The following is a 55,701-nucleotide window of genomic DNA, read 5'->3' as shown; positions in this document are numbered from 1 at the left end:
CGGGCACGACCACGCGCACCCCACCCGCTCTGTCGGAGCAGCGCAGATGCGGCTCGACCCCGGCCTCGACGATCGCCTCCTCCACGAAGACCACGCCGCGTGTGCGGGCGAACCGACTCATGACGTGCTGCGGACGCTGGTAGACGAAGTCCCATCGCAGATGGGAGAAGCAGAAGAGATCGGCGGGCGGATGCTGCGCGGCACGGGTGTCCATCCGGTCAGTGTCGAGCTGCCGTCGATTTTCCCGGTGGCCCTTGACGCGGGATCGCGCCGTGGACTATCCGAACTCCTGTCCCGCGCGAGCGCCGTTCACGGCAGCGCAGGCATCGGCGCCGCGCGTGCATGTAGCTCATGACGGCCGAGCTTGGCAAGGGGCATCGGGAACGATTCGGTCGCGCGTAGGAATGGGACTTCTCCGGCCCGACGGGTCGGTTACGAAAGGGGCAATGATGACGGACAGCTATGACACGGGTGTGCAGAGCACGTCGGGAACCGCGTCCGCGGACTCCCCCGGCACGCTCGATTCGGCCACGCAAGAGGCCGCCGGGCTGACACACACCACCGCCGACCAGGCCAAGAGCGTCGCCGGCACCGCCAAGGACGAAGCATCCTCCGTCGTGGGCGACGTGAAGACGCAGGCGAAGGACCTGTTCGCGCAGACGCAGAGCGAGCTGAAGGACCAGGCGAACACCCAGCAGCAGCGCCTCGCCGGCGGACTGAGCTCGGTCAGCGACGAACTCGGTTCGATGGCAGACGAATCCCAGGGTTCGGGCATCGCCGCCGATCTGGTCCGCCAGGTCTCGACACGCCTCTCGAGCGCTTCGTCGTGGCTCGGCGATCGCGATCCCGCCTCGGTGTTCACCGAGGTCAAGCAGTACGCGCGCCGCAGCCCCGGCACCTTCATCGTGGCTGCCGCCGTGATCGGCGTCGTCGCCGGAAGGCTGACGAAGGCCCTGACCGCGAACGCCGCGGATGACAAAGCGTCGGATGCCACGCCCCGGACGGCGGCCGACGACGTCGCGACCGATCGCTACGCGGTCGCAGCGCCCGCCGAGGTGCCCGCCGTCGGCGTGCACGCCACCGACCGCATCCCGAACCAGCCGTGGGATGCGCCGCCGGTGACCGGTACCGCGCCCATCGCGAGCGCGACGGTCTTCGCCGACGGCGAGCCGGATGCCGGTGACACGCCGATCTTCGAGCAGTCGAGCACGACCGCCGGAGACAGCCGAAAGGACGAAGATGACCGACCCGACACCTTCTGAGCAGAGAGCGGCCACCACGTCGCTCGGTGAGCTCGTCGGCGAGGTCACGCGCGACATCTCGACGCTCATGCGCCAAGAGGTCGAGCTGGCCAAAGTCGAGCTGAAGGAGACGGCCTCCCAGAGCGCGAAAGGCGCAGGTCTGTTCGGGGGAGCCGGCTATGCCGCCCTGATGGGCGTGCTCTTCCTCTCGATCGCCCTGTGGTGGGCTCTGGGCGAGGTGACCGGCCGCGGCTGGTCGGGCGTGATCGTGGCCGTCATCTGGCTGATCATCGCCGCCATCCTCTTCGTCGTCGGCCGAGGCCAGATGAAGAAGGTGAAGGGCGCCCCGCAGACCGCGGAGACCCTGAAAGAGATACCCGAAACGTTGAAGAGGAACGAGGAGAACCGATGAGCCAGTCAGCGGAAGAGATCCGAGCGAACATCGAGGCCACCCGGGCGGAGCTCGGCGGCGACGTGGACGCCCTCGCCGACAAGGTGACGCCGTCGAAGATCGTCGGTCGCCAGACCGACAAGGTCAAGGGAGCGTTCGGGTCGGTGCGCGACAAAGTCATGGGAGCGGCCGATGGCGCGGGCTCGTCCCTCTCGGACGCCGGTTCGTCCGCGTCCGCCGGTCTCAGCGGGGCGAAGGCGAAGGCGGAGGGCAATCCTCTCGCGATCGGCCTGATCGCCTTCGGCGCCGGACTTCTCATCGCGTCGCTCATCCCGGCGTCGCAGCGTGAGAAGCATCTCGCCGCCGACGTCAAGGAGCAGGCGAAGCCGCTCGTCGACGACCTGTCCGCGACGGCCAAAGAGGTCGGCGGCAATCTGAAGGAGCCCGCGCAGCAGGCTGCTGCGGCCGTGAAGGATTCCGCGGCGGAATCGGTCGAGGCCGTCAAATCCGAAGCCCAGTCGGCTGCCGGTGAAGTTAAGGATCAGGCGGGTCAGGCTCGCGAGAACGTCGCCGGGCACTGAACCACGCGTTGAGAGCACCCGGAGAACATCCATGAGGCGGGGCCACGAAAGTGGCCCCGCCTTCTGCGAGGAGAGATCGAATGAGCACCATCCACACCACAGGCCCGTCCGGGAAGGCGCCGGAGGCAGAAGACGAGGGCAAGCCGGACTCGCCGGACGATCTCGACAAGAGGTCGTGGAAGTACATCCTGAGGAAGACGCTTCGCGAGTTCTCGTCGGACCAGTGCCTCGACATCGCCGCATCGCTGACCTACTACGCGGTGCTCGCGGCGTTCCCCGCCCTGATCGCGATCTTCTCGCTGCTCGGGGTGTTCGGCCAGGGCCAATCCACCAGCGACGCCGTGCTCGACATCGTCGGCCAGGTCGCACCCGGCGATACGGCCGAGGCCATCCGTGGGCCGATCGAGCAGATCGCGTCATCGCCGGCCGCCGGCTTCGCCCTGATCTCCGGCATCGTGCTGGCCATCTGGTCGGCGTCGGGCTATGTCAGCGCGTTCAGCCGCGCGATGAACCGGATCTACGAGATCGAGGAAGGCCGTCCATTCTGGAAGCTCAAGCCGCAGCAGCTGCTCGTCACCCTGATCGCGATCGCGCTGATCGTGATCGCCGGTCTGATCCTCGTACTGTCGGGCCCGGTGGCCTCGGCCGTGGGCGACGCCGTGGGCCTCGGTGACATGGCGCTGCTGATCTGGTCGATCCTCAAGTGGCCGGTGCTCGTGCTCGTCGTCGTGCTCGTGGTCGCGGTGCTCTACTTCGCGACTCCGAACGCCAAGCAGCCCAAGTTCCGGTGGCTGAGCATCGGCGCCTTCCTCGCGATCCTGATCCTCGCGATCGCCACCGCGGCCTTCGGTTTCTACGTCGCGAACTTCTCCAACTACGACCGCACCTACGGTTCACTGGCGGGCATCATCGTCTTCCTCCTGTGGCTGTGGATCGCGAATCTCGCCCTCCTCTTCGGCGCCGAGTTCGATGCGGAGCTGGAGCGGGGCCGTCAGCTGCAGGCGGGTGTGGCCGCGGAGCGCGACATCCAGCTGCCGCCGCGCGACACGCGCAAGAGCGACAAGGCGGCCCAGAAGGAGGAGAAGGACGTCGCAGAGGGCCGACGGATCAGACGAGAGAACGAGTGAGGGCAGGCGGATGCTGCGCCCCTCACGAGCGCGCGTGATCATGTGAGCTCGCGCCGCGGTAATCAACCCCCACGGGACCACGCCCCACGAAAGGCACGCTGACGACATGAGAAGACTCCACTATTCCGGCGGGTACGTGCTGACGCCGGACGCCGTCAGCACGGCGCTCCTGCGCTATGCCCGTGCACTCGCCGACAACGCGACCTCCGACGTCGTCTCCATCCCGGTGCTGGAAGAGGGGGGCGCGCGCGGATACGCGCACTTCCTGGTGGGGCCCGCCAGCCAGCTGTATTCGACACCCGTCGCCGAATCGGTCGAGGAGGTCGTCGACGCCGAGCTCGTCGAAGAACTCGAGAAGCGCACCCGGCGCCTGCAGATCTCCACGCCGGTGTGGCCGGACATGATCGATGAGCCCGATTCACCGCTGGGCATCGACGAGCTGTGACGTCTATCAGTGGGTGCACCAGGGGTCAAGACCCTCGGCAACCCGACGCCGTGCCCCCTATGGTCGAGCGGCGCGAACCGCGCGCGCACATGAACACGGAGGCATGAGTTGGGCAAGTTCATCTACGACGGGCTCGTCAAGGTCGACTTCGAGGACCGACTGCTGATGCACCTGCAGACCGTCATCGGGGCGAAGCTCAGGCGCGGCGAGCCGTTCTTCTTCAGCTGGAAGGACGACACCAGCATCGGTGACGGCCGCACGACGGTGTGGCTGCACCCGCGCTGCTCGATGGTCTACAAGTACTACGGCAGCCGGCGACCGGCGGTCAATCGCGCCTGGATCGAGGCGCTGTCCTACACCGCGAATTCGCAGACCGGGCTGCACATCGTTCCCGAGCCGCCGGAGGGCAGCGGCGAGGCGAGGCTGCCGTCGTGAAGCGCATAGACATCACGTACGGCGGGCAGCTCTACAGCGTGGGCGGCCGCGAGATCGAGGATCTCACCGATGAGATCACGGCCGCCGTGCGCGACGGCGGTGGGTGGATCCGCGTCAACGACGGGGAGGGCGAGCGCCGTGACGCGCTCCTGTTCGTCAGCACCGGCACGAGCATCGCGGTGATCCCGATCCCGGCGACCGGCGGCACCGACTGATCTTCTCGTCGCGACGTATAGATGGTCGGCGGACGTTCGTCAATGCCCTTCGGCGGGTACGTGGGCACGGCTCACAGTGGGGCATGACCGAAACGCGAAGCATCCGATCTTCCCGCTCCCTCACCTTCTCGACGGGTGGCGTGCGATGAAGGCGCTCACGTGGCAGGGCACGCGCAAGGTCAGCGTCGAGGAAGTCCCCGACCCGCGCATCGAACACCCCACCGACGCGATCGTCAAGATCACCTCGACCGCGATCTGCGGATCGGACCTGCACCTGTACGAGGTCTTCGGTCCGTTCATCGATCGCGGTGACATCCTGGGTCACGAGCCGATGGGGGTCGTCGTGGAGGTGGGCGCCGACGTCAGCACCCTCGCGGTCGGCGACCGCGTCGTCATCCCCTTCAACATCTCGTGCGGCACGTGCTTCATGTGCCGTCGCGGGCTGCAGTCGCAGTGCGAGACCACGCAGGTGCGCGAATACGGGAGTGGGGCCGCGCTGTTCGGCTACACCAAGCTCTACGGCCAGGTGCCGGGAGGTCAGGCCGATTACCTGCGCGTCCCGCTGGCCGACTACAACCACATCAAGGTCGGGGCGGAGCTCCCGGACGACCGCTACCTCTTCCTGAGCGACATCCTCCCGACGGCGTGGCAGGGCGTCGAGTACGCGCAGGTTCCCGAGGGCGGCACGCTCGCCGTCATGGGTCTCGGCCCCGTCGGCCAGTTCGTCGCGCGCATCGCTGCGCACCGGGGGCTGCGGGTCCTGGCCGTCGAGCCCGAGCCGGCGCGTCGAGCGATGGCGGAGCGTCACGGGGCAATCACCTTCGACCTGACGGACACCATCGTGGACGAGTTGCGCGATCTCACCGAGGGCCGGGGAGCGGACGCCGTCGTCGACGCCGTGGGCCTCGAAGCCCACGGCGACGGCGGCGTGAAGTTCATCCAGAAGGCCGTCGGACTCCTGCCCGATGCGCTGTCGCGGCCGATGATGGACAAGACGGGAATGGACCGTCTCGCGGCTGTCTACGCGGCGATCGACGTCGTCCGCCGCGGAGGCACCGTCTCGCTGAGCGGTGTCTATGCCGGCGACGCCGACATCCTGCCCATGAAGACGATGTTCGACAAGCAGATCAGCCTGCGGATGGGGCAGTGCAACGTGAAGCGGTGGATCGACGATCTGCTGCCGCTCGTCGAGGATCCCGCTGATCCGCTCGGAGTGATGGATCTCGTCACCCACCACGCCCCTCTCACCGACGCCCCCGAGCTGTACGAGATGTTCCAGAAGAAGACCGACGGCTGCATCAAGGTCGTTCTGAACCCCGCCTGACGCACGGCGCGTAGCATCGGGATCGACATGGCACATCGAAAGCGCGTCGCCGAGCCCGATCGGACCGAGAAGACCTGCGCGTCGTGCGGCCGACGCATCGAGTGGCGCGCGGCATGGGCGTCCCACTGGGACGAGGTGCGCTACTGCTCCGATGCGTGTCGCGCCCGCCGGGTGTCGTCGACCGATCGCGAACTCGAGAAGACGATCCTCCGGCTGCTCGGCGAGCGGGCGGCGACATCCACGATCTGCCCATCCGACGCCGCCCGCGCCATCGGCGGCGAGGAGTGGAGAGACCTCATGGAGCCTGCGCGCCGTGCCGCGCGCAGACTCGTCGCCTCGGGCGACGTGCGCATCACCCAGAAGGGCGCGCTCGTGGATCCGTCGACGGCGAAAGGCCCGATCCGCATCGGCCGCGCACGACCGAACGAAGAACAGTGAATGGTGGAGGACTCAGGAATTGCACCTGCAAGGCGCCTCGAGTGCGCGTCCCCCGTGTGAGATCACTATAACGAGCGGGCAGATGGTAGACAAGTTGCCGAAGGGAGGGCGCGTCGCGCATTCCGTGATCGCGGGATCGGACGCGTCGGTGTATGACCGCTGCTGAGAATGGTGTGACCGCCGATGACATACGCCGCATCTACCTCGAATACATGACGGAGCGGGGGCACGTCGTCATTCCGCGGGCCCCGCTCATCCCCAAAGACGACCCCACCACCCTGTTCACCGGCAGCGGGATGCAGCCCCTGCTTCCCTACCTCCTCGGTGCGGAGCATCCCGCGGGGAGGCGTCTCGCCGACAGCCAGACGTGCCTGCGCGTGCAGGACGTCGAGGAGGTGGGCGACAACCGGCACACGACATTCTTCGAGATGCTCGGCAATTGGAGCCTGGGCGACTACTTCAAGGAGGAGCAGATCCCGCAGGTGTGGACGTTCCTCACCGAGAAGGTGGGGCTCGACCCCGACCGCATCTACGTCTCCTGCTTCAGCGGCGACCCCGAGAACAGCATCCCCAAGGACGAAGAATCGGCGGCGATCTGGTCCCGCCTGTTCGACGAAGCGGGTGTCTCGAGCGCTCAGGTCGATGTCGGCACCGAAGAGCACGCGGCCGCCGTCGGCACGGACGGGGCCCGCATCGCGTTCTACAGCAAGAAGAACTGGTGGTGCCGTGGAGGCAAGGCCGAGGACATGCCGGTGGGGGAACCCGGCGGTCCCGACACCGAGATGTTCTACCTGTTCCCGAATGTGGAGCACGACACGGCGTACGGTCTGCACTGCCATCAGAACTGCGACTGCGGCCGATTCATCGAACTCGGCAACTCGGTGTTCATGGAGTACCAGAAGGCCGAGGTCGGATTCGAGCCGCTTCCTCGGAAAAACGTCGACTACGGCGGAGGACTCGCGCGTATCGCCGCCGCCGCGATCGACAGCCCCGACGTGTTCCGCATCGGCCTGCTGTGGCCGATCATCGAGAAGCTCCAGGAGCTGTCAGGCAAGACGTACGAAGATGAGACGCGGGCGATGCGGGTGATCGCCGACCACCTGCGCGGCGCGACGTTCCTGGCCGTCGACGGCGTGCGCCCCGGCAATAAGGCGCAGGGCTACGTGATGCGGCGACTGATCCGCCGCGCGGTGCGCTTCGCGTTCGACCTCGGACTCGAGGAGAACTTCTTCCCGCAGATCATTCCGACCATCGCGGGCATCTACGAAGAGCACTTCCCCGAGGTGGCCCAGCATGCGACCGAGGTGGAGCGTGTGCTCGTGAAGGAGGAACAGGGGTTCCGACGCACGCTGCGCAAGGGCCTCAAGCAGCTGAACAGCTACCGCGGCACCACGGTCACGGGCGAAGAGCTGTTCGTGCTGTACGACACCTACGGCTTCCCGGTCGAGCTGTCGACGGAGGAGGCGCTGCGCAAGGAGATCGCGCTCAGCGAGAGCTGGCGCGAAGAGTTCGACGAGCAGATGGCGGCGCAGCGCGCGCGGTCGCAGCAGAGCACCACGCTGCACCCGTGACCTGCACGGCGGCCGCCGCCGCGGACGGCGGCCGCCGTAGGCTCGATGCATGACACCGTTCGTCTCGTCCCCCCTCGCGCGCACGACCCCCGAGAAGGTGGGTATCCCGTCCGCCGCGCTGAGCACCCTGATCCGTGCGCTGGAGGATCAGGGGCTCGACCCTCACGCACTGGTCGTCGTCCGCCACGGGCGGATCGTGCTCGACACCGCGTGGGCCCCGTACCGCACCGACCGGGCGGCGCTGTCGTACTCGGCCTCGAAGACCTTCACCTCCGTCGCGATCGGATTCCTCGAGAGCGAGGGGCGCCTGCGCCTCGACGACTCGGTCGGCGATCTGCTCGACCTGCCCAACCCGAACGGCCTGACGGTCTTCCACCTGCTGACCATGAACACGGGCCACACCGCGGAGCAGATCGAGGGGCTGAGGTTCGATCCGCGTGCCCTGCTCGCGGTGCCTCCCGCCTTCGTGCCCGGCACCTATTTCTCCTACAACTCCGACGCGACCTACGCGCTGTCCCGGATCGTCAGCGCGCTCACGGGCGAGACGCTGACCGAGTACCTGCGGCCCCGCCTCCTCGATCCGCTCGGGATCGGCCGGCGGTGGATGAGCCCGCTGTTCGGCGTCGAGCAGGGGTTCTCGGGCTTCCATCTCACCGCGTACGACATCGCGCGTCTCGCCTCGCTGCTCGCCGACGGGGGACGGTGGGGGGAGGACACCCAGCTTGTGCCCGCCGACTACGCCGCCGACCTCGAGAAGCCGTGGTCCGACTCGCACAACCCGGGTGACGGGCCGCCGGCCGAGGGCGCGCCGGTTGATGACTGGACGCTCGGATACGGGTACCAGGTGTGGCGCAGCCGCCATGGATTCCGCATCGACGGCGCCTACGGTCAGTTCGGGCTCGCGATCCCGGAGCGCGGGCTGGCGATCGGCTATCAGGGAGCGTCGCGCGACACCCCCGCGACCCTGAACGCCATGTGGGATTTCGTCGAGGCGATCGGCGATGGCGACGTGGAGACGGATGCCGCGGCATCCGCAGCACTTGCCGATCGGGCGGACTCGCTCGACACGTGGAACGCCCGCGAGGTGCTCGCAATCGACCCTGCCGCACCGGTCGACACGATGGGCTGGGCGCTCAGCGAGGAGGGCGAGGGATGGCGCCTGAGTATCCCGGGCGGCGACGTCCTGCCCGCTCTCGAGGTCGTCGTCGGCAACGGTACGTGGATCGAGACCGTCGTGGAGCGGACGGGGGAGGGTCATCCTCTCGGCCGCCCGCTGCCCGTGGTCGGGCCCGAGGTGAGCGAGGGAACGCATCTCGCGCTGGCAGCGCGGGGAGCGCGCACCCCCGCAGGTGATGTGCTGGTCCACCTCGTGAACACGACCTCGCCCCACCGGATGATCGTCACCGTCGCGGCGGACGGAGAGATATCCGCAGGGTGGCACACCGCCCCGCTCTGGGAAGCGACGCTCTCGACGCTGGTCACGGCTGCTTTCGTCCTCGACACCGCCGACTGAGCCGGGCGCCGGGGCCTCAGGCCACCCGACGCACGACGATGATGCCGTCCTCGAGGTGGCCGTGGGCGTCCGCCGCGACGACGTCCGCACGCGGACGGACGTCGACCGCCTCCGCCACCCACTCGGGTGCGCGCAGACCCAGGGTCTCGAGCTCCTCGTCAGGGGTGCGCAGCACCGGACCATGATCGTGCGCGTCGGACCCGGCCTGCGCGACGTGGGAGACGATCACCAGCCTGCCGCCCGGTGCCACGCGCGCTGCCGCGGCGCGCAGCACCTCGATGCGCGGGAAGTCATGCTCGGAGGAGTGCAGGAAGCTCGCCGTGACGAGGTCGAATCGCGCATCCGGCATCTCCCTCGTGGCATCCATGACGACGAAGCGTGCGCGGTCGTCGTCGATCCCCTGCTCGCGCGCCGCAGCGGAGGCGCGCCCGACAGCCGTCGCCGAGACGTCGATGCCGGTGACGCGCCAGCCGTGGTCGGCGAACCAGATCGCATCGCCACCTTCGCCGCAGCCGATGTCGAGGACGGTGCCGGGCGCGAGCGGTGCGACGAGGATGGCGACGGTGCTGTTGACGTGGCCCGACCACACCGTGCCTGCGGACGAATAGCGGCTCTCCCACTCCCGGTTCCGGTCCGCGGTCCGTTGTGCGGCGACCGCGTGCGCCGCATCCTCGGCGACGAGGGCGCTCTTCGCGCCCGCCGACCCCTCGCTCATCGAGGGGGGCCCGCCGGCGTCAGGGCTCGCGGTGTCGCCTCGTGTGTCCGTGTGCGCATCCATGTCTTCATCGTGTTCGTCTGCGCATGAAGTTGCAAACGCTTTTGCGATATTGGCAAGATGGGGGGATGGCCGGGGAGATCGAGCACGTCGGGCCGCGTCTTCGCGCCGCGCGGCAGTCGCACGGGTGGACCCTCGAGGATCTGGCCGAGCGCGCGGGGATGTCGGCCAGCACGCTGTCGCGGCTGGAGTCCGGCAAGCGCCAGGCGTCGCTCGGGCTGCTGGTGCCGCTCACGCGCCAGCTCGGCATCCGCATCGACGATCTGCTGCCCACGGCGTCACCCGACCCGCGGGTGCGTCGCAGCCCCACGCGACGCGGCGGCATGACGATCGCCCCGCTGACACTCGATCACTCCCCGGTGCAGACGTTCAAGATCACCTTCCCCGCCGCACATGCCGCGCCCGCTCCGCGGGTGCATGAGGGCTTCGAGTGGATCTACGTCCTGAGCGGGCGGCTGCGACTTGTGCTCGATGACACCGAGCACGTGATCGAGCGGGGCGAGGCGGCGGAGTTCGACACGCGCCTGCCGCACAGCCTGAGCGCGACGGTGGACGGCCCCGCCGAGGTGCTCAGCATCTTCAGCGCCGCCGGGGAGAGGCTGCACACCCACGTCGCGACCGACTGAGGAGAAGGCGGCAGCCGTCCGGGCGGACGGCGGTCGGCGGTGCATCAGGACGCGGCGGCCCGTTCGGACTCCGCCTGTTCGTGCTTCCACTCGCGGAACGACTCCTCGGTGCGCCCGTAGCGCCAGTAGCCCGAGATCGAGACGCGATCACGGCGGAGGCCGCGCTCACCGAACAGATACGGGCGGATGCGGTGCATGACCTCCTGCGCCTCGCCGTGCACGAAGACGTGCGGGGTGCCGACCGGCCATTCCAGGCTGCGCACGGCATCGAGCAGCAGCCCGTCGGCGGGACCGCCCGCCCGGTACACCCACTGCACCCGACCGCCGTCCGGGAGGGCCATCGCGGCTTCGTCTCCCGGCTCCTCCACGAGGACGATCACGCGGGCCACCGCGTCGGCGTCGAGTGCGGCGGCTGCGGCGATGACCGCCGGCAGCGCGGACTCGTCGCCGACGAGGAGATGCCAGTCCGCGTCCGGATCGGGACGGTAGGCGCCACCCGGGCCGTTGGCGAGCAGGGTGTCGCCGGGCTGCGCGTGCGCCGCCCACGGGCCGGCGACGCCCTCGTCACCGTGGACGACGAAGTCGATCGCCAGCGTGCCGGCCGCGACATCCGGGAACAGTGCGGTGTACGTGCGCACGTCCGGCAGGTGCTCGGGAGGGAGGATGCCGCGGAGTGCACGCACGTCGAGCGGTTCGGGGTATGTCACACCGGGCTGAAGGAAGACGAGCTTCACATAGCGATCGGTGGCGTCACTGCCGGCGAAGGCGGAGAGGTCATCGCTGCGGAAGTGGATGCGCCGGATGTGGGGTGTGGTCCAGTCGGCGCCGGTGACGGTGAGTCGCGTGGTCACCGCGTCAGGCCGCGGCGAGCTTCTTGAGCTTCTTCTTCGCCTCGCGCTCGACGAGTACGGGGAGGAAGTCGCGCACGTGGGCGTCCTTCATCGTCGCGTGCGCCTCGTCGACCGTCGTGCGGATCACAACCGGGTCGAGATTCGGGAACCGAAGAGTCAGGCGCTCCACCACCTGATCCATCGCTGCGTTCTCGTCGACGATCTCGTGGGTCATGGTGCTCTCCAAGGGGGTTCGACGCACGGAACGAGTCGTGCGTTCTCGCAACGATATCCGGCGACGCTCCGATCTGCCACCGGCCCGCACGTCGACGGGGTGGCGGCATGTCCGCCCCCGCAGTACTGTCCCGCCATGACCGATCAAAAGGCGGATCCCCTCCTCCTGGACTGGCTGCGCGAGTCCGACCCCGCGCTGCGCTGGCAGGTTGAACGCGACCTCCTGCGTGCACCCGAGGACGTGTGGAGTCGCACGAGGGCGCGCATCGCGACGGAGGGGTTCGGCGCGCGGATGCTGGCGCACCAGGGTGCCGACGGGCAGTGGGCGGGGGGCGCGTTCTTCCCGGGAGGGTGGTTCGACTCCGGCGGACCCGAAGAGCCGGAAGGCCAGCCCTGGACTGCCACGACCCCGGTGCTGAAGCTTCTGCGGGAATGGGGCCTCGACGCGTCAGCGCTGGACGGGACCGCGGCGCTGCTGGCGGCGAACGCCCGGTGGGAGTACGACGATCTGCCGTATTGGGGCGGCGAAGTGGACTGCTGCATCAACGCCGACACCCTGGCGACGGGTGTCTGGCTCGGGGCGGACGTCGACGGTATCGCCGAGTGGTTCGTCGAGCACCGCCTCGCCGACGGTGGCTGGAACTGCGAGTGGGTGGAGGGATCGACGCGCTCGTCGTACCACTCCACCCTCAACGCCGTCCGCGGCCTGCTCGCATACGAGGTCGCAACCGGCGGCAGCCCGGCGCTCACGGCGGCGCGCCACGCCGGCGAGGAGTACCTCCTGGAACGCGACCTGTTCACGCGCCTCACGACGGGCGACCTCGTCGGTGACTGGGCGCTGCGCCTGTCGTACCCCTTCCGCTGGAAATACGACATCCTCCGCGCGACCGATCATCTGCGCGATGCCGCCCTGCACGACGGCACCCGGCCCGACCCCCGCATGAGCGAGGCCATCGAGCTCCTCCGCGCGCAGCGTCAGCCCGACGGCACGTGGCTGCAGGGCGTGCGCCACCCCGGGCGGGTGTGGTTCGAGGTCGATGTGGCGGAGGGCCGGCCGTCGAAGTGGCTCACCTTCTTCGCGACACGCGTGCTGGCATGGTGGGATGCCGGCTGACGGGTTCGACGAGCGGAGCCGTAGGTGTGGACGGCACGCGCGTCTCAGCCGGCCAGCGCCCGGTGCACGGATGCCACGGCGCTGGAGCCTTCGCCCACTGCTGCCGCCACCCGCTTCATGGAGCCGCGGCGGACGTCCCCGGCCGCGAACACGCGGGGGACGGATGTCTCGAAGGGGAGGGGCTCGCGCCCGAGCGACTGCCACTGCGCGAGCGTCTGGGAAGCGACATCCGTGCCGGTCCGCAGGAAGCCGTCGCTGTCGCGATCGAGGTCGGGCAGCCACGAGGTCGCCGGATCGGCGCCGATGAAGCAGAACAGTCCGCGGGCATCGATCTCGCCGACGGTGTCGATGTGCACGCGCTCGAGGGCGCCCGTGCCGTCGAGACCGACCACATGCGAGCGCGTATGCACATGCACTCTCGGGTCTTCCAGGAGGCGGTCGACGAGGTAATTCGACATGCGTGCGCCGAGGTCGTCCCCCCGCACCACCAGGTGAACGGGGCACCCGTTCGACGAGAGGTAGAGAGCCGCCTGCCCCGCGGAGTTGGCGCCGCCCACCACGACGACGGGTGACGAGATCACCTGGCGGAGCTCCAGCTGCGTCGCCGCGTAGTAGATGCCGGATCCCTCGAATTCACTCCAGCGTTCGAGACCGAGACGGCGATAAGCCGCGCCCGAGGTGACGATGGTGGTGCGGGCCCGGATGATGCGCCCATCGGTGAGCGTGATGTCGAGCAGATCGCCGGCGGGCTCGAGGGCGACGGCCTCGCACGGGGCGTACACGCGCACACCGAACTTGAGTGCCTGGAGCGATGCCTGGCCGATGAGGTCGCCGCCGCTGACCCCGAAGGGGAACCCGAGGAAGTTCTCGATGCGCGATGTCGCCGCCGCCTGCCCGCCAGGGGCGACCGCGTCCAGCAGCACGGTGCTGAGCCCCTCCGAGGCACCGTAGATCGCGGCGGCGAGACCCGCGGGACCGCCGCCCACGACGACGAGGTCGACGATCTCGTCGCCCCGCGCCTGGTAGCTCAGCCCCAGGCGCTCGGCCACGATCCCCGGTGTGGCGCGGAGGATCGGCTCGCCCTGTATGAAGGCGACGGGGAGGTCGGCTTCGGTGAGGTCGTGGCCCGACAGCGAGCCGAGATCACCGGGCGGGAGCCCCACCGCTGCGTGCACGAGGTCGAGCCGTTCCGCGAAGCGCTGGAGCGCCAGCAGATCTCGCGAGGACTCCACCCCGACCAGTTTGAGCGTCATGGCCGCGGGACCCCGTCGCAGGCTCTCGCGCCGCGCCCACAGCGCATGCAGAACGATGTCGCAGAGCTCATCGTCTTCGGCCATCAGGCGACGCAGCTGATCGCGCGGCACGCGGAGGACCCGGCCGTCGGTGACCATCCGCGCCGACAGGAAGGCGCCCTGGCCGTTGAGCAGTCCGAGCTCGCCCACGAAGGTGCGCTCACCCATGACGGTGATGTGCATCTCCCGCGACCAGCTCAGAGCATCGCGCACGATCTCCACGCGGCCGGTCTCGACGAGGAAGAGGTCGTAGGCGGGGTCGCCGGCGCGGAACAGGTAGTCGCCCGCGGCCGCGGTCTCGGCGGTGCCGAACGCGGTGAAGCGCGCCCACTGGGCGTCGGTCAGGGGCGGGCTCTGGACGGGATCGCGAGACGCGTCAATCATCACCACGACCCTAACCGGCCGGGGCGGTGATGTCGTCCGATGCCGCGAGCGCGCGGATCAGCGACTGTGCGTCGTACGGCCCGACGTGCCGCCGGCCGTTGACGAAGAGCGTCGGCACCGAGGTGATGCCCATCGCCTCGGCGTCGAACATGTCGTCGCGCACGCGAGAGGTCACGTCGGGATCGGTGAGGTCGCGTTCGAACCTCTCGACATCGAGGCCGAGATCGCGCGCGAGGCGGACGATGTCGGACGGGCGCTGATTCTCCTGGTCGGCGAACAGCCCGCGCTCGAACTCGAAGAACTTGCCCTGCAGTGCGGCGGCCTCTGCGGCCTCCGCCCCGGCCAGCGCGTTCGGGTGGGGCCCCACGAGCGGGGCGTGCCGCCAGACGTAGCGCAGCTGATCTCCGAGTTCGCGCGCGACCTCCTGGATAGACCCCGACGCCTTGAGGCAGAACTCGCACTGGAAGTCCCCGTACTCGACGATCGTGTACGGCGCGTCCGCGTTCCCGAAGACGTGGTCGCGGCGCATGTCGACCGGGCGCACGAGTGTCTGACCGGTCTCGATGTCGGGGTGCGCGGCGTCCGAGACGCGGAAGACGATCGTGGCGATGAGGAAGGCGAGGACGGATGCGGCGAGCACGCCGACCCGCGCTTCGTTCTGTGCGGCGGGGTCGTCGATGGCGATGTCGACGATGAACAGCGAGATCGTGAAGCCGATGCCGCACAGTGCGGCCCCGCCCGCGATGCGGTCGAGCGTGAGACCGGGGCCGAACTCCCCGACGCGGAAGAGCTTCATCAGCGCGCTCGAGCCGAACACGCCGAGGAACTTGCCGACGACGAGCCCGACGACGATGCCCCACGTGAGGGCGGAGCCGAGCGCGCCGCCGAGGATGTCGGGGCTGAGCTGCACTCCGGCGTTGGCCAGGGCGAAGAGCGGCAGCACGACGTACGCGACGTACGGCCCGTAGGCCGACTGCAGCCGCTCGTTGATGGAGATGGACTCGCGCAGGCTGTTCGCCGCGGCGCGGGCGTATTCGGTGTTGGGGGACTGGCGGAACGTGCGTGCCAGTTCCAGAGCGTGCTCGACGTCGCGGCGGTTCGGTCGATAGACCGGCACGAGCAGCGCGATGGCGACCCCCGCGAGGGTGGGGTGCACGCCCGAGGCGAGGAACGCGAGCCAGACGATGATCGACAGGCTCGCGTAGACGAGCCCGCGGCCGCCGCGGAGGTAGCGGGTGAAATAGATGCCCACGAGCCCTGCCGCCGCGACGAGCAGCGGCATGGCGGTGAAGTTCTCCGTGTAGACGAGGGCGATGATCGTGAGCGCGCCGATGTCGTCCACGACGGCCAGCGCGAGCAGGAACACGCGCAGCCGGCCGGGTACCCGCGGCCCGATCAGGGCGAGCGCGCCCACGAGGAAGGCGGTGTCGGTGGAGATCACCACACCCCAGGCCTGGGCATTGCCGGAATCTCCGACGATCAGCACGAACAGCAGCGCCGGGATCGCCAGGCCGGCGACGGCCGCGAGCACCGGCACGACGGCGCGCGACCAGCTCGTCAACTCGCCGATCGCGAACTCGCGGCGCACCTCCAGCCCGACCGTGAAGAAGAAGATGGCCATGAGCGCGTCGTTCACCACGGCGTGCAGCGTGAACTCGAGCCGCAGGTCGGCGACGCCGACCGTCATGCGGGTGTCCCAGAACTCCTCGTAGGAGGCATGCGCGATGTTGGCCCAGACGATGGCCGCCAGCGTCGCGACCAGCAGCAGGACGGCGCCGGTGCGGTTGCGGCCGAGATCGCGGATCGTGCCGGCGATCGATCGGCGGGGACGCGACGGCGCCGCCGCGGGCGAGGACGAGGGGATGATCTTGAGCTCGGTCATACGCGTGCATTCTCCTCGGGGGGCCTTGAGCGGACAAGACGCCGGCTCGATACGCTGGCACGGGCCCTGCGAGCCGCGCGCCACCGACGTGAGGAGAACGCCATGCCGATCCTGAACAAGGACATGACCCTGTGTATTTCGCTCGCCGCCCGGCCGAGCAATCTGGGCACGCGCTTCCACAACTTCCTCTACGACGAACTCGGCCTCAACTACGTCTACAAGGCGTTCGCCCCGATCTCGCTCCCCGATGCGATCGCCGGTGTGCGCGGGCTCGGCATCCGAGGCGCCGCCGTCTCGATGCCGTACAAGGAGGACGTCATCGCCCTCCTCGACGGTCTCGACGAGTCGGCGGCGGCGATCGACTCGGTCAACACCGTCGTCAACACCGACGGCCGCCTCATCGGCCACAACACCGACTACACCGCGGTGCGTTCGCTGCTGACGCTGCACGATGTTCCGGCGTCGCACACCTTCCTCCTGCGGGGCAGCGGGGGAATGGCCAAGGCCGTGGCCGCTGCTCTCCGCGACGCGGGGTTCGCGCGCGGCACGATCATCGCCCGCAACGAGGAAGCGGGCCGCGCGCTCGCGGGACTCTACGGCTTCGACTGGCATCCGACCGGTGCGGGCCTCACCGCCGACCTGCTCGTCAACGTCACGCCGCTCGGCATGGCCGGTGGCGCCGACGCCGAGGTCCTCGCCTTCGATGCAGCGATTGTGGCGGAGGCATCCGTCGTCTTCGATGTCGTGGCGATGCCGGCCGTCACCCCCCTGTTGCAGGCAGCGCAGGATGCCGGGGTGCGGGTGATCACGGGCGTCGAGGTCGCCGCGCTGCAGGCGGAGGAGCAGTTCGTGCTCTACACGGGGGTCCGCCCCCGCGCCGACCAGGTGCGGCGGGCGTCGGAGTTCTCGCGCGAGGGGTGACAGCGGACGCGGCGAGCGGGACGGTCAGCCGTCGCCGAGGCCGTCCAGAAGATCGGCGGTCGGCGCGAAGAACACGCTGCCGGTGTGCGCCGTCGAGAAGTCGAGCAGCCGGTCGTGCAGACCGGGAGGGTCGCCGATGAACATGCGCTGCAGCATCTTCTCGATCACCCACAGGTGCCGTGCGTACCCGATGAAGTACGTGCCGAACTCGTCGGCACCCGGGCTGCCGAACGGCATGTTGTCGCGCAGGATGTCGTGCTCGCCCTGATCATCGACGATCGTCGAAAGGGTCTTGTGGGCCTTCTGGGCGTCTTCGGCCGCGTCGTCGAGCTCGATGTTGTCGGCTTTCGTGCGCCCGATGATGGCTTCCTGCTGCTCGGTCGTGAGCGACTGCCATTGCCGGATCGGGTGCAGGTACTTCTGCACGACGACGTAGCTTCCGCCGGCGAAGGCGGCGTCCTCGTCGCCGACGAGGGTTGAATCCGGCAACGCAGGGCCGACGGGGTTGGCCGTGCCGTCGACGAAACCGAGCAGGTCGCGGTCGTCGAACGACCGGAAGCCGACGGTCTCGTCGACCACGGCGACCGCATCGCCGAGCACGCCGAGCAGCTGCTTCTCGAGCTCGAAGCAGAGATCGCGTCGGTCGGAGCGGATGTGGAAGAGCAGGTCGCCGGGCGTCGCGGGGGCGGTGTGCGCGGCACCGACGACCGGCTGGAACGGATGCAGCTCCGCCGGCTGCGCCTGACCGGTGAGGCTCGTCCACACCCGGCTGCCGATCCCGACCGTGCACGAGACTGCGGCGCCGAGGTCGCGGAAGGCGACGTTCTTGACGATGTCGGAGACGCTCCCGAGGGCCGAGCGCACGGCGGCGACCGCATCCGGGCGATCGGCAACGGTCAGTACCAGGAAGACCGCCGAGATCGTGAGCGGCGCGTCGACGCTCTGGGTCTCGATCGGCACCCGCCTGCCGGGGGTGGACATGCTCATCGTTCTCCTTGCGAGGGGGTCAAGCGGCGGCCCGTCGCCGCATCGTCAGGGCAGCGGTCACCGTGGCGATGACGACGATGCCGGCGAAGACGAGCAGCACTCCGGTGGGGGGTGCGAACGCGAGGGCGACGCCGATGGCCAGCACCGGGATCGCGAGGCCCGCGTAGGCGATCAGGAAGAGGAGGGCGAGCGTCTCGCCGCGGCGGCGGGGGTCGGCGACCGAGGCGGCCGTCGTGATCGCGGCCTTGAACAGCACACCCACCCCGAGTCCGGCGATCACCCCTCCGCCGATGAAGAGCCACAGCTCGGGGACGACGGCCCCGAGCGCGACCGCCATGAGCCCCACCGCGCAGGCGACCGCCGCGATCGTGAGCTGCGTGCGCGTGGGGATGCGCCCGAGCACGATCTGTCCGACGGCGGACGCCGCGAACACCGAGAACGCGGTCGCCCCGGCCAGGAGGTGGTCCCCCTCGTGGAACGTCAGCACGAGGAAGGTGGGTGCGAGCGACGTGAACAGGCCGAAGACGGCGAATCCCGCGAAGGCGCCGAATCCCGCGGTGGCGAACTTCGGACCGGCACCGGCCGGCACGGAGAGCCGTTGCGGTCGATATCGGACGGGCTCGGCCGGCGGGTCGACGGTCTCGGGCACGCACGACAGGGCGATCGCCCCGACGAGCAGCACGACCAGGAAGACCGCGTGCGGCAGCATCAGCGGGTCGGGCAGGAACTCCGCGAAGAGTCCGCCGATGAGCGGACCGAGCGCGAGGCCGCCGAGATTCGCGACGCCCGAGACGGATGCCGCCACGATGGTGTTCTCGTCGGGCTTGGCAGTCGCGCGCAGCTCGCCTAGATGCGCGGTCGCGCTCGCCGTCAGCATGCCGATGCTCGCTCCGTTCACGAGCCGCGCGACGATGAGGCCGGGAACGTCCTGCCAGAGCAGGAACATCACCGCCGACAGGGCGGAGACCAGCACCGCGAGGATGAGCACGGGACGACGGCCGAGCCAGTCGCTGATGTGGCCGAACAGGTAGAGGCTGACCACCACCCCGACCGCGTAGGCGGCGAAGATCACGGTGATGGTCGAGACCGGGAAGCCGTCACGCTGCTGATACAGCGGATAGAGCGGGGTCGGGACGGTCGAGTAGGCCATGACGCTCAGGAACGTGGCCGCGACGATCCAGAAGCCGATGCTGTGGGGCACGCGGGGCAGGCGCATGCTCATAATCTAGGGCGGACGGCGCGCGGCCGCGCTCGACAGCCGTCGAATATCGTGCGCCGACGCTGCGCCGGGCATCGGTGCACGGTAGCTTCGAGGCATCCGACGCTCTGTGCCCCTGACAGGAGGACCCATGTCGATTCCCGGGATCGATCCGACCGTGCCGCCCTCGGGGAGCGGGTGCGTCGAGTGCGACGCGAGCGGCTCGTGGTGGGTGCACCTGCGGCGCTGCGCGGAGTGCGGACACGTCGGGTGCTGCGACGACTCGCTCAACCGGCATGCCACCGCGCATTTCCACTCCACGCGGCACCGCTACATGCAGAGTTTCGAGCCCGGCGAGGACTGGTACTGGGACTACGTCGAAGAGACCATGCTCGACGGGCCCCGGCTGGCTCCGCCCGAGCATCACCCCGCGTCACAGACCGTGCCCGGGCCCGCCGAGCGCCTCCCGCGGGACTGGCAGGAGATCCTCGCCGAGCGGTGACCGGCCATCTGCGGCGCCACCCGGATCTACCCTCGGGGTATGACGATCGGCGGCGCAAGGGTGGGGCCGGTGCTGCTGCGCTGGGCGGATGCCGCGTCCTCTGACGACCACCCTGCCATCACTGCCGCCGAAGATGGCCTCGCCGCGGTCGGAGTGCAGCAGGTGCGTCGCCACGCGAGCCTGGACGGGCTGCGCGCTCGCCGGTTCGCGCTCGGCCGACACCTTCTCGCCACCCTGATCGGCGAGCTGGCCGGGCCCGAGGCCGAGCCGGAGATCGACACGACCTGCGCGCTGTGCGGCGCCGACCACGGTGCTCCCCGGGCGGTGAGCGCGCCGGTGGCGCTGAGCGTGAGCTACGCAGGTTCGGTGGTGGTGGCCGCTGCCGCGCCCCGCGCCGTGATAGCGCGGCTCGGGGTCGACGTCGAGCGGCGCGCCGGTGCGGCGGGCGAAGTGCAGTCCGGACTCGCGGCGTTGTTCGCGCCGGCCGCCCCGCCCGATCTCGCCGGCTGGACGCGCATCGAGGCCGTCCTCAAGGCCGACGGACGCGGAGTGCGGATCGAGCCGGCCGATGTCGTCGGCGATGCGCGGGATGCCGCATCCGCCCGCCTTTCCGGAGGGACGTGGATGCGAGTGCCCGGCGTGCACGACGCCTTCGAGGTCGCCACGGTGGGGGGCGCGGACGCGCCCGAAGGATGCGTCGTCAGTCTCGCGGTCGCCTGGGCCTGAGTCGCGGTGCGGTCGCATCGAGCACCCGCTCGGCGATCGCCGCCGCGCGGCCCGTCTTCGGGCCGGCGGGGAGGGGCGGCAGGGCGGGTTCGTCGAGCCAGATGCGGAACAGGTCTGCGAGCGGCACGCCTGCCACGCGCTCGGCGAGGGCCGTGAAGTCGGCGGTGGACGCGATGCCGTAACGGAACCGCGCTGTCCACTCGCGCAGGATCGTGAAGAACACACCGTCGCCGACCGTCGATCGCAGGGCGTGCAGTGCCAGCGCGCCGCGCTTGTAGACGCGATCGTCGAACATGCGGTCGCGGCCGGGATCGGAGACCACGAGGTCCTGGGGGAGCAGGGCGATGCGCGCATGGTGCTGACGCGCCCTGGCATCGGCGGCGGGCCCGCCGTCGGCCTCAGACCACAGCCACTCGGCGTAGCAGGCGAAGCCCTCGTTGAGCCAGATGTGCTGCCACCCGGCGAGGCCCACACTGTTGCCGAACCACTGGTGGGCGAGTTCGTGCGCGATGAGGCGCTCGAGTCCGCCGATGCCGTCGATGTGGTTCGATCCGAACACGGCCGCGCCCTGCGATTCGAGCGGGATCTCGAGGGCATCCTCGGTGACGACGACGGTGTACCCCTCCTGCGGGTACGGTCCGAAGAGCCGCTGGTAGAGCGCCATCATGCGCGGCAGCGGCTCGAAGTCCGCGTGCACACGCGCCGCGATGGCCGGCGGGTACGACAGCTCGCCCGCCACCATGTCGAGGGTGAGGGGCTCGGTCACGTACCGACCGACCTGGACGGCGACGAGATAGGTGGGTGTCGGGGCATCCTGCTCGAACGTCCAGGTCGTCCGGCCCGCGCGGGACGCCCGTCCGGTGCGCCGACCCGTCGCCGACACCGAGTACAGCGCGTCCGTGGTGAACGCGAGGCGGTAGGTCGCCTTGTCGGAGGGCACGTCGTTGCACGGGAACCACGTCGGTGCGCCGGTGGGCTGCGAGGCGACGAGCACGCCGTCCTCCAGCTCCTCCCATCCGATCGTCCCCCAGCGCGAACGGCGGGGACGCGGCGCACCGGCGTAGGTGATCGTGACCTCGAACGGTTCGCCTGCGGCCAACGGACCGCCGAAGGAGATGCGCAGCTTTCGGTCGGTCTGCCGGAAGGTCGCTCCCTTGTCTCCCGTGACCCGCACGCGGCTCGCCCGCAGGGTGATCAGATCGAGAGACATCGTGCGGATCGGCACGGCCGCCCGCCCGCGGATCGTCGCGGTGCCGCTCAGCCGATTCGTCGTGACGCGGTAGTCGAGCTCCAGATCGTAATGCTCGACACGGATGCCCGCGTCGCCGCTCTGCGGGGTGTAGGAGTCGGCGCTCATTCGCTTTCAGCCTGGTAGACGCGCACCTTGACCGCACGCCACGGACCGATGGGGTTGCCGCTCCAGCGGCTGCCGACGGGGACGGATTCTCCCCGCATGACCAGAGACGCGGGCCCGACGGTGGCGTTCGCGCCGATCGTCGCGGCGGGCAGGACCACGCTGTGCGGGCCCAGGGTGGCGCCCGCCTCGAGGGTCACGGTGTCGATGCTCATCACCCGATCATGGAACAGATGCGTCTGAACCACACATCCGCGGTTGACGGTCGCGCCGTCGCCCAGGGTCACGAGGTCGGGTTCGGGCAGCCAGTAGCTGTCGCTCCAGACACCCCGGCCGATCTTCGCACCGAGCGAGCGCAGCCACATCGCGAGGGCCGGGGTACCGGCGGCCGCGTTCGCGAACCACGGGGCGGCGACCATCTCGGTGAAGGTGTCCGACACCTCTGTGCGCCAGATGAAGCTCGACCAGAGCGGGTGCTCGCCGCGCCGGATCGGACCGACGAAGGCCCATTTCGCGGCGGTGGTGATGGCGGCGGCGCCGGCGCCGGCGATCAGCATCACGACGCCCGACAGCACGATCGCCACGCCCACGCCCCAGGTCTGGATCATCCAGCCGATCGTGAACAGCACCCCGAGCCCGATCGCGCACGAGACGAACACAGGCAGGATGCGGCACAGCTCCCAGAGGGTGCGGGCCACCCGCAGGCTGGGCCGCGGGTGGTAGGTGCGCTCCAGATCGGAGTCGTTCACGACGCGGCGCAGTCGCATCGCGGGGGAGCCCAGCCAGGACGAGCCCGGCTTCGACTTCTCGGGGGCGACCGAGAGCACGGCGACGAGCCCGTCGCGGGGCACGCGGTGTCCGGGCCCGGCCATGCCGGAGTTGCCCAGGAACGCGCGCTTGCCGATGCGCGCCTCGGCGAGGCGCATCCATCCGCCCTTGAGCTCGTACGTCGCGACCATCGTGTCGTCGGCGAGGAACGCGCCCTCGTCGATCGTCGTCATCGACGGGATGAGGAGCACGGTGGACGCCTCGACGTCGGGACCGACCCGTGCTCCGAGCAGGCGCAGCCACACCGGAGTGAACAGGCTCGAATAGATCGGGAAGAGCAGTGTCCGTGACGAGTCGAGCAGTCGCTCGGTCGTCCAGGCCTGCCAGGCGACCCGGCTGCGCACCGGGTGCACGCCCTCGGTCAATCGGAAGGACAGCACGCGCACCAGCACCACGACGGCGACCGCGAACGTGAGGCCTGTGGCCAGCGTCGCCGGGATGAGCCAGAGGAGCGCGGGGCCGATCGCGTCGCTGAGCGTGTCGACTCCACGGATGCCCTGGGCGATCACGAGACCGCCGACGGCGAAGGCGAGGAAGGGGAGCAGGCCGAGCATCGCGGAGGACGCCGCGTACGCCCAGAGCCAGCGGGTCGGCGCCGGCGGGCGCGCGGGCGCCAGCGGGCGTGTCGTCCCGCCGACGCGCACCGCCGGAGAGCCCGCCCACCGCTGGCCCGCGCGGACGCGGCCGAAGACGGCCGAGCCCGGCGCGATCTCGGCGCCGCGGCCGATCTTGGTGCCCGGCGCCAGCGTGCTGCGGGCGCCCACCGTGGCCCCGGCGCCGATGCGGATCTCGCCGATGCGCACGGTGTCGCCGTCGATCCAGTAGCCCGACAGGTCCACTTCGGGCTCGATGGCCGCCCCGGCGGCGATGTCGAGCATGCCCGTCACCGGCGGCAGCGCGTGCAGGTCGACGTCGGGGCCGATCTTCGCCCCGAGCGCCCGGGCGTAGTAGCTCACCCACGGTGCGCCTGCCAGCCCGACGGGATCGATCTGGCGCGCGACCTGTTCGGCGAGCCAGAGACGCAGGTGCACGCCGCCACCGCGCGGATAATCGCCCGGCCGGAGCCCGCCGAGAAGAAGCCGCGACGCGCCCGCTGAGATGGTCATGCGGCCGAACGGCGTGACGAAGAGGATCAGCCCCAGCAGCAGCAGCCACCCGGGCACCGACGGCAGGAACTCGAAGCCCGGAACGAGCTGCAGGAACCACCCGGCGGTGAGCAGCCACAGCGTCCAGCGGATGCCGGTCAGGATGAACAGCGGCACCCCGGCGAGCGTCTGCACCCACTGCATCACGCGTGGTGTCGGATGCGGAGTGCTGAAGGTCGCGGGGATGGCGTCGTCATCGGATGCCTCGGCCTCGACGGCGTCCGCCATGCGACGAAGTCTCGGCAGGTCGTAGACGTCGGCCATCGTGAACTCGGGTGCCCGCGTGCGGATGCGCGACACGAGCTGTGCGGCGGCGAGCGAGCCTCCGCCGAGCTGGAAGAAGTCGGCGTCCTCATCGGAGGGACGGATGCCGAGCACCGCCTGCCACTGCTCGGCGAGCCACGCGGTGGTTCCCGAGAGCGGAGAGTCCGCGGCATCCGTGTCGGTCAGTGGCCAGGGAAGGGCGGCCTTGTCCACTTTGCCCGAGGTGCGCACCGGAAGATCGTCCATGACGGCCAGGAGCGGGATGAGCGGAGCGGGCAGAGTCTCGGCGAGCTCCGCTCGGGCGGTCTGCCGATCGAACCCCTCGGTCGGCACGACGTAGCCGACCAGGAGCTGGACGCCGCCTTCGGACCGCTGCACCACGACCGCCGCGGCCGAGACCGCGCTCAGGGCCTGCAGAGCGGACTCGACCTCACCGAGTTCGATGCGTCGCCCGCCGACCTTGACCTGATCGTCGGCGCGTCCCTGGAAGAGGAGTCCCTCCGGCTCGAACCGCACCAGGTCGCCCGAGCGGTAGGCGCGTTCCCACCCGAGGGCCGGGAAGGGTGCGTACTTCTCGGCGTCCTTCGCGGGATCGAGGTAGCGGGCGAGGCCCACGCCCCCGATGATGAGCTCGCCCACCCCGCCTTCGGCCACGCGTCGTCCCTCGGCGTCGACGACGGCGAGTGCCCAGCCGTCGAGCGGCAGTCCGATGCGCACGGGGCCGGTGCCGTCCAGGAGCGCCGCACAGGCGACCACGGTCGCCTCCGTCGGGCCGTAGGTGTTCCAGAGCTCGCGGCCCTCTCCGACGAGACGCGTCACCAGCTCCGGCGGGCAGGCCTCCCCGCCGAAGATCAGCAGCCGGACGTTCTCGATGGCGTCGTGCGGCCACAGGGCGGCGAGCGTCGGCACGGTGGAGACCACGGTGATGCCGTGACCCACGAGCCAGGGGCCGAGGTCTTCGCCGGAGCGCACGAGTGAGCGCGGAGCGGGGACGAGGCACGCGCCGTGCCGCCAGGCGAGCCACATCTCTTCGCAGGACGCGTCGAAAGCGACCGACAGGCCGGCCAGCACGCGATCGCCCGGGCCGAGGGGCGCGCCCTGCAGGAACAATTGCGCCTCGGCGTCGACGAAGGCCGCGGCAGAGCGGTGCGAGACCGCGACGCCCTTCGGGACACCGGTCGATCCCGAGGTGAAGATGATCCAGGCGTCGTCGTCGACGGTCGGCGGAGGCACGATCAGCACGGAACTCGAGGACGGGTGCGGCGCATCGCCCTCGAACAGCTCGCCGTGTCGGGCCGACGCCGGCTCGGCGGCGCTCGGCACGTAGCTCCCCCCGCCGACGATGACCCCGGCGACGTGCGCCTCCCCAAAGACGAGGTCGGCCCGCTCCTGAGGGTCGTCGGCGTCCACGGGTACGTAGGCCGCGCCGGCGGCCATGATGCCCAGGATCGAGAGGTAGAGCTCGCGTCCGCCCGAGGGCATGCGCACTCCCACCCGGTCCCCGCGCTGCACCCCGGCCTCGTGCAGGCGAGCGGCGGTGCGCCACACCTGGGTCACGAGCTCGGCGTAGCTGAGCGCGCCGTCGGAGTCCTCGATCGCGGACGCCTGGGGATGCCGGCGCGCCGTCTCCCGCAGGATGTCGATGAGTGTGCGCGGGGGCGTCGCGAGGGCGCGACGATCGAGGATCTCCTGGGTCATCGGGCGTTCAGGCGCTGAGGAGCGCGACCAGCTGCGCCTTCGGCAGACGCCAGAAGCCCGTGCGACCCTCGGCCTTCGCGCGCTCGCGCAGTTCGGCGAGGGTCAGGCCGTTGAGATTGGTGGATGCCACACCCGCCGGCTGGCCGGCCTCGATCGGCGAGCTCGTCTCGGGCAGCGACGTCGGCGCCTTCGCCGCGGGCTTCTTCGCCGCGGGCTTCGGGCGATTTCCGGTGTCGGACTTCTTCTTCGAGTCGGACTTCTTCTTGGCCTCGGACTTCTTGGCGTCGGACTTCTTGGCCTCGGACTTCTTGGCGTCGGACTTCTTCGTCGCGCGGACGGCCTTCTCGGCCGCGGCGGCGATCTTCGCCTCTGCCTTATCGATCGCCGTCTCCACGCGCTGGAGGGCCGAGACGGCCTTCTTCTCCACCTTGCGAGGGCTCGCCTTGAGCTTCTTCGAGCCGGGGCGCGCAGCATCCGCCGCCTCTTCTGCGACGGAGCGCAGCTTCTTCGCCTGCTTCTTGGGCAGGGTCTTGCTCATCCGGTGGGCATCCTTGGCGGCCGAAGCGGTCGCCTCCAGTGCGGTCTGCGCCGACCGCACGTTCTTCGTCGTCTTGGACACGCGACGTACCTTCTTCCCTCGAAGCGAGCACCCGCGCGAGAGCGCGGGAGGCGTACAGGCTACAGGCCGAAGGTTAACGACCCACGATCATAGCCGAGGTCCGAGACCATCGGACCGGCATGGACACGGCCGCTGCGGCTGCGGCACCATCGATATATGAGCGTGACGAATCCCGAGAACGAGTATGAGGCGCTGGTGCACCTCATCCGTCGGGTGTCCGCGCGCTTCCCCGATGCCGACGAGGACGCGATCCTCGCAATGACGGCCGAGGAACTCGAGCGATTCGACGGAGCCCGACTGCGCGACTACGTGCCGGTGCTCGTCGAGCACAACGTGGTGCGCCGCCTTCGCGCGCGCGGTGAGCACGCGGCCTGACCGGGGCGACGGCGGGGTGCGGGTTCCGGCCTGCGCCGACGTACGGCGGGTGCAGACTGGCGGAATGGACCTTCCCCCTCGCGCGCTCGAACTCCTGCGCGCCCCCTCCCCGTGCTTCCTCTCGACCGTGATGCCCGACGGTTCGCCGCAGGTGACCGAGGTGTGGGTCGACACGGACGGCACGCACGTCATCATCAACACCGTGCAGGGCCACCAGAAGGAGCGCAACATCCGCCGCGACCCCCGGGTGGCCGTTGCGGTGGCCGACCGCGAGGATCCGACCAGCTATGTGCAGCTGCGCGGGTCGGTCATCGAGGCGACCACCGAGGGCGGTGTCGAGAGCATCGAGGCGATGTCGCAGAAGTACCTCGGCAAGCCGTACAGCTGGTACGGGGGCCGCGACCAGGTGCGCGTCATCCTGAAGATCGCGGTCGCCAGGGTCAGCGGCATCCGCTGATCATCTGCGCCCGTCGGCGGTCAGGTGCGGAGTGACGCGAAGACGATGAGGTTGTCGGTGTAGTGCCCGATGGAGGAGTCGAATGCACCGGCGCAGGTGATCAGGCGCAATTCCGGCCGCGGCACGTTGCTGTAGACCTCGTCGGTGGGGAACTGCGCCTTCGCCGATTGCGTCGAGCCCGTGACGTCGAAGACGAGAACCGCTCCGGTCGACATCGTGACCTGCACCTCGTCGCCCGGGACGAGTTCCGCCAGACGCCAGAACACCGCCGGCGCGGTCGGCGAGTCGACGTGTCCGGCGATGATGGCGGGACCGATCGCACCCGGCGAGACTCCGTCGGCGTACCAGCCGGCCGAGTCCCAGTCGACCGGGGCGGCGAGCTGCCCGTCGGCGGCGAGCGCCAGCGACTCGAGAGTCGAGTCGACGCCGATGCGGGCGATGGCCATGCGCACGGGGGTGCCTGCGGATGCCTCGGGCGCTGCGCCCGTCGACGGATCCTGCAGTCCGCCCGCCGAGAACTCCGTCGCCGGAGCGGTCGCGGACGGCGTGGCGGACGCGCCCGAGGGCGAGGTGGCCGGCCCCGGGGTGGCGGACTGCGCGAGTCCGCCACCCCAGACGATCACCACGACGCTCAGCACCACGGCGACGGCGGCGATGGCGACGCCGACCACGACCGCTCGGCGGGGCCGCGCCGCGGCCCCGCCGAGGCGGTCGCCGTCGCTCACGCTCCGCTCGCAGCGATCGTCCGGTGACGCATCAGCGCACCGACCACCCGATGTCGAGGCGGCTCGGCGCGGAGTCCTGACCGTGCGCGGCGAGGTATCCCCCGCCGGTGCTCACGCTGCCGACCGGCACGTAGCCGACCGAGGCGCTGTCGACCACCGGGAGGATCGTGAGCCCGCCGTCGGCGGTGTCGAGCACGAACAGGGTCGTGACGCTGCCCGGGGCCACGGTGACCTTCGCGGAGTCGGTGACGGTGCCGCCCGTGAGATTCAGCGTCCAGTCGCCGGCGGCGATCTCGGCGTAACCGGTCGCGGAACCCGCCTTGGCCTTCTGGGCGATCGCGGTTCCGGTCGAGGTGTTCACGTCGACCGTGTCGGTGAGCGTCGAGGCCTGGATCAGGCGGATGCGCGCGTTGCCTGCTGCCGGCTGGGTGAGGTCGTCAGGAAACGCCCGTACTTGAAGGGCCTTGGTCGGGCCGTAAGCGGCGACGGTGGTCGCGGTGCCCGGCTCGATCGAGATCGTCGCCGAGATCACGGGCGCGGTCGATACGGCTGCGCCGGCCGGAACCATGCTGACGGTGTAGTTGCCTGCGGGGAGCTCGGAGTACGGCGAGACGTCCCCGTACGCGACTCCGGCGAGTTCGAAGAGGGTCTGGCCGCCGCTGAGGGCGGCGACGCGCACATCGACCGATTTCGTGTCGGGGGAGAGGTGGCCGAGTCGCAGCCAGCCGGTGTCGCCGGTCGCGGCGGGCACGATCCGCGACTCCAGCGTGGTCGCCGACGCGGCGCCGGGGACGAAGGCGGCGATCGCCAGCGCGGTGATACCGGCGACGAGAGCTGTCGCCATACGGAATTGTCGCGGACTTCTCATGGGGGTGGTCCAATCCTTCATTGCCATCGGGAGGTGGTCTCCGAGAAGGCCCGTTCCGACACCACCACCATCCGTGCTGCGCATCCCTCACGCGGCACGGTTGCGTCTGCATCCCATTGCGGACAATCCCAGTACGCAGTGACCGCCCTCGACGTCGAGAAAGACCGCTGCACATCTGATTCGGAGACGACCCGGAATCGGTTTGGGTCGATGTCAGCGGAATGTGCCGAGTCGGTCAGTCTCGGAGGATCCGCGACGCCTCGGTCAGGTCGCTCAGGGCGCTCAGCAGCGCGGCCGCCGAGGTGTTCACCGCCTCCGGCGGCGTCAGGTCGCCCTCGTCGTTGCGCAGAGCGGAGACCTGTGCGATCGCCACGATGTCGGGCATCGTCAGCATCGACAGGGCCGTCCCGATCTGCTTCAGCATCTGCGCTGCGCGCAGGCCGCCCGAGGCGCCCCCGTAGCTGACGATGCCGAGCGGCTTGTGCGCCCACTCGTGGAACAGGTAGTCGATCGCGTTCTTCGTGGCGGCGTTGACGGCGTAGTTGTACTCCGGGATCACGAAGACATACGCGTCGGCGCGGTCGATCGTCGCGCTCCACGAGCGGGTGTGCGCGTGGGTGTACTCCCGGAGTTTGGGGTGATTGGGCTCATCCAGCAGAGGGAGGGCGACCTCGGCCAGATCGATCACCTCGAGGTCGAAGCGGCCGTCGTGGCGGGCGATACCGGCGAACCAGTCGGCGACCGGCTCGCCGATGCGCCCCGGTCGGGTACTGCCGATGATGATCTGGAGCAGCGGCTTCGTCAATGGATCCTCGCGTTCGACAGGGGCTGCGGATGCCGCGTCCCGGGGTGTGGTCTCATTCTGACCCCTGCGGCGGCGGTGGGCGCGGGGCGGTGTCGGAGGTCGGCGTTACGGTTCCCACGGCGCCGTCGACGAGACCGACGCCGTGCAACGGTGATGTGGATGTGGCGGGTGAGTGGATGACAGTCGGATGTCTCGCGGACTCGACCGGTGCGGGTCCCTGTGGCGGGGTCGTCGACGACGCCGCGCCGGTCCGCCTCTGCCCCCGCCATCTCGCCGCGGCCGCGGAATGGGCGGCGATCGCCGACGGTGCCACCGACGTCCTGCCCGCCCCGTGTCGATTGTGCGGCGCGCGACTCGGTGTGCGATACCCCTCGGGCTGGCTGTGCGCCGTGTGCGAGTGGCGGCACGGTGACATCGTCGACGGCGAGCTGCCCCCGCCCCGGGTGGACGTCGTCTATTACCTGCGGTTCGGCGACCGGGTGAAGATCGGCACCAGCGCGAACCCGCGCCAGCGGTTCGCGGCGATCCTGCACGACGACGTGCTCGCCTTCGAGCGGGGCGACCGGCGGTTGGAGAGCCGACGTCACACGCGGTTCGCTGCCGACCGCTTCCCCGGCACGGAGTGGTTCGTGCTCTCCGAGCCGATCCTCGCCCACGTCCGCACGCTGGGCGGGGGAGCGCAGGACCCGTGGGACCTCCTCGCGCTGTGGCGCAGCGAAGCGGTGGCTTCGCGCGGCTGACGGGTCGAGGCATCCGCTTCCGCGTCGCGCGAGCGGAGCGACCTCACCCGAGGGCGAGTGCCAGCGTGGAGAGTCCCACGGTGAGGGGCGCGACCACCAGCCCGAGCAGTACGAAGCGGCTCCACCGCACCTCGACACCCATCTTCACGAGTCGGTCATGCCACAGCAGCGTCGCCAGCGACGCCCACGGGGTGATGAGCGGGCCGGCGTTCACGCCGATGAGAAGCGCGGCCAGGGACGTCGGCGAGGATGCCGACGACTCGATCGCGAGATAGGCCGGCAGGTTGTTGACGGCGTTGGCGCCCAGCATCCCCACGCCCGCCATCTGCAGGAGCCCACCGAGCCCGTCGCCGTCACCGGCGATCGCCGAGACCACCGCGCCCGACCCCAGCGCCTCGAGGGTGCCCACCGCCAGGAAGAGCCCGCCCGCGAACAGCAGCAGACCCCACGGCACCAGACCGAGGCGCAGTGCGCGTGGTGCCCGAACGGCGTAGACCGCGATGAGGATCGCGGCGGCGACGGTCGTGGGGATCCACGGCGGGACTCCGCTCACCAGGGCGGGCAGGAGCAGGACGACGACGACGGACACCACCCGCAGAAGCGGACGATCGGACACCTGCGGAGGGGGTGTGCGGGTGTGGGGGCTCCGCAGCACCTGTCGGTACAGTACCGCGATCACCACGACGGGCAGGATGATCGCGACCGCGGCGGCTCCGCCGAGGAGCCCGATGAACGGCCACGCGGTCGTGAAGCCGAGCGGATGCATCGCGAGCAGGTTGGTGAGATTCGAGATGGGCAGGACGAGCGATGCGGTGTTGGCCAGCCAGACGGTGGTCAGCGCGAACGGGAACGGGGGAAGGCCGCTTGAGCGGGCCATCACCACCACGACCGGAGTGAGGAGCACCGCCGTGGTGTCGAGCGACAGAAAGGCCGTCGTGAAGACGCCGAGGGCCACCACGAGCAGCCAGAGCAACCAGGTGCGTCCGCCCGCCCATCGCGAGAAGAACGCCGCGATCACGTCGAACAAGCCGGCGCGGGCGGCCAGTTCGGCGACCACGGTCATCGCGACCACGAAGACGAGGATCGGCCACACCCGATCGCCGATCGCGAGCGCGTCATCGACGGGCAGCACGCCGGCGGCCAGCGCGGCGACGGAGGCGGCGAACAGCAGCGCCCCGATCACCGCGATCAGCACGGGACGATCACCACGGTCATGCGGCCGGCGTGCCCCGGCGAGGGCGGCTGATCAGGACTTGCGCTGGAAGTGGAAGGGGAGCGCCACGGCGAGCGACACCGCGAGGATGCCGGCGACGAAGACGAGGCCCTGCCATGACTCGAGCGTGAACGAGAGTCCGAAGAGGTACATTCCGCCGAGGAACAGCACCAGGTACACAATGAACATCTCGTCCTCCGGGGATTCGCCTTCGCTCCATCGATCGTACCGACATCGGTCGGCTGCGGCGGCCATCCGCTCGCTACGCCGGTGACCCCGGGCGACTACGATATGAGCCATGGGACGCTTCATCTACGACACGATGGCGAACTCCGTCGACATCGACGATCGCACTCTCGCACATCTGCGCATCGTCGTGATGAACAAGCTCCGGCGCACGGAGCCGTTCATGTTCGACGTGGAGATCGGCGACGGCAGCGGTCGTCGGAGCTTCTGGGTGCATCCGTCGGTGCCGCTGCAGTTCCACTTCTTCGGCAGCCGGGTGCCGCGCATCAACCGGCTCTGGGTCGAGGATCTGATGCAGGCGGCCAGCGGGCCCAATGGATTGACGATCACGCCCGAACCGGCGGAAGAGGCTGTTCCTCCGTCGGAGGTGTGACGGGGCCGGCCGCCTCCGCCCCACGGGGAGGGAGCAGCGGCGGAGGACGTCAGTCGGCGGAGACCCGCGACTTCACGTCGGACTCGACGATGGTCAGCTTGTCGATCGACAGCTCGTCGACCTCGACCTTGCCCATGGAGATCGCGCCGTCGTCGCCGACGGACACCGTGCGGGGAGCAGCAGGGTCTTCCTCGGACGGGATCTCGATCGGGCCGGTGTCGAAGTGCTCGGCGACGAGCATGATGCCGCCCGACGAGTTGGCGGAACTGGCGAGCTCCTCGATCCATTCGCGACTGAGAAGAGCGGGCTCGGGGTCGTCGAAGACGAACCTCAGCGGAATAGACGGGTGCAGCCACACGGTGCTGCGCCCCCGCGGCTGATCCTCGGGGTGACGCCAGGTCACCGTGAAGCTCTCATTGCGCCGCAGTTTCGTCGCGATGACGACCTTGAGGTGCGCAAGAGCGCGGTCTTCGATGTGGATCGGAGTATCCGACCCGCCGTAATAGATGGTGCCCACGCGCATACCCTAACCCGAACCGCGGACACGGAAGGTACTGCACCCGTTCGTGATGTCAAGGGGGCTTCATCGGTGGGGCCCGCACTGACAGGCTGGAGGGAACGAAGGAGGTACCGCCGTGCATGCTCACGTACCGAAACCACGCCCCGAGCGCGTGCCGCTCTCGTCGGCCATCGGCGTCGGCATTCCTGCGATCGACATCGTCGACGGCGAACTCCTCCCCCGCGGGGACGACTTCGCCGCGTTCGCGTGGGCTGTGCCAGCTCGGCGAGGCGCCGGGCACGACGGCCGTCAGCGCGGCTGACGAAGGTCGACGGGCTGACGGCGTGTCGTTCGCCCGAGTCCGCCGGGGAACGGTCAGCGCTCGGCGCGCGCGAGGTTCGCGATCAGTTCGTCCGCGTTCTGGCGGACGACGTATGCCGGCTGGTCCCGCTCGAGGCGCCAGCTCTCCGAGAGCGGTCCTGCATCGACGGTGTCGAAACCGAATTCGTCGTACACGCGGGTCGCCAGGGCGGCAGCCTCGGGGTGGTCGCTCGAAATCCCCAGAGCGCGCCGGTCTTCGGCGCCGGCGGGCTTCCCCGTCGTGGTGATGTCCTCCGACCCGATGTGGTTGAACGCCTTGACGACCTTCGACGTCGGGAGGTGCTCCTGCAGCATCCCGCTCACGGTCGCGCGCTTCTCGTCGAGCTCGGGGATGCGGCCGTCGCGCTCCCAGTAGTAGTTGTTGGTGTCGAAGACGATCTTGCCCGCGAGCGGTTCGACCGGCACGTCCCGGTAGGCCTTGAGCGGCACCGTCACGATGACGAATTCCCCGGATGCCGCAGCATCCGTCGCCGTTGCCGCACGGGCGTGCTCGCCGAGGCGTGCCACCAGTCCTGCCAACGTCTCGGGACCCCGGGAGTTCGCGATCACCACGTCGTAGCCGTGGTCGATCAGCCCCTGTGCCACTGCTGATCCGATGTGTCCTGCGCCGATGATGCCCACTGTTGTCATATGTCGGACAAGCGCGCGTCGGTCTGAGACATTCCCGCTCGCGGGTCTCTTTCAGCTCCCGAGGGCCTCCGCGATGCGGTCCCACCAGGTCGAAGCATCGCGACGAAGCTCCGGTCGGAGAAGGGCGCTCTCGGCCCGGGCGGCATCCCGCGCCGCCCAGACGGCGCGGAGCGCGGCGCCGCCGGAGGGACGCGCGACGTCGGCCAGGGGGATCACCCCGTGCTCGCGCCCCCACCATGCCGTCGCGCCGCCGAGCTTCACCGCCGTGTAGTCGTCGACCGTGAGCGCAGCGACGGGGACGCCTGCCGGGGTCGCGAACACCGAGGGGTGGTAGCGGCTCGTCACGAGCATCGCGGCACCGCGGGCGAGGCCCGCGGCCGATCTCGGAGTTCCCGGGCCCCGCAGGGTCGACGGCGCACGCATCGCGGAGGCGATGTCGGCGTGCAGCACCTCATCCCCCGCGAGCACGTCGGCGTCCAGCGACCCGAAGTGCGGGTGGAAGACGACGTTCAGGCCGGTCTCCGCCGCGAGGTCGTCGAGCGCGCGCGCGATCCCCGTGACGGCGGTGCCGCGGTCCTGGTCGCCCAGGTACCCCGACAGGCTCACCAGGAGGAACGGCGTGGTGGCGGGGCCTGGTGTGCGCACCTCGGCGTCGTCCCCTCCCAGGAACGACGCGTCGTCCAGTCCCGCGCGGAGAGCCGCGCGCTCGACGCCGAGCTCGAGAGCGAGACGCTCGGATGCGCGCTCGCGCACGCCGACGAGCCGAGCGCCGCGCAGAAGGGCCCCGAGCAGATCGCGGTCGGCGACCGTGAGGCGCGGACCCAGCGTCTGTCCCGTGACGACGAGGGGGCGCCCGTACCGCTCGGCGATCAGGCCGAGGGCAGCGCGTTCGTACACGTGCATCGGCCAGGTGGACGCCATGTTGCCGCCGCCCGCGACGGCTACGGCATCCGCGCTCCGCACCGCCTCCACGACGGCGCGGAGCGCATCGTGTTCGGGCAGGGCGTCGTGTCCGGAGAGGAAGGCGCGCACCTCGGCGAACCGGGCGTCCATCTCCGACCGGTCTCCGCGGAACCCGATCGGCCGGACGGCGGAGACACCGTACCGGTGGGCCGTCTCGGCGGGCGCGCGCGAGAGAGCGACGATGTCGGCCGCTCCCCGCGGCCGGAGTTCGTCGAGGAGTGCCTCGAACATCGCCTCGTCGCCGATGTGCATCATGTCATCCGTGACGCCGACATCGCCGATCACCACCAGGCGCATGCGCGCTCCCTCCGAGTGCCGTGTCAAGCCACCCGTTCGTTCATCCGAGCGCCGTAACATCCAAGCACGGGCACCGGTCCGTGCAGGCCCCGCGGCCGCGACCGCGACACTGTCAGGAGCACTCGTGGGAGTTCAGACCACACTCGATGCCGTCGCCTCGGCGGCCTCCATCGTCGACGCGATGCGACTGGCCGACGACCTCGCCTTCGAGGCGGGTCGCGACCCGGGCGTGCGCACCGTGCGGCTGCTGCGCGGCGCCGTGCGCGGTGACGACGAGCTCGTCACCATCGCGGCGATCCACGCGCTGGCCGAGGTGTTCGACGGTGAGGCCGGTCGGTTGCTGGTGAGCCTGCTCTCGGACGAGCGCAGCTTCGTGCGCGAGCACACCGCCTGGGCGCTCAGCTCGGGCCTGCCGCGGATCGAGGCCATGGCGCGGCTGCTCGGTCTCGTGATCGGCGGCGGGTTCACCGGCATGATCGCGCAGTCCACGCTCGAGCAGTGGTCGGGGGCGATGCCCGAGGCGCTGTTCGTGGGGATCGAGTCCGCGCTCCTGTGCGAGACCGACCCCGAGGCGCGTGCCCGACTCGTCGAGACCCTCGGGCTGGTCAGGGAATCGTTCGCGACCGATCCGCTGCTGCGGATCGCCGCCGACGTCGATGAGCGGGAGCCGGTGCGCGTCGCGGCCGTGGCGGCCCTGGGCCAGCGACCTGGAGCGCCCCGCGTCGAGAAGGCGCTGCGAGCCCTCGCCGAGGGCGAGTCGTTCCTGGCCGAGGTCGCACGGCTGTCTCTGGTCGACCTGGCCCCGGCCGATCCGCAGGAGACCTCGGCCCATCGCGAGGGGCTCTCGGTCGCCCAGCTGTTCCTGCACGCCGACATCGATCCTCAGCTGAGTGCCGCGGGCGCAGGTGACAACGGCGGGATCGCCACCCTGCTGGTGCGGCTGGGCAACGCGCTCGCCGACGACCCGCACACGGGCATCCGTCGGGTCATCACGCTTTCGCGCGGATCGATCCACGAGGCGGGCGGCGACCTGCAGACGATTCGTGCGCACGTCGAGGGTCACGTCTACGGCCACATCCCCCTCCTTCGCGAGCCGATGTCGTCGGCGGCGGCCTGGCCGCTCCGCGTCGTCACGCGACGGGGCATCCGGCGCATCCTCCGGGCTGCGGGCGGTGTCGATGTGCTGCACCTGCGCATGGCCGACGTGGGCGCGCTCGCCGCTGCGGACGTGGCTCGGGAGCTCGGCATCCCCGTCGTGTTCACGGTCGCGCCCGATCCGCATGCGGTCATCGAGTCGATGGACCGCTCCGGCGCGCTGACGCGCACCGACTTCGGCCGCGTCGACGTGACGGAGCACTTCTGGTTCCGCACACGGCTCGTGCAGCGGCTCGCCGCGAACTCGTCGCACACGGTGTTCTTCCCCCGTGCGCGGCTCACCGAAGACATGCGTCGACTCGTCGGCATCGACATGCTCGCGCACGCGGAACGCCACACCGTCGTGCCCGAGGGGGTCGACCTCGCGACGGTCGACGCCGCGGTCGCCGAAGCCCGCACCGCGGCGAGCGGCGGGACGGTCGCGCCGGCGTTCGCGCAGCTGCGCGCGCTGATCGACGAGCTGCCCGCCGAGCGACGCGGCCTGCCGCTGGTCATGAGCGTCGGACGTCTGCACCGGGTGAAGGGAATGGCGACCCTGGTCTCGGCGTGGGCGAACGGGCCCGCCTCCGCGCACGCGAACCTGCTCGTGGTCGGCGGCGATCTGGAGCGGCCGTCGGTCGACGAGCGCGAGCAGCTCGACCTGATCGCGCGCGTCGTGCCCGAGGAGCAGCGAGCCGCGCGCGGGCTGCTCCTGCCCGGACACCGGTCGAACGACATCGTCGCCCGGTGGATGGCGGCGACGCGGGTCGGAATGCCGGGTGCGAACGCTGCGGGTGGCGTCTACGTCTGCGCGAGCATCAAGGAGGAGTTCGGCATCGCCCTGCTCGAAGCGATGGCGAGCGGTCTGTTCGTCGTCGCCCCCGACGGCGGCGGGCCGGCGACGTACATCGAGAACGGGGTGACGGGCATCCTCACCGAGACGTGGAACGTCGCCGCGCTGGGGACGGCGACGGATGCCGCGATCAGGGCCGCGCAGTCCGAGACCGATTCCGACCGGGCCGAGCGCGGACGGGCGATGGTGCAGGAGCGTTTCACGATCCAGCAGATGTCGAGCGCACTCGGCGAGGTGTATCGGACCGTCGCCCGCGAAGAGCAGGCTCTCGTCGAGCTCGCGGGCACGCTCTCGTGACCCTCCTCGTCATCAGCCCCGACTACGCCTCGCACCTCCTGCCGCTGGCGACGCTCGCCACGGCCTGGCAGGCGCGCGGCGAGCGTGTCGTGGTGGCGACCGGGCCGGCGACGGCGGACATCGTGGCTGCGTTCGGATTCGAGCGCGTGGACCTGCGGCTCGGTCGCGGCGCCAACGCGGGCGTCATCCGCGCCGACGAGCAGCCGCGCGACGAGGGGGAATCGCTGCGGGGGTTCTTCGACGCGACGCGCGAGAGCGCGGTCGCGACACTGCGCTACCAGGCGGCCGAGCGGCTCACAGATCTGATGTGGCAGCCCGCCGAGGCATCCCGGGCCGTGCTCGCCATCGTGGGCGACCTCGAACCCTCGGCGATCCTCGTCGATCATCTGGCCTTCAGCGCGCGCGTCGGGCTGCAGACGGCGGGGGTGCCGTACGCCGACGTCGTGCTGGGGCACCCGACCGCCCTCCCGGTGGGCAGCGAGGTCTACGGGTTCCCGCCCGCCTGGCCGGCGGCGATCCGCCCCGACGCGGCCGCTCTGGCCGATCTGCGCGCCCTCTGCCTGAGGGTGTCGGAGCGCTTCACCGACGAGTGGAACCGCACCGTGCGCGAGCTCGACCCTGACGCGGCGCCGACCGACGACGCGTTCGCCGAGCACGGTCCGCTCGTCCTGTACAACTACCCCGCAGAGCTCGCGGATCCCGCCCGGGAGTCGTTGCTGCCGCCGCATCGGTATCTCGGCTCGACGCTGCGCGCCGAGCCGGCGGATGCGCAGGTCGACGCCTGGCTCGACGACGACGCGCCGTTCGTCTATGTCAGCTTCGGGAGCTTCCTCTCGGTGCGCGGCGACGTGCTCCGTCGTGTCGCAGACGCGCTGCGATCCCGAGGGCTGCGCGCGGCCATCGCCACGGGCTCCACCGATCCCGCCGAGCTGGGCGAGCTGCCCGCGTCGTGGCTCGTGCGCGATTACCTGCCCCAGGTGCGCCTGCTCGGGCGAGCGGCGGCCTCGGTCACGCACGGCGGCAACAACTCCGTCACCGAGGCCGTCGGCTCGGGCGTCCCGCTCCTGGTGCTGCCGTTCTCGACCGACCAGTTCGCCGGAGCGGCGGCCATCGAGTCGCGGGGCTTCGGAATCGCGCTCGACCCGAACAGCGTCGACGTCGACGCGCTCGCCGCCGGGCTGGAGGCACTGCTCCACCGGGACACGCGCGCACGGGCGAGAACGGATGCCGCGGCCTCCGCCGCCCGTCGGCGGCCCGGTCCCGAGATCGCGTTCGAGGCGCTCCGCGGCTGAGGCCCGGCGACGTCAGGACGCGTGCTCCGGCCGATTGCCGGCGACGAGTTCGGTCATGGCGGCACGCTCGCCGGCGGCCATGCGGTAGCGCTCCATGAGGGCGGCGTTCCGCTCGTAGCCGACGCCCGCACGCACCTCGCCTTCATGGTGCAACGCGTAGACGCGGCCGGCGTGACGCCGGGGCGGAGCGCCGAGCAGGGTCTGGTGCGCGAGATACCAGGCCGCGTCCTCGAAGCCCCAGCCCCGGAACCGCTCGTCCTGCCCGGCGTGCGCCTCCCAGGTGCGTCGCGTGGTGACGTACACACCCGAGCACGCGCCCTCGACGTACTGCTCCACCGAGCAGTCGATCGGCGCGGTGCCGGCGGCGAACTGCGCGGAGCCCTCCGCGCCCAGCCAGCGGTACTCCGAGTAGGGCAGGTTCACGAGACCGTTCACGGATGCTGCGGCCACGGCCGCCCGCAGAGCCTCGGGTTCGGGAAGGGTGTCGGCGTCGTTCACCACGATCACCCCGTCGGGGTCCTCCATCGACGCCACCGCGAGATTGCGACAGCGCGCCAGCACGAACACATCGTCGTCGGTGTCGATGGTGCGCACGGCGAACTCGGGCAGCTCGTCGCGGTACCAGGCCCGCACGCGGTCGAACGCGTCGAGGCGGGACGGCGCGGGCCGCCAGGGGATCACGACGGGGATGGGCACGCGTCGACTTTACGGCGCCATCGCCGCGCCGTTCACACCTCGGTCGAGCGACGGGCGATGAGCGTGGCGGGGAGCTCCACGAGTGCGCGCTCCAGCGGCGCCCCGGCGGCGTGCGCGGCGAGCGCCCGCACGGCCGCGGCGGCCATCGCACGGATCGGCTGGCGGACGGTCGTCAGGGGCGGATCGTGGCGACGCGACCACGGAAGGTCGTCGAAACCGACGACGCGCACGTCCTCCGGCACGCGCAGGCCGCGGTCCGCGGCGGCGGCACAGACCCCGTACGCCATCTCGTCCGCGCAGGCGAAGACGCCGACGGGCCCGTCGGCGGTGTCGAGCCCCGAGAACGCCCGTCGCGCTGCGGCGAACGCGGTGCGCTCGCCCCAGTCGGCCGTGAGTCGCTGGATCGGGGCATCCGGGATCGCCGCTCGCACGGCCGAGACGAAGCCGTCCGCACGCGCGCGCCCGAAACGGTAGGTGGGTGTGCCGCTGACGACGATGAACCGGCGCGCTCCCGTCTGCACGAGGTGTTCGCCGGCGGCGCGTCCGCCGCTCTCGTCGGTCGTGCGGACGCTCACCACGGGCAGGCTCTCGTCGCCGCGGGGGTCGAGCAGCACGAGAGGGATGCCGGCGTCGGCGAGCACCGCGAGCTGCGAACGCGTCGGCAGGATGAGCCCGAGCACCGCGCCCGACGACCCCCGGGCTCGGATGCGGGCGGGCCAATCGTCATCGGGGGCGTCGCGCTCGATCGTGAGGACGAGGTCGCCGCCGGCCTCGGCGGCCGCCCGCTGCGCGCCCGCCGTCACCTCGCCCGCGTACTGACTGTCGAAGTGACCGAGCACGAGATCGAACAGCGCGGGGCGGGCACCTCGCGGACGCCCGCGTCCGTCACCGTCCCGCGAGTAGCCCAGTGATCGCGCCGCCGACGACACTCTCGCCCGTGTCGAGGGGTCGAGGTCGCCGCGACCCGCGAGGGCCCGCGACACGGTCGACACGCTCACTCCGCACGCGACGGCGACGTCGTCGAGGGTGACGCGGGGCGGCATGGCTCCATTGTCGGTTATTTTGCGCAAGAAGATCGCCGCGGCGGCGACCGGGTGGCAGTCTCGAGGGGCGCGGGCGCAGCCGCTCGCCGCCCGAGGAGGACGCAGATGTCGAACGAACCTGGAGCCGCCGCCGCTCACCGCAGCGCGTTGATCGTACGAGGCGGCTGGGACGGTCATCAGCCGGTCGAGGCGACCGACCTCTTCGTGCCCTTCCTCGAGCGCAGCGGATTCGCCGTGCGGACCGAGGACTCGCCCGAGGTGTACGCCGATGCCGCTGCGATGGCCGACGTCGATCTGATCGTGCAGTCGGTCACGATGTCGGAGGCGAGCCGCGAGGCGGTGGCCGGCCTCCAGCGGGCCGTCGAAGGCGGCGCGGGACTCGCCGGCTGGCACGGGGGCATCGCCGACTCCTACCGCGCGAGCTCGGACTACCTGCACCTGGTCGGCGGTCAGTTCGCGACCCACCCCGGTCGCGATCCCGAGCAGCGGCCGGGGGGCGAGACCGACAACTTCCTGCCCCACACGATCGAGATCACCGACCTCGGGCGCGCCCATGAGATCACCGCGGGCATCGAGGACTTCGACCTCGTCACCGAGCAGTACTGGGTACTCACCGACGACCTCAATGATGTGCTCGCGACGACGACGCACCCGGTGCAGCCGTATCACCCGTGGCATCGCCCGGTCGTCTCGCCCGCCGTCTGGACGCGTCTCTGGGGAGCCGGGAGGGTCTTCGTGGCCACGCCGGGGCACGACGTCGGCATCCTGCAGGACGCGAACGTGCGCACCCTGATCGAGAGGGGGATGCTGTGGGCGAGCCGCACGGTGTAGGGATCGTCGGACTCGGGGTCATCTCGCGTCAGTACCTCGACACGCTGCGGCCGAGCGCCGCGGTCCGCATCGCCGCCCTGGCCGACCTCGACGTCGAGCGTGCCCGTGCGGTCGCGGCCGAGATCCCCGGCGCCCGAGCGCTCTCGGTCGCCGAGCTCGTCGCGGACCCCGAGGTGCGGACGGTGCTCAACCTGACCATCCCCGCGGCGCACGAAGAGATCGCCCTCGCCGCGATCTCGCAGGGCAAGGACGTCTACGGCGAGAAGCCCCTGGCTGCGTCGATGGAGGCGGCGAAGCGGATCATGGACGCCGCGGCGCAGGGCGGGGTCCGCGTGGGATCCGCTCCGGACACCGTCCTCGGCACGGGGGTCCAGACCGCCCGCGCCCACGTCGACGGCGGAGCCGTCGGAACGCCGATCTCAGCGACGGCGACGTGGGTGTCGGCAGGTCACGAGGCGTGGCATCCGCACCCCGACTTCTACTACCAGCCCGGAGGAGGGCCCCTGCTCGACATGGGGCCCTATTACCTGACGAGTCTCGTTCACCTGCTCGGACCCGTCCGCTCCGTGTCGGGGATGACCAGCCGCACCCGCTCCACGCGCACGATCGGGTCGGGCGCCAGAGCGGGCGTGCAGATCCCGGTCGATGTCGACACCCATGTCACGGGTGTTCTCGAGCACGCGGACGGCGCGCTGTCGACGGTCGTGATGAGTTTCGACGCGCTGTCGACGACGGCGGCACCCATCGAGGTGCACGGCACCGAGGGGTCGATCATCGTCCCCGATCCGAACAACTTCTCCGGCGTCGTGCGTCTCACGACGCGCGGCAGCGACGGATGGGAATCCGTCCCCGCGGCCGCGGGCTTCGAGGAGGCCGGTCGGGGGGTCGGCCTGCTCGACCTGATCCACGGGCCGGCACGCGCGTCCGGCGCGATGGGCCTGCACGTGCTCGAGATCATGACCGCCCTGCTGCGCTCCGACGGTGCCCGCGTCGCCGTGGCCTCCTCCGTCGAGCGGCCGTCCCTGGTCCCCCTCACCTCAGCACATTCCTGGAGTAGCATATGACCGCTCGCGCCCATGCCACCATCGATCTCGCGGCGGAGGGGGCCACGATCAGTCGGCACCTCTACGGACACTTCGCGGAGCACCTGGGGCGGTGCGTGTACGGCGGATTCTGGGTCGGCGAGGACGCCGCGATACCGAATGTGCGCGGCATCCGTCTCGATGTCGTCGACGCACTGCGTGCGCTCGACGTCCCCAACCTGCGCTGGCCCGGCGGCTGCTTCGCCGACGAGTACCACTGGCGGGACGGCATCGGTCCGCGCGCGGACCGGCCGACGATGGTGAACACGAACTGGGGCGACGTCATCGAGGACAACGCCTTCGGCACCCACGAGTTCATGGACCTCTGCGATCTGCTCGGGGCGGACGCCTACGTGAACGGCAACGTGGGCAGCGGCACGGTACAGGAGATGAGCGAGTGGGTCGAGTACCTCACCCGCGCGGGAGACAGCCCGATGTCGCGCCTGCGCCGACAGAACGGGCGCGACGAACCGTGGCGGGTCCCGTTCTGGGGCCTGGGCAACGAGGCGTGGGGCTGCGGCGGCAACATGACACCCGAGTACTACACGAGCCTCGCGCGTCAATTCGCCACCTTCGCCAAGAACCACGGCGACAACACCCTGCAGCGCATCGCGGCCGGCGGCTCCGACGACGACGTGCGATGGACGCGCGTCCTGATGGAATCGGCGATGGGGGGAGGCGCCCCGTTCCCCGTGCCGTCACCTTTCCAGTCGATCTCGTTCCACTACTACACGCACTCCGGCAGCGGCATCGGCACCGAGCCCGCGACCGGGTTCTCGCCGGAGCAGTACTTCCGCACGCTGGCGGCGGCCGCAGATGTCGAGCGCATCATCAGCGCGCATGAGGAGGTCATGGACGCCTACGACCCCGAGCGCGTGATCGGACTGGTCTGCGACGAGTGGGGCACGTGGTGGCATGTCGAGCCCGACACGAACCCCGGCTTCCTGTTCCAGCAGAACACGATGCGCGACGCGCTGGTCGCCGGCATACACTTCGACGTCTTCCATCGGCACGCGGCCCGCCTGCGCATGGCCAACATCGCGCAGACGCTCAACGTGCTGCAGGCGATGATCCTCACCGATGACGACGGCGGGTTGGTGCTCACGCCCACGTACCACGTGTACGAGATGAACAAGGGACACCAGGACGCCGCGTCCCTGGCTGCGACCGTCGTCGATGCCCCCTCGTGGGAGGGCGCGGACGGGAAGGGGTCCACGACACTGCCGCTGCTGTCGCTGTCGGCTTCCGCGAAGAACGGCGCGGCCCTGGTGTCGCTGTCGCACCTGTCGGCCGACGATGACCTCGAGGTGAGGATCGACCTCCACGGACGCTCGGCCTCGGTCACGCGGGCGCGCGTGCTGACGGCCGACTCGGCCACGGCGCACAACACCCCTGAGCGGCCCGACGCCGTCGCACCCGCCCCACTGGCTGCACAGATCAGTGACGGCGTCCTCGAAGTGCGGCTGCCTCCGCACGCCTTCGCCACCGTGGAGCTCGCGCTCGCCTAGCTCGTCCGCCGGGAAAGCGGCGTGCCCTCGTGGGTCAGGTGGTGCGCCGCGCAGCGACGACGTCGGTCCATTGCGTGAGGGCGACGATGAACCCCCGTACGAGTCGCCCGAAGCTGCGATCGACGTCGGCGCTCAGGGCGAACGCACCGGCGGTCTCGTACGACACGAAGCCGTGCAGGGTGGAGCGGAACGCGCGAATGGCGTCGACGGCGTCATCACCTTCGAGCCGATAGGCGGTGAGCACATCGGCGACGATCTCGATGGCGGCGGCCGAGACGTCCTCGTCTTCGACGTCGCCGGGCGCGGGTCGGAAGTTGGACGCTTCGTACCGCGCCGGATGCCGCCGCGCCCAGTCCCGATACGCGTACGACATCGCCTCGATCGCGTCCGCGCCCGAACGCCCCACGGAGGCGCGCGCGAGCACCTCGCCGAGCTCACGCTTGGCGTTCACCGCGATGTCGCGATGCAGACCCGCCATCGAATCGATGTGCTTGTAGAGCGACGGCTGGCGCACGCCCAGCCGGTCGGCGAGGGCCGCCAGGGTGAGCCGGCCGAGACCCACTTCGTCGGCCATGACAGCCGCCTCTTCCGCGACCCGGTCGCGGCTCAAACCCGCCCTAGGCACAGGTGCTGCTCCGGTACACGATCATCCGGCTAACTATGGACTCCTCGGCGGCTAACGTCAATAGCCAAGCGGGACGCCCGCGCCGGGAAGGGTCGGCGCCGGCTCAGCTCCACGTCCAGCCGGCCAGCACGGACTCCGAGAGATCCGTCCGATCCGCATCGCCGACCGTCGGGCTGAACGAGAAGGTCACCACGTAGGTCTGCCCGTCCTGCGAGACGTAGTACTGCTCGATCTGGTAGTCCGTCCCGCTCGCGGCCAGACTCGCCGACAGGTGCGCGGACTCCGATCCGGCAACGGTCACGCGGTCCTGCACCGTCACATCCGCCGCGCCGGCGTCTTCGAGCTCGCTGACGCCCTGCGTCTCCACCTGCTCGGGCGTCACCTCGCCGGCGGGTGACAGCACGACGTTGACGTTGTCGGCGAAGCCGTCGGTGTCGGTGAGGTCCGCCGCCAGCGAGTCCACGCCGGCCGGCTTCTCGCCCTCCGGAATGTCCCAGCCCTCGGGGACGGCGAACGAGTAACCGGTGCCGGTGATGGTCGTGCCCGAGGCGGGCGCGGTGGTCACTTCGGGAGCGCTGCTCTCGGACGAATCCGTCGAGGAGGCACTCGCACAGCCGGTGAGGGCGAGGGATGCGATGAGGAGGACGACCGCTGCGCGGGAGATTCGAGGCATTCCGCGAGCCTAGCGGGCACGCGCGACTCCGGGACGAACCGACGGCGTCCTGTCACGGACGCGGCGCCCTCACACCGCGACGCCGCGCGCCACCCGCACACCGCACACACGTGCATCCGCGGCCGTCACGGCGTGTGCCGGTCCGGTGATCTCCACCGTGACCTCCGTCTCGCGGTCCGCGCACGACGACCCGACCCAGAGGTCCACCGTGCCGGGTTCGACGATGCGCACGCCGTCGACCCCGGTGAACGCGAGCCGTGCCGTGGGCACGTCGAAGTGCACCGTCGCCGATTCGCCGGGCTCCAGGGACACGCGCTGATAGGCCAGGAGCTGAGCGACGGGTCGCGTCACGCTCGCGAACACGTCGTGCGCGTAGAGCTGCACGAGATCGACGCCCGCGCGCTCTCCGGCATTGCGCACCTGAACGCTCACCGAGACGGTGGAGCCCGCCGGGGACGCGGCATCCGTTCTCAGATCCGAATGCACGAACGACGTGTAGGTCAGACCGTGACCGAACGGGCGCACCGGTGTGCTGTCGGCGCTGGTGATCTCGGTCGGCCCGCCGAGCAGGGGGTGCAGGTACGAGAAGGGCTGCGCACCCGCCGACCGGGGGAGCGACACCGGGAGGTGGCCCGAGGGGGAGAGCCGGCCCGAGATGATCCCCGCCAGGGCGGAACCGCCCTCCTCGCCGGGGAAGAACGACTGCAGCGCCGCGGCGACGGCGCCGTCGCCGTCGAGCGCCCAGCCGATCGCGTAGGGCCGTCCGGACAGGGCGACGAGCACCACGGGGGTCCCGGTGGCGACGACGGCTTCGACGAGCTCGCGCTGCACGCCGGGCAGCTCGAGGCTCTCGACGTCGTTGCCCTCGCCGACGGTGCCGCGGCCGAACAGGCCGGCGCGGTCGCCGACCGCCAGGATCGCGACATCCGCCTGGCGCGCCGCGGCGACCGCATCGGCGATACCCGAACGGTCATCGCCCTCGACCTCGCACCCGAGCGCGGTGAGCACCCGCGCGGAGGGCAGCTCAGCGCGGATCGCATCGGTCAGCGACGGGATCTCGAAGCCGAGGGGAACGCCCGGGTGCAGCGCCAGAACGTGATTCGCGAACGAATAGCACCCCATCAGGGCGTGCGCGGAGTCCGCGTTCGGGCCGATGATCGCGATCGTCGCGGCCGTGTGGGCGGACGCGAGCGGCAGCGTGCCGTCGTTGGTGAGCAGCACCACAGACTCTGCGGCCAGCGACCCCGCCACCCGCCGATGCGCGGGCGAGTCGAGATCGACCGCGCGCGGCGGCGTCGAGAAGTCGGCGTCCAAGAGGCCGAGCTGCTCCTTCTGGGTGAGGACGCGCAGCACCGCCCGATCGACGAGGTCGTCGTCGACGGACCCGTCGCGAAGGCCCGCGGCCAGCAGGGGGAATGCGTCGCCGCCCGGCAGCTCGACGTCGATCCCGGCGCCGAGCGCGAGCTCGGCCGCAGCCTTCCGGTCGACGGCGACCGCGTGCATCGTGTGCAGGAACGCGACCGAGAAGTAGTCCGAGACCACGACGCCGTCGAACCCCCAGTCGTCACGGAGCGTGTCGGTCAGGTAGGCGGGGGTTGCCCCCACGGGCATGCCGTCGATCTCGGCGTACGAGTTCATGACCGACCGCGCACCTCCGTCGCGCACCGCCATCTCGAACGGCGGGAGGAGCACATCGGCGATCTCGCGGGCCCCCGCATGCACGGGAGCGTGATTGCGCCCCGCCTGCGACGCCGAGTATCCGACGAGATGCTTGAGGGTGGCGTGGATGCCGGATTCCTGGAGCCCCTGCACGTACGCGGTGCCGATCGTGCCGACGACGTACGGATCCTCGGCGATGCACTCGTCCACGCGTCCCCACCTCGGGTCGCGGATGACGTCGAGCACGGGAGCGAGGCCCTGATGGATGCCGAGCTCGCGCATCGATCCGCCGATGAGGCGCCCCATCTCGGCCACGAGCTCGGGGTCGAAGGCCGCACCCCAGGCGAGCGGAGTCGGGAAGGTCGCCGCCTGCCAGGCGGCGAGTCCGGTCAGGCATTCCTCGTGCACGATGGCGGGGATGCCGAGACGCGTCTCGGTCTGCAGTCTCCGCTGTTCCGCCCACAACCATTCCGCCCGCGCGATCGGCTCGACGGGCCGCGTGCCGTACACGCGGGTGAGATGCCCGAGCCCGTGCGCGCTGGCCTCTTCGTATCGCGTCGAGGTCGCCATCTCGCCGGCCATCGGGGCCACGAGCTCGTCGCCCTGGTCGACCCAGAAGCCGACGAGCTGGGCGAGTTTCTCCTCCACGGTCATCGAGGCCAGCAGGGCCTGCACGCGCGCCGAAGCCATGGTGCCGCTGCCGGCGGTCACCCCTTCACCGCGCCCGTCAGACCGCCCACGATGCGACGCTCGAACAGGCTGAAGAACACCAGCGCGGGGATCATCGACAGCGAAGTGAATGCCAGGACGCGCGCGGTGTCGACCGAGTACTGCGAGGCGAACGCCTGCGTGCCGAGCGGCAGGGTGAACACGCCCTCGTTGTTGAGGATGAACAGCGGAAGGAGGTAGCCGTTCCAACTGCCGATGAACGCGAGGATGCCGACGGTGATCACTCCCGGGAGTGAGAGCGGCACCACCATCCGCCAGAAGAACCCGAGTCGGCTGCAGCCGTCGATGGCGGCCGCCTCCTGCAGTTCGTTCGGGATCGCGGCCAGGAACGGCACCAGGATGATGATCGTGATGGGGAGCGCGAAGGCGATCTGCGGGACGATCACCCCGGCGAGCGAGTTCATCAGCCCGAGGTTGCGCACCAGCACGTAGAGGGGCGTGATGGCGACCGTCATCGGGAACATCAGCCCGGCGGCGAACGTCGCATAGATCAGTCCGCGACCGCGGAACGAGTACCGCGACAGGGCGAAGGCCGCCATCAGGCCCAGCGCGACCACGAACACCGTGGTGGCCATGGCGGCGATCAGCGAGTTGCCGACCTGGCGCCAGAAGACGCCGCTGGAGAGCACCTCCACGTAGTTCTGCCACTGCCACACCGTCGGGAAACCGGAGGGATCGAGCGTGATCTCGGAGTTCGAGCGGAATCCGCCGATGACGATGTAGGCGACCGGAGCGAGCATCAGCCCGATCAGCAGGAGTGCGATGAAGTAGATGACGAAGGTCCCCACGCGCCTTCTGCCCGCTCCCGACTGCTGCAGCGGTGGCCGCTTGTACCCGGGCGCGGTGAGTGTTGCGGTGGCCATCAGAGCTTTCCTCCTGTGAGGGCGCCGGCGGTGTCTCGTCGCAGCACGAAGCGCTGATAGACGAGGGCGACGATGAGTGAGATGAGGAACAGGACGACGGCGACGGCGTTGCCGTAGCCGTAGCTGCCGGCGTTGCGACCGTTCGCGACCATGTAGGTCGCCATCGTCGAGGTTCCCGCGGTCGAGGCGACGTACTGGCCCCAGATGATCCAGACCAGGTCGAACAGCTGCAGCGACCCGATGATGGAGAGGAAGGCCCAGATGCGAACGGTGGGTCCGAGCAGCGGAAGCACGATGTAGCGCTGGGTCTGCCAGTACGACGCACCGTCGATGGCGGCGGCGTCGGAGAGCTCCTCGGGAACGCCCTGGAGTCCTGCGAGGAACAGGATGACGGCGAAGCCGACGTACTTCCAGGTGATGATCACCAGGAGGGTCCAGATCGCGATCGAGGGATCGGACAGCCAATCGGTGGCGAAGGCGCCCAGGCCGAGCTTGTCGAGCATGCCGTTCACCGAGCCGCTCGACTGCAGCATGAGGCTCCAGCCGATTCCCACGACGACCTCGGAGATGACGTAGGGGACGAAGATCAGCACGCGGATGAGCGACTGGAACCGCATCTTCCGGTTCAGCAGCAAGGCCAGCGCGATGGCGACCGGGCCCTGGAGCACGAGCGACATGATGGCGATGAAACCGTTGTGGCCCAGCGCTTCGATGAAGTCGGGGTCGGTCAGGATGACGATGTAGTTGCGGAACCCGACGAAGTCGACCGCGGGGCCGTATCCCGACCAGCTGAAGAAGCCGTAGTAGGCGGCCAGGACGACCGGGAAGATGACGAAGGCGACGAAGACGAGGAGCGCCGGCCCGATCAGGAGGACGAGTTCGAGGCGCGGGCCCCACCCGGAGCCGCGGGATCGTGTGCTCCGGGTGCCACGCGAGCGGGGGGCCCCGGTGGGGGGCAGCGCATCTGCGCCACCCCCCACCGGGCCGGGGATCCCGGGCGCGTCCGCGGAGGTCTTCGTGGTGTCGCGCACGGAAGCCATCATGAGCTCAGGACTTCGAGGCGGCGGCGTTGACGGCGTCGACGATGTCCTGGGCGCTGCCCTGGCCCGCGAACATGTCCACGACCGCGACGTTCAGCGCGTTGCCGATGTTCTGTCCATAGAGCGTGTCGAGCCAGACCGACACGTACGGGGCCTCGTTGTAAGCGGCCAGCACTGCCTGCAGAGCAGGATCGGTCACGACGCCCTGCGCGTCCTGCGACGCGGGCAGGGTGACGAATGCCTCGGCGTAGGCTTCCTGGTTGTCCTGCTCGAGGGCGAAGTTGAGGAAGTCGACGCACTCCTTCGGGGCGTTGACCCAGCAGGAATAGCCGTCCACGCCGCCCATCATCGCGCCGGGCTCGCCGTCGCCGCCCTCGACCTCGGGGAAGGGGAACCAGAGCAGGTCGGCCTTCGGCTGCTGGTCGGGGGTCAGCGGGGCGATCACGCCCGGATCCCATGCGCCCATCAGCTCCATGGCGGCCTGGTTGTTGGCGATCAGGCCCGCCGACGAGCCTGCGCCCTGCTGAGCCGCCGTGGTGAGGAAGCCCTCGTTGAAGGGCTTGGTGTCGAGGAACGACTGCAGGTTCTCGCCTGCGGCAAGCCAGCAGTCGTCGTTGAACTCGCGGCTGACGGCGGCTTCGTCCATGACCTCTTTCGAGCACGCGCGCAGGGCGAAGTTGTAGTACCAGTGAGCGGCGGGCCAGGCGTCCTTGGCACCGACCGCGATCGGCGCGACGCCGGTGGCGGCGAGCGCGGTGTTCGCGGTCTCGAGCTCCTCGATGGTCTTCGGGGTCTCGGTGATTCCGGCGGCGGCGAACAGGTCGCCGGCGTAGAACATGCCCGACGGCAGCACGGCGGTCGGAACCCCGTAGATCTTGTCGTCGATCTCGAACGCGGAGATGACGCCGCCGAGCGCCGTCTTCGTCGCGTCGGTGAGGCCGTCGGTCAGGTCCATCGCCTGACCCGCCGTCACGACGTCGGCGAGCTTTCCGCCACCGCGGGCCATGAAGATGTCAGGTGCGTCGCCGGAGTTTAGCGCGGTCTGGAGCTTGCCGTCCATCTCCTCGTTCTGCACCGATTGGATCTCGATCGTGACGCCGGGGTTGGCCGCCTCGAACGCGGCGACGGTGTCCTCCCAGTACGCCTTGCCGGGGCCGGTGGTCGAGTTGTGCCAGAACGTCATCGCGACGTCGCCGCCGCTGTCTGCGGAATCGCCGGACCCGCCACCGGAGCAGCCGCTCAGTGCGAGCGCTCCCGCGACCAGAACGGCCGATCCTGCGAGGAACTTCTTGCCGTACATGTGATTTCCATCCTCTTCGTTGAGTGACACCTCATGCCTCGAGGTGCGGATTTGCGATTGGTACTCGTCTGCGCGGCTCTGCTTCGCGCCGCATCCGACTCCGGGTGGGGGGTCGATGATCGACCTCCGGGTGGACATAGCGTGACATTGACAACAAATAACGTCAAACGTTTTCGAAAACCTTTTCCACGACTACGCTGAGCGGTCATGGGACGGCGAACGACGATTCACGATGTGGCGGAGGCCGCCGGCGTTTCGATCGCCACCGTGTCGAAGGCCGTGAACGGCCGCTACGGGGTGGCCACCGAGACCGCCGACCACGTTCTGAGCGTCGTGAAGGAGCTCGGGTACGAGTCGAGCCTCGTCGCCAGCAGCATGCGTTCGCGCAAGACGGGTGTCATCGGCGTGCTCGTCGCGGACTTCGAGCCCTTCAGCGCGGAGATCCTCAAGGGCGTCGCCGCCGAGCTCCACACCTCGGGCTACGACCTGCTCGCCTACAGCGGCGCGCGCCAGCAGGGGAGCGAGGGCTGGGAGCGCAGGTCGCTCAGTCGCCTGAGCGGGACTCTCATCGACGGGGTGATCATGGTGACGCCGACGGTCGTCAACGTGACGGCGGAGGTGCCGATCGTGGCCATCGATCCGCACACGGGTCCCGCCGATCTCCCCACCGTCGAGTCGGACAGCTTCGGCGGCGCCCTCCAGGCGGTGCAGTTCCTGATCTCGATCGGCCACACCCGGATCGGCTTCGTCGCGGGACGACCCGACCTGCGTTCGTCGATCCTGCGTGACGCCGGCTATCGGAAGGCGCTGTCGGATGCGGGTCTGCGCTTCGATCCCGCGCTCGTGGGTGCGGGGCTCTACGAGCAGCACACCGCGCGCGGCGCGGCAGCGGAACTGCTGACGCGACCGGATCGGCCCACCGCGATCTTCGCCGCCAACGACCTGTCGGCCTTCGCCGTCCTGGAGGTGGCGGCCGAACTGGGGCTGGCGGTGCCGGCGGACCTGTCCGTGATCGGCTTCGACGACGTCCCCGAGGCCACGCAGATGGTGCCGCAGCTCAGTACCGTGCGCCAGCCCATGCAGCGGCTGGGGGCGACGGCCGCGACTCTCCTGGTCTCGCTCATGAACGGCGACTCCCCGGAGCAGACGCATGTACGCCTTCCCACCCGACTGGTGCCGAGGGCGACGACCGCTCCGCCCCGCGAGGGTCGGGACGAGGCCGTCGGCGCGTGAGACGCGACGCCTCAGCGGACGGAGAGGACGCCTCAGCGGACGGAGAGCCGGTGGCGGAGGCCGAGCGGATCGGCCAGCAGCTCGCCGAACGCCGCCTCCGCGGCGCCGATGAGCAGACGGTCCTCGGCCAGGACGGCGACGCGGATGTCGAGGCCCTCCATGCTCGCCGGCATCGCGAAATCACTGACGGCGGCGGTGAGGCCGGGCAGATCGCGCTCGGCGATCGTCGCGAGGAACCCGCCGAGGACCACGACCGAAGGATTGAGCACGTTCACCGCATTGGCGAGGGCCGTGGCCAGGATGCCGCGCTGGCGCACGAGCTCCGCGGCCGCCGCCGGATCCTCGGTCGCGGAGAGCAGCGCGGCCAGCGTCGGCTCGTCGGCTGAGCCCACGCCCACGACGTCGAGCAGCCGGGCACGGCTCACCTCGTCCTCGAGGACGCCTCCCCGGGCGCGCCGGTCGGAGTCGGCGGCGATGCCGGGGCGGTTCTGTCCGAATTCGCCCGCGTAGCCACCGGCGCCGCCCACGGGCATCCCGTGGACGATCAGCCCTCCGCCGATGCCGCTCGCCCCGCCGTTAAGGTAGACGACGTCATCGATGCCGCGCGCGGCGCCGAACAGATGCTCAGCGAGGGCTCCGAGGCTGGCATCGTTGCCGACGGCCGTCGGCAGACCGGTGGCGGCGGCGACGAGATCGCGGACGGGTTCGTCGACCCAGTTCAAGTGCGGGGCGTTGCGGACGAGTCCGTCGGCGACGCGGACCAGCCCGGGGACGGCCAGGCCGATCGCCACGATGCGCGCGTCGGCGAGCGGTCCGGCACGCCACTGCGAGATCCGCTCCGCGACGAGCGCCGCGGTCTCGGCCGGGGTGATCAGGCGGTCGAGATCGATGCGTTCGCGGACCGGGATGCCCCGGTCCAGACCCACGGCCGCGATCGTGAGCGCGTCGACCTCGGGATTCACCGCGATCGCGAGGACGCGCGACGCGATCGACACGATCGGAGACGGTCGGCCGACCCGGCGGGACGGATCCGGAGCACGCTCCTCGACGAGACCTCCGCGGACGAGTTCGCCGACGAGGTCGGCGACGGTCGACCGATTGAGGCCGGTGAGTTCCGTGAGGGTGGCTCGCGACAGCGGGCCTTCGAGGTGCACGAGCCGGAGGATGCGGGCGAGATTGCGCTGGCGGACGCCCTCGGTGCTCATGCCGGACAGATCGCTCACGGAACTCACCATAGAAGATCGGCCGGGGTGAGCCCGTCGTCGGTCGCCCCGCACCGCGCGTTGCGGTGCGGGGCGACCGGCCCGAGCGAGGATCAGAACAGCTGCACGAGCAGCCCCACCCCGCTGGTCGAACCCGACGTCGTCGGGGTGCCACTGAACTCGGCGCGCACGATGTAGATGCCCGTTCGCAGACGCGGCAGCGTGACGCTCACCCTCCCGTCGGCACCCACGGCGACCGGCGCCCCCACCGCGGCCCCGTTGACCGTCACCTGCACGGTGCCGCCCTCCAGTGCTGCGGCCGACCTCACCACGATCGTGGCGGTGGTGCGCTGGTTCCCGATCGAGAGCACCCGTGAGAGCGACAGACTCGTGCGGGATGTCGCCAGGACGGCGACGGACTCCGACGCGGCGGTCCCCGAGTCGAGACCCGGGGCGGAGGCCGTGACCACCACCGAGATCGCTGAGCCCGCATCCGCCCTCTTCACCCGATAGGTCGCGGCGGTCGCCGAAAGGATGTCGACGCCGTCGGCCTGCCACTGGTAGGCGAAGGTGGCGCCCGCAGGCTCCCAGATGCCGGCATCCGCTCGCAGTGTCCGTCCGACCTCGGGTGTCCCCGAGATCGACGGTGCGACCGTGTTGACGACGGCGGTCGGCTCGGGGGCTTCGGCCGCGACGAGCTGTCCGACGCCCCACCGGGCGGTGGACTGGTAGCCGGCGCCGGTGGGGTCGGCCCAGTTGCGGATGCCGCTGCGCTGCCCGTTCGAGGCGTCGTTGACCTGGAAGTCCAGGCCGTGGAAGGTGCCCTCCCCGCCGTACTCGAGAAGGCTGATCGCCGCCTCGACGACGTATCCGCCGTCGACGAGTGTCGTCGCGCTCTGCACGCGGTTCCGCTGGAACGGCTCATCGCCGGTGCCGAAGGAGACGGCATTGGCCGCACTGATCCGGATCTGCGAGTCGTCGTAGCGGTACGAGCCGTTCTTCGCGTTCCCCGGATCGACGAAGATCTCGACCGAGTCCTGGATCCAGGGATCGGAACCGGTGACGTCGACGACCGGATCGGCGACCTCCGCCAGCACGTACAGCGTCTGATCCCGCCACAGCGTGCGGACCGTGGCCGTTGCGCCGCCCGTACCCTCGACCTGCTTCTCCGTGACGATGGACCCGGCCACGGACCACGCGGGGTCGACCGATCCGTCGATCGCCGGTGCATCGGCGGTGGCTGCCACCTCGAGGTAGGACACCGGCTCGAGCAGCGTGAGCGTACCGAGGGCTCCCGGGGTGTTCCATCCGCGCACGGTCGTGCCGTCGGTGACACGGACGTCCACGTCGAGCGTGGCCCCCTGTGCGACGGCCGTGCTCAGCGGCAAGGTGGCGACCATGTCGTACCCTCCGTCGCGCTCGGCGACGACGGCATCCACGTCTCCTCCTCCGGTGCGGCCCGCGGTCACGGTGCTTCCGCCGTACTCGAACGCCACCCCGTCCGTCACCTCGGGGGTCGCGTCCTCGACGCGGACGTACGCGGTCAGGTGATCCGGGCTCCACCGCAGCTGGAAGGAGGCCGATTCGTCGATCGTGTTGAGCGGCAGCTTCCGCCACTCGAGCGATGCGGGTGCATCGGCGTCGAGCGGCACGTCGCCCTGGAACACGTTGGCCGTGCGCGGACGGGCCGGCAGGTCGAGGTCGGCCGCACCGTAGTACGCCGGCTTGCCCTGCAGCGCGTCGTCGAACAGCAGCGGGGCGCCCGAGCCGGAGCGCCAGCTCCGGCCGTCCGTGAGACCCCAGACCGTGACCGAGAACAGGTCGTCGGCGTGCTCGCGGAAGGCCCGGAACGCGTCGCGGTAGTAGTAGGCCTGTTCGATCAGGCTCGCCGGGGTGACCGGGGTGCCCGTGGTGACGTCGAGCTCGGTGACGGCCTGGGTCACCGGGAGGTCCTCGAAGGCGACGATCGCGTCCTCGAGCGCGGTGACGGGGAAGGACAGGCTCACGTGGAACTGGTGGCCGACGCCGTCGACCGGAACCCCGCGCGCCAGCATCCGCTCGACGAGTGCGTGCAGACGCGCCTGCTTGCCGGTCTGCTCCGTGTTGTAGTCGTTGATGATCAGCGTGATGGGCCGGTCGGAACCTTCTGCGGCGAACTCGCCGTTGAACGCGTCATCCGCGTACTGGAATGCGAGGTCGATGAACTCCTCGCCCAGGATCCGGTACCACTCGCTGCGGCGCAGCCCGTCTTCGTATTCGTTGCCGTCGGAGACGACCTCGTTGACGACGTCGAACGCGACGAGCGGGTTGGTGTCGCCGCCGAACTCCCCGTAGGTGTCGCTCAAGTGCTGCGCGACCGAGTAGATGTGCGTGCGCAGGCGGTCGCGCAGAATCTGCTGGTCCGCCTCA

General features: G+C 70.2%; 55 protein-coding genes and 1 pseudogene (2 of these 56 cut by a window edge). 27 read left to right on the top strand and 29 right to left on the bottom strand.

What is annotated here, in order from left to right; all coding sequences use genetic code 11:
• A protein-coding gene (locus ACFXOO_RS13770; protein ID WP_394563890.1) for a glycosyltransferase crosses the window boundary here: on the bottom strand, positions 1-214 show its beginning. The gene continues 1,004 nt to the left of window position 1, outside the view; the window shows 214 of its 1,218 coding nt (coding positions 1-214); the start codon lies at positions 212-214; the stop codon falls past the left edge of the window.
• Between the two features lie 235 nt (positions 215-449).
• Here ACFXOO_RS13770 and ACFXOO_RS13765 point away from each other — a divergent pair, with 235 nt between their 5' ends.
• The 11 genes from ACFXOO_RS13765 (at position 450) to ACFXOO_RS13715 (ending at position 9,281) form a co-directional block, all read left to right on the top strand.
• The gene (locus ACFXOO_RS13765) at positions 450-1,262 is read left to right on the top strand and encodes a hypothetical protein (protein WP_394563889.1); all 813 of its coding nucleotides are present in this window, start codon (positions 450-452) and stop codon (positions 1,260-1,262) included.
• Complete coding sequence (locus tag ACFXOO_RS13760) at positions 1,240-1,653, top strand: phage holin family protein (protein ID WP_378841791.1); 414 nt, start codon at positions 1,240-1,242, stop codon at positions 1,651-1,653. Before ACFXOO_RS13765 ends, ACFXOO_RS13760 begins: the two co-directional genes overlap by 23 nt.
• Positions 1,650-2,213, top strand: a complete 564-nt coding sequence (locus ACFXOO_RS13755; protein WP_378841789.1) for a DUF3618 domain-containing protein — start codon at positions 1,650-1,652, stop codon at positions 2,211-2,213. The genes ACFXOO_RS13760 and ACFXOO_RS13755 overlap by 4 nt, the downstream gene beginning before the upstream one ends.
• Positions 2,214-2,293: 80 nt before the next feature.
• Positions 2,294-3,340, top strand: coding sequence for a YihY/virulence factor BrkB family protein (locus ACFXOO_RS13750; RefSeq protein WP_394563888.1), 1,047 nt, complete (start codon positions 2,294-2,296; stop codon positions 3,338-3,340).
• Positions 3,341-3,446: 106 nt separating this feature from the next.
• The gene (locus ACFXOO_RS13745; RefSeq protein WP_378841785.1) at positions 3,447-3,785 is read left to right on the top strand and encodes a hypothetical protein; all 339 of its coding nucleotides are present in this window, start codon (positions 3,447-3,449) and stop codon (positions 3,783-3,785) included.
• A gap of 108 nt (positions 3,786-3,893) precedes the next feature.
• A complete protein-coding gene (locus ACFXOO_RS13740; protein ID WP_378841783.1) occupies positions 3,894-4,220 on the top strand; it encodes an ATP-dependent DNA ligase in 327 nt (108 codons plus the stop codon).
• Positions 4,217-4,435, top strand: a complete 219-nt coding sequence (locus ACFXOO_RS13735) for a hypothetical protein (RefSeq protein ID WP_378841781.1) — start codon at positions 4,217-4,219, stop codon at positions 4,433-4,435. Before ACFXOO_RS13740 ends, ACFXOO_RS13735 begins: the two co-directional genes overlap by 4 nt.
• 145 nt (positions 4,436-4,580) lie before the next feature.
• On the top strand, positions 4,581-5,759 hold the full coding sequence (locus ACFXOO_RS13730; RefSeq protein ID WP_394563887.1) for a zinc-dependent alcohol dehydrogenase: 1,179 nt from the start codon (positions 4,581-4,583) through the stop codon (positions 5,757-5,759).
• A 27-nt stretch (positions 5,760-5,786) separates the two neighbouring features.
• Entirely contained in the window at positions 5,787-6,197 is a 411-nt protein-coding gene (locus ACFXOO_RS13725; protein ID WP_378841779.1) for a DUF3253 domain-containing protein, read from the top strand.
• A 173-nt stretch (positions 6,198-6,370) separates the two neighbouring features.
• Positions 6,371-7,768, top strand: coding sequence for an alanine--tRNA ligase-related protein (locus ACFXOO_RS13720; RefSeq protein ID WP_394563886.1), 1,398 nt, complete (start codon positions 6,371-6,373; stop codon positions 7,766-7,768).
• A gap of 49 nt (positions 7,769-7,817) precedes the next feature.
• The gene (locus tag ACFXOO_RS13715; protein ID WP_394563885.1) at positions 7,818-9,281 is read left to right on the top strand and encodes a serine hydrolase domain-containing protein; all 1,464 of its coding nucleotides are present in this window, start codon (positions 7,818-7,820) and stop codon (positions 9,279-9,281) included.
• A 16-nt stretch (positions 9,282-9,297) separates the two neighbouring features.
• Here the strand turns inward: ACFXOO_RS13715 and ACFXOO_RS13710 are convergent, their stop codons facing one another.
• Positions 9,298-10,059, bottom strand: a complete 762-nt coding sequence (locus tag ACFXOO_RS13710; RefSeq protein WP_394563883.1) for an SAM-dependent methyltransferase — start codon at positions 10,057-10,059, stop codon at positions 9,298-9,300.
• 65 nt (positions 10,060-10,124) lie between these two features.
• On the opposite strand from ACFXOO_RS13710, the gene ACFXOO_RS13705 reads away from it, so the two are divergent.
• Positions 10,125-10,682: a helix-turn-helix domain-containing protein gene (locus ACFXOO_RS13705; protein ID WP_394563882.1), complete on the top strand. Its 558-nt coding sequence runs from the start codon at positions 10,125-10,127 to the stop codon at positions 10,680-10,682.
• A 44-nt stretch (positions 10,683-10,726) separates the two neighbouring features.
• Here ACFXOO_RS13705 and ACFXOO_RS13700 read toward each other — a convergent pair whose 3' ends face one another.
• Together ACFXOO_RS13700 and ACFXOO_RS13695 are read right to left on the bottom strand one after the other, a co-directional pair.
• Positions 10,727-11,533, bottom strand: a complete 807-nt coding sequence (locus tag ACFXOO_RS13700) for a siderophore-interacting protein (protein WP_394563881.1) — start codon at positions 11,531-11,533, stop codon at positions 10,727-10,729.
• 4 nt (positions 11,534-11,537) lie between these two features.
• Entirely contained in the window at positions 11,538-11,747 is a 210-nt protein-coding gene (locus ACFXOO_RS13695; RefSeq protein ID WP_394563879.1) for a three-helix bundle dimerization domain-containing protein, read from the bottom strand.
• A gap of 135 nt (positions 11,748-11,882) precedes the next feature.
• Here ACFXOO_RS13695 and ACFXOO_RS13690 point away from each other — a divergent pair, with 135 nt between their 5' ends.
• Positions 11,883-12,860, top strand: coding sequence for a squalene cyclase (locus ACFXOO_RS13690; RefSeq protein ID WP_394563878.1), 978 nt, complete (start codon positions 11,883-11,885; stop codon positions 12,858-12,860).
• 44 nt (positions 12,861-12,904) lie between these two features.
• Here the strand turns inward: ACFXOO_RS13690 and ACFXOO_RS13685 are convergent, their stop codons facing one another.
• Entirely contained in the window at positions 12,905-14,536 is a 1,632-nt protein-coding gene (locus ACFXOO_RS13685) for an FAD-dependent oxidoreductase (RefSeq protein ID WP_378841763.1), read from the bottom strand.
• A 10-nt stretch (positions 14,537-14,546) separates the two neighbouring features.
• Positions 14,547-16,418, bottom strand: coding sequence for a Na+/H+ antiporter NhaA (gene nhaA, locus ACFXOO_RS13680; protein ID WP_394563877.1), 1,872 nt, complete (start codon positions 16,416-16,418; stop codon positions 14,547-14,549).
• 102 nt (positions 16,419-16,520) lie between these two features.
• Between nhaA and ACFXOO_RS13675 the strand changes: the two genes are divergently transcribed.
• Entirely contained in the window at positions 16,521-17,339 is an 819-nt protein-coding gene (locus ACFXOO_RS13675) for a shikimate 5-dehydrogenase (RefSeq protein ID WP_394563876.1), read from the top strand.
• 24 nt (positions 17,340-17,363) lie between these two features.
• On the opposite strand, the gene ACFXOO_RS13670 is transcribed toward ACFXOO_RS13675, so the two are convergent.
• Both ACFXOO_RS13670 and ACFXOO_RS13665 read right to left on the bottom strand, forming a co-directional pair.
• On the bottom strand, positions 17,364-18,326 hold the full coding sequence (locus tag ACFXOO_RS13670; RefSeq protein WP_378853687.1) for a Dyp-type peroxidase: 963 nt from the start codon (positions 18,324-18,326) through the stop codon (positions 17,364-17,366).
• A gap of 19 nt (positions 18,327-18,345) precedes the next feature.
• On the bottom strand, positions 18,346-19,542 hold the full coding sequence (locus tag ACFXOO_RS13665; protein WP_378841755.1) for an MFS transporter: 1,197 nt from the start codon (positions 19,540-19,542) through the stop codon (positions 18,346-18,348).
• A 133-nt stretch (positions 19,543-19,675) separates the two neighbouring features.
• Between ACFXOO_RS13665 and ACFXOO_RS13660 the strand changes: the two genes are divergently transcribed.
• Both ACFXOO_RS13660 and ACFXOO_RS13655 read left to right on the top strand, forming a co-directional pair.
• Positions 19,676-20,026, top strand: a complete 351-nt coding sequence (locus tag ACFXOO_RS13660; protein WP_378841753.1) for a UBP-type zinc finger domain-containing protein — start codon at positions 19,676-19,678, stop codon at positions 20,024-20,026.
• A 39-nt stretch (positions 20,027-20,065) separates the two neighbouring features.
• Positions 20,066-20,752 carry a hypothetical protein gene (locus ACFXOO_RS13655; protein ID WP_394563875.1) on the top strand — a complete coding sequence of 229 codons (687 nt, stop codon included), beginning with the start codon at positions 20,066-20,068 and terminating at the stop codon, positions 20,750-20,752.
• Here the strand turns inward: ACFXOO_RS13655 and ACFXOO_RS13650 are convergent.
• The 3 genes from ACFXOO_RS13650 to ACFXOO_RS13640 are packed head-to-tail and all read right to left on the bottom strand — an operon-like array spanning position 20,727 to position 26,660.
• Positions 20,727-22,109 (bottom strand): M1 family metallopeptidase, encoded by a 1,383-nt coding sequence (locus ACFXOO_RS13650; RefSeq protein WP_394563874.1) that lies wholly within the window; start codon positions 22,107-22,109, stop codon positions 20,727-20,729. The genes ACFXOO_RS13655 and ACFXOO_RS13650 overlap by 26 nt on opposite strands.
• A complete protein-coding gene (locus ACFXOO_RS13645) occupies positions 22,106-26,041 on the bottom strand; it encodes a Pls/PosA family non-ribosomal peptide synthetase (RefSeq protein WP_394563873.1) in 3,936 nt (1,311 codons plus the stop codon). Before ACFXOO_RS13645 ends, ACFXOO_RS13650 begins: the two co-directional genes overlap by 4 nt.
• 7 nt (positions 26,042-26,048) lie before the next feature.
• Entirely contained in the window at positions 26,049-26,660 is a 612-nt protein-coding gene (locus tag ACFXOO_RS13640) for a hypothetical protein (RefSeq protein ID WP_394563872.1), read from the bottom strand.
• Positions 26,661-26,816: 156 nt separating this feature from the next.
• Here ACFXOO_RS13640 and ACFXOO_RS13635 point away from each other — a divergent pair, with 156 nt between their 5' ends.
• Both ACFXOO_RS13635 and ACFXOO_RS13630 read left to right on the top strand, forming a co-directional pair.
• Positions 26,817-27,035: a three-helix bundle dimerization domain-containing protein gene (locus ACFXOO_RS13635; protein WP_378841743.1), complete on the top strand. Its 219-nt coding sequence runs from the start codon at positions 26,817-26,819 to the stop codon at positions 27,033-27,035.
• Between the two features lie 64 nt (positions 27,036-27,099).
• Positions 27,100-27,492, top strand: coding sequence for a PPOX class F420-dependent oxidoreductase (locus tag ACFXOO_RS13630; RefSeq protein ID WP_378841741.1), 393 nt, complete (start codon positions 27,100-27,102; stop codon positions 27,490-27,492).
• Positions 27,493-27,512: 20 nt separating this feature from the next.
• Here the strand turns inward: ACFXOO_RS13630 and ACFXOO_RS13625 are convergent, their stop codons facing one another.
• The 3 genes from ACFXOO_RS13625 to ACFXOO_RS13615 form a co-directional block, all read right to left on the bottom strand.
• Entirely contained in the window at positions 27,513-28,217 is a 705-nt protein-coding gene (locus ACFXOO_RS13625) for a class F sortase (protein ID WP_394563870.1), read from the bottom strand.
• A 31-nt stretch (positions 28,218-28,248) separates the two neighbouring features.
• A complete protein-coding gene (locus tag ACFXOO_RS13620; RefSeq protein WP_378841718.1) occupies positions 28,249-29,061 on the bottom strand; it encodes a DUF4397 domain-containing protein in 813 nt (270 codons plus the stop codon).
• A 259-nt stretch (positions 29,062-29,320) separates the two neighbouring features.
• A complete protein-coding gene (locus ACFXOO_RS13615; RefSeq protein ID WP_378841716.1) occupies positions 29,321-29,890 on the bottom strand; it encodes an NADPH-dependent FMN reductase in 570 nt (189 codons plus the stop codon).
• A gap of 176 nt (positions 29,891-30,066) precedes the next feature.
• Between ACFXOO_RS13615 and ACFXOO_RS13610 the strand changes: the two genes are divergently transcribed.
• Entirely contained in the window at positions 30,067-30,630 is a 564-nt protein-coding gene (locus tag ACFXOO_RS13610) for a GIY-YIG nuclease family protein (RefSeq protein ID WP_378841714.1), read from the top strand.
• Between the two features lie 43 nt (positions 30,631-30,673).
• On the opposite strand, the gene ACFXOO_RS13605 is transcribed toward ACFXOO_RS13610, so the two are convergent.
• Complete coding sequence (locus tag ACFXOO_RS13605) at positions 30,674-31,825, bottom strand: SLC13 family permease (protein ID WP_378854202.1); 1,152 nt, start codon at positions 31,823-31,825, stop codon at positions 30,674-30,676.
• 51 nt (positions 31,826-31,876) lie between these two features.
• The gene (locus ACFXOO_RS13600; protein ID WP_378841711.1) at positions 31,877-32,032 is read right to left on the bottom strand and encodes a hypothetical protein; all 156 of its coding nucleotides are present in this window, start codon (positions 32,030-32,032) and stop codon (positions 31,877-31,879) included.
• A gap of 109 nt (positions 32,033-32,141) precedes the next feature.
• On the opposite strand from ACFXOO_RS13600, the gene ACFXOO_RS13595 reads away from it, so the two are divergent.
• Entirely contained in the window at positions 32,142-32,462 is a 321-nt protein-coding gene (locus tag ACFXOO_RS13595) for an ATP-dependent DNA ligase (protein WP_378841709.1), read from the top strand.
• 214 nt (positions 32,463-32,676) lie between these two features.
• Here ACFXOO_RS13595 and ACFXOO_RS13590 read toward each other — a convergent pair.
• Positions 32,677-32,979: pseudogene (locus ACFXOO_RS13590) on the bottom strand (hypothetical protein); the annotation flags it as partial.
• A 118-nt stretch (positions 32,980-33,097) separates the two neighbouring features.
• On the opposite strand from ACFXOO_RS13590, the gene ACFXOO_RS13585 reads away from it, so the two are divergent.
• Positions 33,098-33,283 carry a hypothetical protein gene (locus ACFXOO_RS13585; protein ID WP_378854204.1) on the top strand — a complete coding sequence of 62 codons (186 nt, stop codon included), beginning with the start codon at positions 33,098-33,100 and terminating at the stop codon, positions 33,281-33,283.
• Between the two features lie 53 nt (positions 33,284-33,336).
• Here ACFXOO_RS13585 and ACFXOO_RS13580 read toward each other — a convergent pair whose 3' ends face one another.
• Together ACFXOO_RS13580 and ACFXOO_RS13575 are read right to left on the bottom strand one after the other, a co-directional pair.
• Positions 33,337-33,972, bottom strand: a complete 636-nt coding sequence (locus ACFXOO_RS13580; protein WP_378854206.1) for an NADPH-dependent F420 reductase — start codon at positions 33,970-33,972, stop codon at positions 33,337-33,339.
• A 51-nt stretch (positions 33,973-34,023) separates the two neighbouring features.
• Complete coding sequence (locus ACFXOO_RS13575) at positions 34,024-35,232, bottom strand: polysaccharide pyruvyl transferase family protein (protein WP_378854208.1); 1,209 nt, start codon at positions 35,230-35,232, stop codon at positions 34,024-34,026.
• 124 nt (positions 35,233-35,356) lie between these two features.
• Here ACFXOO_RS13575 and ACFXOO_RS13570 point away from each other — a divergent pair, with 124 nt between their 5' ends.
• Positions 35,357-37,516 (top strand): glycosyltransferase, encoded by a 2,160-nt coding sequence (locus ACFXOO_RS13570; RefSeq protein ID WP_378854210.1) that lies wholly within the window; start codon positions 35,357-35,359, stop codon positions 37,514-37,516.
• The gene (locus ACFXOO_RS13565; RefSeq protein WP_378854212.1) at positions 37,513-38,808 is read left to right on the top strand and encodes a glycosyltransferase; all 1,296 of its coding nucleotides are present in this window, start codon (positions 37,513-37,515) and stop codon (positions 38,806-38,808) included. The genes ACFXOO_RS13570 and ACFXOO_RS13565 overlap by 4 nt, the downstream gene beginning before the upstream one ends.
• A gap of 12 nt (positions 38,809-38,820) precedes the next feature.
• Here ACFXOO_RS13565 and ACFXOO_RS13560 read toward each other — a convergent pair whose 3' ends face one another.
• Positions 38,821-39,504 carry a hypothetical protein gene (locus ACFXOO_RS13560; protein WP_378841697.1) on the bottom strand — a complete coding sequence of 228 codons (684 nt, stop codon included), beginning with the start codon at positions 39,502-39,504 and terminating at the stop codon, positions 38,821-38,823.
• Between the two features lie 32 nt (positions 39,505-39,536).
• Positions 39,537-40,547: a LacI family DNA-binding transcriptional regulator gene (locus ACFXOO_RS13555; RefSeq protein ID WP_378841695.1), complete on the bottom strand. Its 1,011-nt coding sequence runs from the start codon at positions 40,545-40,547 to the stop codon at positions 39,537-39,539.
• Between the two features lie 105 nt (positions 40,548-40,652).
• Here ACFXOO_RS13555 and ACFXOO_RS13550 point away from each other — a divergent pair, with 105 nt between their 5' ends.
• Genes ACFXOO_RS13550 through ACFXOO_RS13540 form a run of 3 tightly spaced genes read left to right on the top strand, consistent with a single transcriptional unit; the run spans position 40,653 to position 43,968 of the window.
• Positions 40,653-41,378, top strand: coding sequence for a ThuA domain-containing protein (locus ACFXOO_RS13550; RefSeq protein WP_394563868.1), 726 nt, complete (start codon positions 40,653-40,655; stop codon positions 41,376-41,378).
• Positions 41,357-42,442 (top strand): Gfo/Idh/MocA family protein, encoded by a 1,086-nt coding sequence (locus ACFXOO_RS13545; protein WP_394563867.1) that lies wholly within the window; start codon positions 41,357-41,359, stop codon positions 42,440-42,442. The genes ACFXOO_RS13550 and ACFXOO_RS13545 overlap by 22 nt, the downstream gene beginning before the upstream one ends.
• On the top strand, positions 42,439-43,968 hold the full coding sequence (locus ACFXOO_RS13540; protein ID WP_378854222.1) for an alpha-N-arabinofuranosidase: 1,530 nt from the start codon (positions 42,439-42,441) through the stop codon (positions 43,966-43,968). The genes ACFXOO_RS13545 and ACFXOO_RS13540 overlap by 4 nt, the downstream gene beginning before the upstream one ends.
• A 34-nt stretch (positions 43,969-44,002) precedes the next feature.
• On the opposite strand, the gene ACFXOO_RS13535 is transcribed toward ACFXOO_RS13540, so the two are convergent.
• From ACFXOO_RS13535 to ACFXOO_RS13510, 6 genes are all read right to left on the bottom strand, one after another.
• Positions 44,003-44,542, bottom strand: coding sequence for a WHG domain-containing protein (locus ACFXOO_RS13535; protein ID WP_394563866.1), 540 nt, complete (start codon positions 44,540-44,542; stop codon positions 44,003-44,005).
• A 154-nt stretch (positions 44,543-44,696) separates the two neighbouring features.
• Complete coding sequence (locus ACFXOO_RS13530) at positions 44,697-45,266, bottom strand: hypothetical protein (protein WP_378841685.1); 570 nt, start codon at positions 45,264-45,266, stop codon at positions 44,697-44,699.
• Positions 45,267-45,335: 69 nt separating this feature from the next.
• Positions 45,336-47,615, bottom strand: coding sequence for a glycoside hydrolase family 3 N-terminal domain-containing protein (locus ACFXOO_RS13525; protein ID WP_394563865.1), 2,280 nt, complete (start codon positions 47,613-47,615; stop codon positions 45,336-45,338).
• Between the two features lie 17 nt (positions 47,616-47,632).
• A complete protein-coding gene (locus ACFXOO_RS13520; protein WP_378841681.1) occupies positions 47,633-48,517 on the bottom strand; it encodes a carbohydrate ABC transporter permease in 885 nt (294 codons plus the stop codon).
• Positions 48,517-49,557, bottom strand: coding sequence for a carbohydrate ABC transporter permease (locus ACFXOO_RS13515; RefSeq protein WP_394563923.1), 1,041 nt, complete (start codon positions 49,555-49,557; stop codon positions 48,517-48,519). The genes ACFXOO_RS13520 and ACFXOO_RS13515 overlap by 1 nt, the downstream gene beginning before the upstream one ends.
• A gap of 7 nt (positions 49,558-49,564) precedes the next feature.
• Positions 49,565-50,857 (bottom strand): extracellular solute-binding protein, encoded by a 1,293-nt coding sequence (locus ACFXOO_RS13510; RefSeq protein WP_378841735.1) that lies wholly within the window; start codon positions 50,855-50,857, stop codon positions 49,565-49,567.
• A gap of 207 nt (positions 50,858-51,064) precedes the next feature.
• Here ACFXOO_RS13510 and ACFXOO_RS13505 point away from each other — a divergent pair, with 207 nt between their 5' ends.
• On the top strand, positions 51,065-52,090 hold the full coding sequence (locus tag ACFXOO_RS13505) for a LacI family DNA-binding transcriptional regulator (protein ID WP_378841677.1): 1,026 nt from the start codon (positions 51,065-51,067) through the stop codon (positions 52,088-52,090).
• A gap of 32 nt (positions 52,091-52,122) precedes the next feature.
• Here the strand turns inward: ACFXOO_RS13505 and ACFXOO_RS13500 are convergent, their stop codons facing one another.
• On the bottom strand, positions 52,123-53,295 hold the full coding sequence (locus ACFXOO_RS13500; protein ID WP_378841733.1) for an ROK family protein: 1,173 nt from the start codon (positions 53,293-53,295) through the stop codon (positions 52,123-52,125).
• Positions 53,296-53,405: 110 nt separating this feature from the next.
• Positions 53,406-55,701 carry the 3' portion of an endo-1,4-beta-xylanase gene (locus ACFXOO_RS13495; protein ID WP_394563864.1) on the bottom strand. It continues 1,991 nt past the right edge of the window, so the window shows 2,296 of its 4,287 coding nt (coding positions 1,992-4,287); its start codon lies off the right edge, out of view — the gene reads right to left on this strand; it ends in the stop codon at positions 53,406-53,408.

It is taken from the genome of Microbacterium sp. P03 (assembly GCF_043556235.1).
Lineage (GTDB): Bacteria > Actinomycetota > Actinomycetes > Actinomycetales > Microbacteriaceae > Microbacterium.
This window is presented reverse-complemented; position numbering and strand designations above follow the sequence as displayed.

Bases quoted from the DNA above. Each gene is read 5' to 3' on its own strand.
- ACFXOO_RS13765 (WP_394563889.1), top strand. From the start codon at position 450: ATGACGGACAGCTATGACACGGGTGTGCAGAGCACGTCGGGAACCGCG.
- ACFXOO_RS13760 (WP_378841791.1), top strand. From the start codon at position 1,240: ATGACCGACCCGACACCTTCTGAGCAGAGAGCGGCCACCACGTCGCTC.
- ACFXOO_RS13755 (WP_378841789.1), top strand. From the start codon at position 1,650: ATGAGCCAGTCAGCGGAAGAGATCCGAGCGAACATCGAGGCCACCCGG.
- ACFXOO_RS13750 (WP_394563888.1), top strand. From the start codon at position 2,294: ATGAGCACCATCCACACCACAGGCCCGTCCGGGAAGGCGCCGGAGGCA.
- ACFXOO_RS13745 (WP_378841785.1), top strand. From the start codon at position 3,447: ATGAGAAGACTCCACTATTCCGGCGGGTACGTGCTGACGCCGGACGCC.
- ACFXOO_RS13730 (WP_394563887.1), top strand. From the start codon at position 4,581: ATGAAGGCGCTCACGTGGCAGGGCACGCGCAAGGTCAGCGTCGAGGAA.
- ACFXOO_RS13725 (WP_378841779.1), top strand. From the start codon at position 5,787: ATGGCACATCGAAAGCGCGTCGCCGAGCCCGATCGGACCGAGAAGACC.
- ACFXOO_RS13715 (WP_394563885.1), top strand. From the start codon at position 7,818: ATGACACCGTTCGTCTCGTCCCCCCTCGCGCGCACGACCCCCGAGAAG.
- ACFXOO_RS13710 (WP_394563883.1), bottom strand. From the start codon at position 10,059: ATGGATGCGCACACGGACACACGAGGCGACACCGCGAGCCCTGACGCC.
- ACFXOO_RS13705 (WP_394563882.1), top strand. From the start codon at position 10,125: ATGGCCGGGGAGATCGAGCACGTCGGGCCGCGTCTTCGCGCCGCGCGG.
- ACFXOO_RS13695 (WP_394563879.1), bottom strand. From the start codon at position 11,747: ATGACCCACGAGATCGTCGACGAGAACGCAGCGATGGATCAGGTGGTG.
- ACFXOO_RS13690 (WP_394563878.1), top strand. From the start codon at position 11,883: ATGACCGATCAAAAGGCGGATCCCCTCCTCCTGGACTGGCTGCGCGAG.
- ACFXOO_RS13685 (WP_378841763.1), bottom strand. From the start codon at position 14,536: ATGATTGACGCGTCTCGCGATCCCGTCCAGAGCCCGCCCCTGACCGAC.
- nhaA (WP_394563877.1), bottom strand. From the start codon at position 16,418: ATGACCGAGCTCAAGATCATCCCCTCGTCCTCGCCCGCGGCGGCGCCG.
- ACFXOO_RS13675 (WP_394563876.1), top strand. From the start codon at position 16,521: ATGCCGATCCTGAACAAGGACATGACCCTGTGTATTTCGCTCGCCGCC.
- ACFXOO_RS13670 (WP_378853687.1), bottom strand. From the start codon at position 18,326: ATGAGCATGTCCACCCCCGGCAGGCGGGTGCCGATCGAGACCCAGAGC.
- ACFXOO_RS13665 (WP_378841755.1), bottom strand. From the start codon at position 19,542: ATGCGCCTGCCCCGCGTGCCCCACAGCATCGGCTTCTGGATCGTCGCG.
- ACFXOO_RS13660 (WP_378841753.1), top strand. From the start codon at position 19,676: ATGTCGATTCCCGGGATCGATCCGACCGTGCCGCCCTCGGGGAGCGGG.
- ACFXOO_RS13655 (WP_394563875.1), top strand. From the start codon at position 20,066: ATGACGATCGGCGGCGCAAGGGTGGGGCCGGTGCTGCTGCGCTGGGCG.
- ACFXOO_RS13650 (WP_394563874.1), bottom strand. From the start codon at position 22,109: ATGAGCGCCGACTCCTACACCCCGCAGAGCGGCGACGCGGGCATCCGT.
- ACFXOO_RS13645 (WP_394563873.1), bottom strand. From the start codon at position 26,041: ATGACCCAGGAGATCCTCGATCGTCGCGCCCTCGCGACGCCCCCGCGC.
- ACFXOO_RS13635 (WP_378841743.1), top strand. From the start codon at position 26,817: ATGAGCGTGACGAATCCCGAGAACGAGTATGAGGCGCTGGTGCACCTC.
- ACFXOO_RS13630 (WP_378841741.1), top strand. From the start codon at position 27,100: ATGGACCTTCCCCCTCGCGCGCTCGAACTCCTGCGCGCCCCCTCCCCG.
- ACFXOO_RS13620 (WP_378841718.1), bottom strand. From the start codon at position 29,061: ATGGCGACAGCTCTCGTCGCCGGTATCACCGCGCTGGCGATCGCCGCC.
- ACFXOO_RS13610 (WP_378841714.1), top strand. From the start codon at position 30,067: ATGACAGTCGGATGTCTCGCGGACTCGACCGGTGCGGGTCCCTGTGGC.
- ACFXOO_RS13600 (WP_378841711.1), bottom strand. From the start codon at position 32,032: ATGTTCATTGTGTACCTGGTGCTGTTCCTCGGCGGAATGTACCTCTTC.
- ACFXOO_RS13595 (WP_378841709.1), top strand. From the start codon at position 32,142: ATGGGACGCTTCATCTACGACACGATGGCGAACTCCGTCGACATCGAC.
- ACFXOO_RS13580 (WP_378854206.1), bottom strand. From the start codon at position 33,972: ATGACAACAGTGGGCATCATCGGCGCAGGACACATCGGATCAGCAGTG.
- ACFXOO_RS13575 (WP_378854208.1), bottom strand. From the start codon at position 35,232: ATGCGCCTGGTGGTGATCGGCGATGTCGGCGTCACGGATGACATGATG.
- ACFXOO_RS13555 (WP_378841695.1), bottom strand. From the start codon at position 40,547: ATGCCGCCCCGCGTCACCCTCGACGACGTCGCCGTCGCGTGCGGAGTG.
- ACFXOO_RS13550 (WP_394563868.1), top strand. From the start codon at position 40,653: ATGTCGAACGAACCTGGAGCCGCCGCCGCTCACCGCAGCGCGTTGATC.
- ACFXOO_RS13540 (WP_378854222.1), top strand. From the start codon at position 42,439: ATGACCGCTCGCGCCCATGCCACCATCGATCTCGCGGCGGAGGGGGCC.
- ACFXOO_RS13535 (WP_394563866.1), bottom strand. From the start codon at position 44,542: ATGGCCGACGAAGTGGGTCTCGGCCGGCTCACCCTGGCGGCCCTCGCC.
- ACFXOO_RS13530 (WP_378841685.1), bottom strand. From the start codon at position 45,266: ATGCCTCGAATCTCCCGCGCAGCGGTCGTCCTCCTCATCGCATCCCTC.
- ACFXOO_RS13525 (WP_394563865.1), bottom strand. From the start codon at position 47,615: ATGGCTTCGGCGCGCGTGCAGGCCCTGCTGGCCTCGATGACCGTGGAG.
- ACFXOO_RS13520 (WP_378841681.1), bottom strand. From the start codon at position 48,517: ATGGCCACCGCAACACTCACCGCGCCCGGGTACAAGCGGCCACCGCTG.
- ACFXOO_RS13515 (WP_394563923.1), bottom strand. From the start codon at position 49,557: ATGGCTTCCGTGCGCGACACCACGAAGACCTCCGCGGACGCGCCCGGG.
- ACFXOO_RS13510 (WP_378841735.1), bottom strand. From the start codon at position 50,857: ATGTACGGCAAGAAGTTCCTCGCAGGATCGGCCGTTCTGGTCGCGGGA.
- ACFXOO_RS13505 (WP_378841677.1), top strand. From the start codon at position 51,065: ATGGGACGGCGAACGACGATTCACGATGTGGCGGAGGCCGCCGGCGTT.
- ACFXOO_RS13500 (WP_378841733.1), bottom strand. From the start codon at position 53,295: ATGAGCACCGAGGGCGTCCGCCAGCGCAATCTCGCCCGCATCCTCCGG.